We start from the raw sequence: 56748 nt of genomic DNA, 5'->3' as shown, positions 1-56748 counted from the left end.
GCGCCGCCCGCGTACAGGTTGATCGCGCCGATCACCTGCTCGTCCACGTCGACCGGCGCGGAGATCACCCCGTGCACGCCCAGCGCGCGGGCGCGTTCCGTCCAGACCGGCCAGCGCGACTCGCGGTCCAGGTCGGTTGCGCTGATCATCTCGCGACGCCGGATCGCGGCCAGCGCCGGCGTGTCCGGGCCGTACCGGAGGTCGTCCAGCTCGGCCCGGCCCGGGTCGGAGGCGGCGACGCCGGCCGGCTCGCCGGCCCGCAGCGCGGTGAAGCCGCAGCTTTCCACCTCGGGAACGGCGTCCCGGGCGATCCGGACCAGCTGGCCCAGCGCCTCGTCGAAGTCGGTGACCCCGATCAGGCCGGCGGTCAGTTCGCGCAGCAGAGCGGCGGTCTCCAGCACCCCGAGGGTGTCGATCATGGGTTCCGGGATGTCGACGCTCACCGGGCCACGGTCCCCGCCACCCCTGCGTACGGCCACGCGGTGTCCCCGTCCGGCGCCATTGCCTGTCGCATCCGCTCTTCTCTCCCTGACTCGAAGCCCCGGCCTACTACCCTCCCAAACCGGCTCCGAAACCGCGCAAAGGGGTCCCTTCCGGTGCGTCAAGCGCGCCGGAAGGGACCCCTCGCGCAGGGTCAGCGGGACCCGGAGATGAGCCGTCGCCCCACCGAGGCGATCAGCCGGTCCAGCTCCGAACCGAACGGGTTGTCGTGCACCAGGTACGTCCAGGTGGCGTTCGGCCGGACCAGCTTCGCCGCGTCCGGCTCCCAGCCGTCGGCGAACTCCGTCTCCTCGAACGTGGCGATGGTCCGCGTCTCAATCTCGGGGATCAGCGCGTTGAACGCCGGGACGGCGCTGCGGTGGAACTCGTCCAGCGGGTCGAGGCGGCCCAGCGCCCGCAGGTGCACGCCCTCGCGCACCTCGGAGAGCTCGGCCAGGTGCTCGGCCCAGAGCCGGTCCAGGTGGTAGAGGGCGATCTTGCAGGCCACCTCGGCGAGCAGGTCCTCGTCCATCTCGCCGGCCTTGTCGGGCACCCGCTCCAGCAGCATCAACGCCGCGATGTCGCTGGTCAGCAGCCGCTCCCGCCGCTCGGCGAGCGCCTTGCGCTGCTGCTCGATCACCTGGCTGTACCGCCAGGTGTTGCGGTGGATCTCGTGGTTGACGCCCTCGGCGACCCGCTGGGCGTGCTCCACCGCGTAGTCGACCTGCGGGTCGGTGACCAGGCCGTCGGCGTTCATCCGCGGCGACGCCGGAACGGTGTCGCCGGCGTGCCGGACGACCAGGTCGTCCTCCAGGCTGACGAAGAACACCGAGCCACCCGGGTCGCCCTGCCGCCCGGCCCGACCGCGCAGCTGGTCGTCGACCCGGCGGCTGTCGTGCCGACCGCTGCCGATCACGTACAGGCCGCCCAGCTCGGCGACCCGATCCCGGTCGGTCTGGTCGCTGCCGCCGAGGCGGATGTCGACGCCCCGGCCGGCCATCTGGGTGGAGACGGTCACCGCGCCGTACGCGCCGGCCTCGGCGATGATCGCCGCCTCCTCGTCGTCGTTCTTGGCGTTGAGGACGACGCAGTTCACGCCGGCCGCGTGCAGCCCGGCGGCGAGGCCCTCGGACTCCTTCACGTCCAGGGTGCCGACCAGCACCGGCCGGCCGGCCTCGTGGCAGCGCCGGATCTCGTCGATCAGCGCCTCCTCCTTCTCGGCCCGGGTGGCGTAGATCCGGTCCGGTTCGTCCTCGCGGACGCAGGGGGTGTTCGGCGGAATCACCGCCACCTCGAGGCCGAAGAACTCACGGAGCTGGTCGCCGACGAGCACCGCGGTGGCGGTCATGCCGCAGACGGTCGGGTAGAGCGCGATGTACGCCTGGACGGTGATCGTGCCCAGTACCTCACCCTCGGCGGTGGCGTCCAGGCCCTCCTTCGCCTCGACGGCGGCCTGCAGCCCGTCCGGCCAGCGGCGGCGCTGGGCCACCCGGCCGCGCATCTCGTCGATCAACTCGACCGAGTTGTCCCGGACGATGTAGTCCACGTCCCGGTGCAGCAGGGCATGCGCGTGCAGCGCCACGTTCACCGCGGAGAGCTGCCCGACATGCTCCTCGTCGTACAGGTCGATGCCGCCGAGCTTGGCCTCGACGGTGGCCAGCCCGGTCGAGGTGAAGGCGACGCTGCGGCCGTCCTCGGCGATGGTGTAGTGCTTCTCCTTACGCAGGCCCCGCACCAGCGCGGCGGCGGCGTGCACCGGGTCCTGCTCGCCCGGCACCGCGCCGGCGAGCACCATCGGCACCCGGGCCTCGTCGATCAGGATCGAGTCGGCCTCGTCCACGATCGCGGTCTTCAGCGCCGGCTGGACGCGGTCGTCGAGGTCGGTGACGAGCTGGTCGCGCAGGAAGTCGAAGCCGGCCTCGCTGACCGACACGTAGGTGACGTCGCAGGCGTACGCGGCCTTGCGCTCCTCGGGCGTGCTGGCCTCGTTGACCCAGCCGACGGTGAGCCCGAGCAGGGCGTAGACCGAGCCCATCCACTCGGCGTCGCGGCGGGCCAGATAGTCGTTGACGGTGAGCACGTGGACCGGACCGTTGCCCATCCGGACGTGCCCGTACGCGGCGACGGTCGCGGTGAGCGTCTTGCCCTCGCCGGTGGCCATCTCGGCGACCTTGCCGGAGAGCAGCGCCATCGCGCCGAGCAGCTGGACGTCGTACGGCCGCTGGTCGAGGCCGCGGCGGGCCGCCTCGCGGCCGATCGCGCAGATCTCCTCGTACCCCTCGGCCTGCCCGGCGGCCTCGGTCAGCTCCGCGTCGGAGAGCTTCTCCAGCTCCGCCTCGCGGGCCTCGATGGCCGGCAGCAGCTTCTCCAGCGGGGCCAGGTCGACCGTCGTTCCCGGGCGCTGGAGGAACCGCCGGAACCTGCTCTTGAACCGTTGCGACACACCCATGAGCGGCAACGGTACGCGAACCGCAGCCGATTGTGACCCCCGACCGGCGCAGGGGCTTCACGGTGTCCGAGTTCGTGCGCGTTTCCGCAGGTCAGGGCCGACCCGTCCGGTCAGCTGACGAGGAGCTGGTGGGTGGCCAGCTCGCGGTAGAGCGGACTGGTCGAGGTCAACTCCTCGTGGGTGCCGACGGCGACCACCCGGCCGGCGTCGAGGACGACGATCTGGTCGGCGTCCACCACGGTGGAGAGGCGGTGGGCCACGATGAGCAGGGTGCGCCGGACCGCGACCGCGTCGATGGCCCGGCGCAGCGCCGCCTCGTTGCGGGCGTCGAGGTTGCTGGTCGGCTCGTCGAGCAGCAGCACCGGCGGCCCCGCCAGCAACGCCCGGGCGATGGCCAGCCGCTGGCGCTCACCGCCGGAGAGCAGCACCCCACCCTCGCCGACCTGGACGTCCAACCCCTGCGGGGTCCGCTCGGCCAGGTGACCGAGGTTGACCTCGTCGAGGACGGCGCGCAGCCGGTCGTCGGAGGCATCCGGGGCGGTGATCAGCAGGTTGTCGCGCAGGGTGCCGGCGAGCACCGGCGCCTCCTGCTCGACGTAGCCGAGCCGGGCCCGCAGCGCGTCGCGCGGCAGGTCGCGGACGTCGGTCCCGTCGACCCGCAGCGCACCCTCGGTGACCTCGTAGAAACGTTCGACGAGGGCGAGCAGCGTCGACTTCCCGGCGCCAGAGGGGCCGACGAGGGCGGTGCGGGTGCCGGCCGGGACCGTGAAGCTCACCCCGCGCAGCACCGGCGGACCACCCGGATAGCCGAAGCCGACCCGGTCGAACTCGACGGCCGCCGGTCCCGTGCCGGCCGGGCGGAGCGCCGCCGGACCCGGGCGGTCCGCCGCCCCCTCGTCCGGTACGGCGAGGATCTCCTCGATCCGGGCCAACGCGCCGAGCCCGCTCTGCAACTGGGTGTACGCGTGCACGGCCTGGCCGAGCGGAAGCACCAGGAAGAACAGGAACATCACGAACGCCACCAGGTCGCCCACGGTGATCGCGCCGGCCGCCACCCGGGCGCCGCCGACCGCCAGGACCAGCAGGAACGCGCCCTGGATGGTGACCGTGCTCGCCGGACCGACCACCGCCTGCGCCCGGGCGACCCGCAGCCCCGCCGCGTACGCCTCGGCGGCGCTGTCCACCACCGTCGCGGCCTCCCGCCGCTCGGCCCGGCTCGCCCGGATGGTGCGCGCGGCGGAGATCGCCCGCTCCACCGCGGAGGTCATCTCGCCGACGCGCTCCTGGGCCTGCCGGGCCAGGCCGCGCACCCGCCGCGCGACGGTGAGGGCGAAGCCGACGCCGACCGCGACGGCGGCCAGGGTCACCCCGAACAGCAGCGGGTCCAGCAGCACCATGGCGGTGCCGGCGCCCAGCACCATGACGGCCCCGGTGACGGTCTCGAACAGGCCGGAGGTCACCACCGCCCGCAGCAGCGTGGTGTCCGCGCCGACCCGGGAGAGCAGGTCTCCGGTACGGCGCCGGTCGTACTCGGCGATCGGCAGCCGCAGAAGGTGCCCGGCGAGCCGCCGGCGGGTGCCGAGGACCAGCCCCTCGGCGGTGCGCTGGAGCAGGTAGTCGCGGATCCCGCCGAGCAGGGCGCCGGCCACCACCAGCGTGACCAGGCCGACGACCAGGGCGGCGGTCGGACGGGCCGCGGTGATCCGGTCGAGCACCAGCCGGGTGAGCAGGGGCTGGGCCAGGGACGCCGCCGCGCCGGCCAGCGAGAGCGCGCCCACCACGGCGAGGGTGCCCCGGTGGGCGCGCAGGTACGGCAGCAGAGCGGTCAGCCCGGGCGGGCGGCCCGGTTCCGGTCGACGGGCGACACCGATGGTCATGGGCGCAGCGTAGTTCCCGACCGCCCGCGGCCCGGGCTCAGCCGGTCAGCACCACCTGGAGCTCGGACCGGCGGCGCTCGGCCAGCTCGGTCAGCACGGTCGGGGCCTCGTCGAGAGGCACCACCGCCGTCACCAGGTGCTTGCGGATCAGGTCGCCGTACTGGCGCAGCAGCTCGACCGTCTCCGCGGAGAGCCGCTCCCGGTCCCAGGTGGGGGCGAGCCCGCGCGGCACCCGGCCGATCTGGGCGCAGCGCAGCGACAGGCCGTTGTGGTGGAACTCCTCGCCGAACCGGACCGCGTCCGCGCCCGCCTGATAGAAGGCCAGGTCGATGACGGTGCCCTGGGGGCGCAGCAGGCGCAGCGCGAGCTGGAGCGCCCAGGACTGGCCGCGGCACTGGAAGACCACGTCGGCGCCGCGGTCGCCTGCGGCGTGCTGCCACCGGGTCTTCAGCACCACGGCCGGGTCGCCCGACCCCGGGTCCAGGGTCTCCAAACCGAGCGCCGTGGCGATCCCGCGCCGGGCCGGGGTGGGGTCGACGACCACCACCGAGGCCGCCCCGTGGCGCCGGGCGAGCAGCGCGGTGAGCAGTGCGACCACCCCGCTGCCGACCACCGCCACCCGGCGGCCCCGCACGCCGTCGCCGAGCGAGCGCACGTCCGCGCCGTACAGGTCGGCGGCGGCGTGCAGCAGACCGTTGGCGCAGATCGGGCCCATGTGCGCGACGTACACGCCGAGCAGCGGGTCCAGATCGTCGGGGAGCGCGACGAACCGCTCGGCGAGCGGGTCGGCGAGGTGACCGCTGCGGTGCCCGTAGGTCATCGCGCCCACCGTGCCCACCGCCGCGGCCGGGGTACGGCTCTCCACCACCCGGCCGACCTGCATGTACCCGAGCCGGGTCACCGGGTACGGCGTGCTGGCCTCCCCGGGCTGGAACAGGCCCAGGTCGGCGTTCCAGGTGACGTTGAGATACGGGTTGGTGCCCTTGACGTAGCTCAGTTCGGTGCCGGCGGAGACCCCGCTGTAGAGCGTCTCCACCCGGAAGGTCCCCTCGCGCAGGTCGCCGGCGTCCTGCTCGACCAGCTCGACCCGGCCCGGCCCGGCGACCACCACCACCCGGTCACGCATCGGCGGTCACCGCCCCGGTAGGCGCGGTGTCGGCCACGGCCGGGGTGAGCCGGGCGGCCGGACCGGTGGGCAGCGCCACGCTGCGCCCGCTCCGGGCCGACTCGGCCACCGCCAGGGCGAGCCGCTGGGTGCGCATCGCCTCGGCGTACGGGACCCGGACGTCGTCCCCGATCCCCCGGACGGCGTCGACGAAGGCCCGGTCGACGGCCACCCGGGCACCGTCCGGGTCGGCGGGCAGGTGCCGCTCGCCGTCGGCGTCGCGGACGGTCAGGCCGTCCTCGGCCAGCCCGAGCGCCAGCCCGTCGGCGAGGATCTCCAGGCCGGCGCGGTGCTTCCAGGTGAGCACGCAGGCGGCGGCGAGGGTGCCCACCGCCCCGGAGGTGAAGCGCAGGGTGGCGGCGGTGACCGAGTCGATGTCGGCGCCCTCCACCGGCGGCGGGGCGCCGTCGCCGTACGCGGTCACCTCGGTCACCTCCCCGACCAGCAGCCGGATCAGGTCCAACACGTGCGCGGCCTGCTCGACCACCGGGCCGCCGGACCGCTCCCGCCGGGCCCACCAGGCGACCGGCGGGACCTTGTCCAGCCAGGTCCCGTTGACCATCCGCACCGGACGGCCGGCCAGCAGTTGCCGGGCCTCCTCGACGACGTGCAGGTACCGCCAGTGGTGCCCGACCCCGGTGAGCAGGCCGCGCTGCGCCACCAGCGCGGCGACCCGCTCGGCGGTCTTCAGGTCCACGGCCACCGGCTTCTCCACGAACATGGGTACGCCGGCGGCGATCACCGCCTCCTCGACCGGACCGTGCGCGAACGGCGGCACACAGACGTACACGGCGTCCGGGCCGGCGGCGAGCAGTTCGTCCGCGTCCCGGAAGGTCCGGGCCCCGTGCGCCCCCGCGAGCGCCTCCGCCGCAGCCGGGTCGACGTCGGTCACCCCGAGCAGTTCCGCGTCCTCGAATCCCGTCAGCACCCGGGCGTGGCGTTGCGCCACCCCACCGGCCCCTACCAGTCCCACCCGGCACGTGCGCATCACTCGACCCTCTCGCCGCGACTCACGAACCTGTTGTCAGCTCTCCCCGGGGGATTGCGCAATCAAACGTTCACGCGCGGGGAACCGGGCGGTGCGTCGGCCGTGCCCAGGCTGTTAGGCATGATCCGGTTAGCGCGGGCGGCGTACCGGGAAATCTGGAAAGCCCGCGTTTCCGCCACGACCTGGGGGTGTGCCCGTGCGGGAAACAGAGTCGATCGTCTCACCTGTGGTGGAGGCCTGGGCCACCTACCGGACCACGTCGGCCGAGGACTGGCCGGCGCGGCGGCTGCTGCGGGCCAAGGGGGACAGCCGGGTCAGCGTGGTGCTGCCGGCCCGCAACGAGGAGGCCACCGTCGGCGCGATCGTGTCGACGATCCGCGAACACCTGGTGGACCGTGTCCCCCTGGTGGACGAGCTGATCGTGGTGGACTCGCGCTCCACCGACCGGACCGCCCAGGTGGCCCGGGCGGCCGGCGCCGAGGTGGTCAGCCAGGACGCGATGACCCGGGGGCTGCCCCGGCTCACCGGCAAGGGCGACGCGCTCTGGGCCGGGCTGGCGGCGGCTGAGGGCGACGTGGTCGCATTCGTCGACGCCGACCTGCGCGAGTTCCGGCCGCACTTCGTCACCGGGCTGATCGGCCCGCTGCTGACCGACCCGTCGGTCGACTTCGTCAAGGGCTTCTACCACCGGCCCCTGGTCGGGACGACCAGCGTGGAGGCCGACGGTGGCGGCCGGGTGACCGAGCTGATGGCCCGGCCGCTGCTCAACCTCTTCTGGCCGGAGCTGGCCGGTTTCGTGCAGCCGCTCGCCGGCGAGTACGCGGGCCGCCGCGACGTGCTGGAGCGGGTGCCGTTCGTCTCCGGGTACGGCGTCGAGACGGCCATGCTCATCGACCTGCTGGAGCTGGTCGGGCTCGACGCGCTGGCCCAGGTTGACCTCGGCGAACGCAAGCACCGGCACCAGGACACCGCCGCGCTGGGACGGATGTCCGCCCAGATCATGCTCACCGCGTGGTCCCGGTTGCAGCGGCGGGGCTGGGCGGCGCCGGGCAGCGCGCCGGCCGCGCTGCTGACCCAGTTCCGGCGCGGCGGTTCGGACGTACTGCCCAACCTGGACCGGGAGATCGTGGTCAGCGACGTGTCGATCGAGGAGCGCCCGCCGCTGGCGCAGCTGCGCCACCGGTTGCCCCGGCGGCGGGTCGCGGTGTGAGACCACCGCTCGGCGGTGGCGGGGGCCGGTCCGCCGGATCGGCGGGTGACGGCCGGCCCGCGGAGCCGGCCGCTGGCGCGCGGGGGCCGTCGGTGGCGCCGCCGAGGGAAGGAACGCCGCATGAGTCTCACCGTCCTGATGAACGCGGGTCCGTGGTTGTCCGTCCCGCCGCCCGGCTACGGCGGCATCGAGAACGTGGTGGCCACCCTGGTGCCGGAGCTGCGCAAGCTCGGCGTACGGGTGGTGCTCGCCTCGGTGGGGACCAGCACCCTGCCGGTCGACGAGAAGATCTCGGTCTTCCCCGACGGGCAGTTCCACGCCCTCCAGCGCCCCTACAACCAGGTCTGCGGGATCTCCCAGGCGCACCTGGGCGGGGTCGTCCGCGAGCTGCGCACCCGCGACGACATCGACCTGGTGCACGACCACGTGGAGGCGGTCGGCCTGGCCACCATGGCCGCGATGGGACCGGACGCCCCCCCAGTGCTGCACACCCTGCACTGGGACCTGGCCAAGCATCCCGAGCTGTACGGCAACCTGGACGGCGGCGAGCGGGTCCGGGTCAACGGCGTGTCCGCCGCGCAGCTGGCCCGCGCGCCCCGGGCCCTGCGGGAGCACTCGGTGGGGCACGTGCACCTGTCCACCCCGCTCGCGGTCGGCGCGGACCGCCGGCCGGCCGTGGCGAAGGGCGATCATCTGCTGATCCTGGGCCGGATCAACCCGGGCAAGGGGCAGGACCTCGGCGTCCGGCTGGCGCGGCGGGTCGGCTTCCCGCTGGTGCTCGCCGGCCCGGTCGGGCCGTACCACCGGCCGGAGGACCTGGCCGCGGCCGGCGAGGAGGCCCGGCAGAACCCGGACGTCCGGTTCTTCTACGAGCAGGTCGCTCCGTACGTCGACGGCGACCTGGTCCGCTGGGTCGGCACGGTGGCCGGGCAGGAACGGGACGACCTGCTCGCCGCGGCCCGGGCCACGCTGTTCCCGCTGCGCTGGGAAGAGCCGGGCGGCACTGCGGTGGTCGAGTCACTCGCGCTCGGCACGCCGGTGGTGGCCGTCGCCCGCGGCTGCCTGCCGGAGCTGATCGAGCACGGCCGCACCGGCCTGCTCACCACCGATGAGGAGGAGCTCGGCGACCTGGTGCTGGCCGCCGGCCTGCTCGCCCCGGACGAGTGCCGGCGGGAGGCGGTCGCCCGGTTCACCCCGGAGGTGATGGCCCAGCGGTACGCCGACCTGTACGGGCGGGTCCGGCAGCCGGCCGCCCGGCCGTTGCAGGCCGCCTGACCGGCTCCGGCCGCCGGCGTGCGGCCGGCCGCGTTTGCCGCCGACGGCCCAGGGAAAGCCCACCGATCCCGCCAGGTGAGGAGGGCGCCATGACGAACGCGATGGCGCATTCGCGCGCGCGACGCAACCCGGCCGACGGCCGCGCGCCGGTACGCCGGGCGGCCGGGGCCGTTGGCGTGATCTTCCTGGTGATCGGCGTGCTGGGCTTCATCCCCGGCATCACCAGCAACTACGGCGACCTGCACTGGGCCGGGCACCAGTCGCGGGCCATGCTGCTCGGCGTCTTCCAGGTTTCGGTGCTGCACAACGTCGTGCACCTGATCTTCGGCGTGGCCGGGTTGACGATGGCCCGCACGGTCTCCGGGGCACGGACCTTCCTGGTCGGCGGCGGCGCGATCTATCTGGTGCTCTGGCTCTATGGTCTGGCGATCGACCTCGGCAGCGCCGCCAACTTCGCGCCTGTCAACGGGGCCGGCAACTGGCTGCACCTGCTGCTCGGGCTCGCGATGATCACGCTCGGCCTGGCCACCACCCGCGCCCCGACCGGCCGTTGACCGGCCGCGCGTGCCGGCGCCCCGTCCGGTTTCGCCCGCCCCGGTCACGGGTACCTCGTAGGCCCCACGGACGAGACCGAAACGAGGGGCCTGGATGTCGACCCGGATCAGGTGCGAGGTCCGCGACGAGACACCGGTCACCGTCGTGCGGCTCGCCGGTGCGCTGGACCTGGGCACCATGCGGTCCGTGGACGGCGTGCTGGCCGAGTGCCTGGCCACCCAGCCGGACGCGCTCGTGGTCGACCTGGAGCGGATGCGGGTGACGGAGCCGCTGGCCCTGTCCGTCTTCGCGTCCGCCGCCCGGCGCGCCGCCGACTGGCCGGCCGTCCCGATGGTGCTCTGCTGCGCGGCGCCGGACACCGCCGCCCGGCTCGCCGAGACCACGGCCTGCCGGGTGGTGCCGGTGCGCCGGGACTGCGCCGAGGCGACCGCGCTCGCCGGCACGGCGGCCGCGCCCCGGCTGCGGGCCCGGCTGGAGCCGGTCGCCGGAGCCTGCCGGCGGGCCCGGGAGCTGGTCACCGATGCGTGCAGCCGATGGAACATCCCGGAGCTGGCCGGCCCGGCGTCGGTGGTGCTCAGCGAGCTGGTCGGCAACGTGGTCCGGCACGCGCGCACCCCGATGCAGGTGACCCTGACCCTGCGCACGCCGTACCTGCGGGTGGCCGTGCTGGACGGCAGCCCGGCCGACGCCCGGGCGGTGACCGGCCACGACCTGCGGGCCGAGGGTGGGCGTGGGCTGCTGCTGGTCCGTGAGCTGACCCAGCGCTGGGGCAGTTCGCCGGCCGGTGCCGGCAAGGTTGTCTGGGCGATGCTACCGGCGAACTGACCGAAATTACCGCTTGCGCCTGGTTTCATGGCAGGGAGCGCGGGTAGCCCGCGCCGTCTGTTTCGATCGTGGTACGACGGGGTGAGAGCCATGGCCAGGCGCACAGTCACGGAACCGGCGCGCGACCGGGGGCCCGCTATCCTCGCGCCCGCGCAGTTCGGCGGCTATCCCGGACCGCTCCGCCCGCCGATCCCGGGCGACTCACTGTGGCGGCTGTTGCGAACGACCGACCACAAGCAGATCGGCCTGCTGTACCTGAGCACGTCCTTCGTGTTCTTCCTGGCCGCCGGGATCGAGGCGATGCTGATCCGAGGCGAACTCGCCCAGCCGGGGCTCCAGTTCCTCTCCCCCGAGCAGTACAACGAACTGTTCACCACCCACGGCCTGGCGATGCTGCTGCTCTTCGCCACGCCCGCGGCGCTGGGGATGGCCAACTACATCGTGCCGATCCAGATCGGCGCCCCGGACGTCTCGTTTCCCCGGCTGAACGCCTTCGGCTACTGGCTGTTCCTCTTCGGCGGCCTGATGTTGTACGGCAGCTTCCTGACGCCCGGAGGATCCGCCGACTTCGGCTGGTTCGCCTACGCGCCGCTGAGCCTGGCGCAGAACTCCCCGGGTGTCGGGCCCAACATGGTGCTGGTCGGACTGGTCATCGGCGGGCTCGGCACCATCCTCACCGCGGTCAACCTGGTCGCCACCATCGTCACCCTGCGGGCGCCCGGCATGACCATGTTCCGGATGCCGATCTTCACCTGGAACATGCTGCTCACCAGCGTCCTGATCCTGCTGGTCTTCCCGCTGCTGGCCGCCGCGCTCCTCGCGCTGCTCTCGGACCGCATCCTGCACTCGCACGTCTACGATCCGACCATCGGCGGGCCGATGCTCTGGGAGCACCTGTTCTGGTTCTGGGGGCATCCCGAGGTCTACATCATCGCGGTGCCCTTCTTCGGCGTCATCACCGAGATCATTCCGGTCTTCTCCCGCAAACCGATCTTCGGCTACACCGGTCTGGTGCTCGCCACCACCGCGATCACCGTGCTGTCGATGAGCGTGTGGGCGCACCACATGTTCGGCACCGGCCAGGTGCTGCTGCCGTTCTTCAGCATCCTCAGCTACCTGATCGCGGTGCCGACCGGCGTCAAGTTCTTCAACTGGATCGGCACCATGTGGAAGGGGCAGCTCACCTTCGAGACGCCGATGCTGTTCGCGATCGGCTTCCTGGTCACCTTCCTGTTCGGCGGGCTGACCGGGGTGCTGCTGGCCAGCCCGCCGGTGGACTTCCACGTCACCGACAGCTACTTCGTGGTGGCGCACTTCCACTACGTGCTCTTCGGCACGGTGGTGTTCGCCTTCTTCGGCGGGATCTACTTCTGGTTCCCGAAGATGACCGGGCGGCTGCTCGACGAACGGCTCGGCAAGATGCACTTCTGGACCATGTTCGTCGGCTTCCACACCACGTTCCTGGTGCAGCACTGGCTGGGCAACGAGGGCATGCCCCGGCGGTACGTCGACTATCTGCCCACCGACGGCTTCACCACGCTGAACATGGTCTCGACCATCGGGTCGTTCATCCTCGGCGCGTCGACGCTGTTCTTCATCTACAACGTCTGGAAGTCCTGGCGGTACGGCGCGTTGGTGACCGTGGACGACCCGTGGGGCTTCGGCAACTCCCTCGAGTGGGCCACCAGCTGCCCCCCGCCACTGCGCAACTTCGACCGGGTGCCGCGGATCCGCTCCGAGCGGCCCGCCTTCGACGCCAAGTACGGCACGCTCGTCGCCAACCTCGGCCGCGATCTGCCGCAGCGCACCACCCAGCCGCCGCAGCGGCTCGTCGAGGAGCTGCGACACGTGCCGTACGTTCCGGAGTCGCCGGCCGCCGAGGGCGCGCACGGCGCCCGCGAGGCCGTCGAGTACACCCCGGCACCACAGTCCGGCGCCCGGCCGGTCGAGGTGCCGGAGCCGGAGGAGGTGCTCCGGCCCAGCTTCGAGGAGACCGACGAACCGGAGGAGACCCAACTGGGCCCGCAGCGCACCCAGCCGGAGAATCCCCGCTGGGAACACCCTCGCGGACACGGGGACACCCAGGAGCACTGAGCGGTCACCGCAGGAGGGCCGGCGCCCGTCGGGCGCCGGCCCTCCTGTCTGTCCCGTACGGATCAGTCGGCCGGCGGCAGGCCGGCCGCGACCAGCGAGCGGCGGACCGCGGGCTGCACCCGGGTCAGGCGTAGCGGCACCCCGGTCCGGGCCGCCGCGTCCCGGCCGGCCATCAGCGCGGCGATGCCGCCGGCGTCGAAGCCACCGGCACCGACCAGGTCCACGATCACCTCGCGGGGCTGCCCGGTCACCGCCTCCAGCATCGCCCGGCGTAGCTGGTCCGCCCCGTCCCGGCCGACCTCTCCCCCGACCTCGACGACCACCCGGTCCCCGTTCTGCTTGACCGAGATCTTCGTCTTCGCCGGCTCCGACTCGGCCGCGCCGTTCTGCCACGGTGGCGGGGCGTCGGCGAGCATCGCCTGCCGCAGCCAGGTCAGGGCACGGGAGAGCAGCCGGGAGACGTGCATCTGGGAGATGCCGAACCGGGCCGCGATCTCCGCCTGGGTCTGGTTGCCGTAGAAGCGCATGGCCAGGATCCGCCGCTCCCGCCAGGGCAGCCGGTGCAGCAGGCCGCTGACGGTGACCCGGTCGTCCACCGATTCCAGGGCGTTGTCCGACTCGCCCACCAGGTCGCCGAACTCGGCGGAGCTCTCGCCGCCGACGGGCGCGTTCAGCGATGCCGGGCTGTAGCCGGCGGCCGACTCCAGCGCGGCGAGGATCTCCTCCTCCGGCGTCTCCAGCCGCTCGGCCAGCTCGGCGACCGACGGGGCCCGGGACAGCTCGCTGGTCAGCGCCGCCGTCGCCTGCCCGACCTCCAGGATCAGGTCGCGCAGCCGCCGGGGCACGTGCACCCCCCAGGTGCGGTCCCGGAAGTGCCGTTTGATCTCGCCGACGATGGTGATCGCCGCGTACGCGGTGAAGGAGCCCCGTTCCGGGTCGTACCGGTCGACGGCGTTGACCAGGCCGAGGCGGGCCACCTGCTCCAGGTCCTCCAGCGGTTCCCCGCGACCTCGGTAGCGGCGGGCCAACCGGCCGGCGAAGGGCAACGCGAACCGGACGAGATCGTCCCGCGCCTCCTGCCGCCGCTCGGGTGGCAGCCCTTCGATCCGTGCCGCGTACGCCAGGGCCGCCGCGTCGAGGTCCTCCAGGCCCCGCTCGGTGGGTGGTGGTGTGGGTGTGGTGGTCTGTCCGAACATCCGCGCCTCCCTCAGGAAGGTGTCCCCCGCCCGGATCGGGAAGACCGGTCGTGCGCGTGGTCGGGCCACGCACCGGGCCGGAAGTGGGTTACGTGACGGAACGCCAGGAACGGCCGACGGCTCGCCACACGGCGTCGTGGGCCGTCGCAGCGAGCGGTGTTCCCGCTCCGTAGGTACTCAATCACGGTCCGCAGGATCGCGAGGATGATTCGCCGTTGTTGGTGGCCGGGGCGTCAGGAGACCAGCAACCCCTGGTGGGCACCCGCGTCCCGGAGCACCGCGAGCGCCTCCCCCATCCCCAGCGGCGGCGGGACGGGCAGGTCGTACGGCTGGTTACGCAACACCTCCGTGGCACGCCGGGTAGGCACCTGGCTGACCGGGTAGCCGCGGGCCGAACCCCGGTCCAGCGCCCGCCGCCGGCGGCCGAACGCCGCGACGGCGAGCCACTGCGGCAGGCCGGCCAGGGCAGGCGAACGAACCCCGGGCGGCTCCGGCAGCACGTCCACCGAGCTGAACGGCTCGCACCCGGCGAGCCACCACTCCACCCCCTCCACCCGGCGCCGGCTCGCGTTCTCGCACCAGTACGGCACCAGGCCGGCCCGGACCACCTGCCACGGGTCGAGCAGCCGCCCGCACTCCACCACCAAGCGGTTGCCGGTCTTGCCGGCCCGGCGCAGCCAGTGCCGGTACAGATCGGCGGTGGCCGCGCTGAGCACGTCGGGCTGCGGGACGAGCACCCGGTGCAGCGGGTGCCCGCGCCGGCTGGTCCAGTTCCGGAGGCTGTGCTCGAACCCGGACTCCACGCCGTGCTCCGCGTACGCCTGTGGGCAGGAGACGTCCGGCGGCGCCCAGCTCGCGCCGTCGCCGCCGGCGGAGCGGAGCACCTGCCGGAGCGCGTGCGCGTCGGGGTGGAAGTCCACCGGGTCGAGGCCACTGGCCGGGGAACCGACCTGGAAGCTGTGCCCCTGCCCCTCATCCAGCACCGGCCAGGTCCGGGCGTCGTGCAGCAGCAGCACCGGCGCGCCGGGGTCCAGACGTTCGGCCAGGAAGCGGACGTACGCCGCAGGCAGGGCGCTCCAGCGCACCGCGAGTGACACGGTGGCGCCGGCGGCCGCGCCACGGCTGGCCGGGCAGTGCACCTGTCGCACGTGCACGGCGGGGTTGCCGGCCAGCAGGCGGGCGGCGAGCGCGGCACCGTGGTCCAGCGCGGCGGCCGGCCGGTCCACGACCCCCCGCGGCCAGTGCACGGTCATCTCGAAGGTGGCGGGCAGCCAGGGCACGCCCAGGGCCACCGCGAGGTGCACGGCCGCGCCGTGCGGCGAGCCCAGCACCACTCCCGGCCAGCGGCGGGCCGGGTACTGGTCGGCGAGCCAGGCCGCCACCCGCTCGCCGTCCACCTCGGCGATCCGGGCCGGGCTCAGCGCGAGCCGGCCGGCGGCCCGGACGGCGGCGGCCCGGCGCACCGGCTCCGGCGCGCCGGTGAACCGGGTGAGGGTGGGAGCCTGCCCCACGTCGGCGCAGTCGTCGCCGCGCAGCGCCCGCACAGTCGCCGCGAGCAGGACCCGGGCCGTGCTCCCGGCCGCCACGACACGGTCGACGGCCAGGGTGGCGCCGTCGGCCGTGGACCCCATGGGCCCCTTTCGCACCGATCCCACCGTGCCTCGTTCGTTCACCACGCGGCCCGGCTTCCCGTCCCTATGGGGTCTAAACGGGGCATCCCCCCACGGGGCGGGCCAATCTGCGGGTGTCTGTCGGCAGGGCGGTGACCACGCACGAGGCCCAGGCGCGCCGACTCGCCGTGGCCGGCCGTCTCGGGCCGCAACGGGAGCGCCGGGCCGGGTCGCGGCCGTACCGGGACGGCCCGCGCGGCCGGGCCAGTCCCCCGCCGCCACACCGCGCTGGCCAGTCGGGCGGGCGGCGGGACCGGGCCTGGCGGGGCGGGCGGAGCGGGCGGGGCGGGCGGAGACGGGGGCGGAGCGGGGGCGAGGGCGGAGCGGGGGCGAGGCGGGGGCAGAGCGGGGGCGGGGCGGGGGGACCTGGCGTGGACGGGCTCGGCGGGGCAGGGCGAGGGCGGGGGTGCCAGGACGGGCAAAGGGGGCGACGACGCTACGAACTTGATGACATGAACGACTCACCCGACGCGGGTGACCGCGTAGCTGACCGCGTGGGCCGGAAGACGCGTCATGGCTGACTCGTCCGTGTCATCAAGTTCGTAGCGAGCCACAGGCGACTGCGCCGCCCGCCAAAGGCAACGGGCGCGGGCGTCGCCTTCGGCGGGGCGGCGGCGGACCGTGCCGACCTCGCCCACCGGGCAGGCGAGCCGGGCGCCGGCACGACGCGGTCAGACCAGGTCCTCGGCCTCGACAGCGGTGCGACGGTCCAGCATCTGCTCCCGTACCCGGCGGGCGGCGTCGCCGTCGGCGAAGATGCCACGCAGGTCGGCCAGCGCGGGCTCCGGCGGGTCCATCGACACCGCCGGGTCGACCACCGCCTCCAGCACGCTGGGCCGGTCGGCCGCGAGGACCTCGTCCCAGGCCGGGCCGACCAACTCCGGGCGGTCCACCCGGATGCCGTGCAGACCGAGCAGTCGGGCCCACCCGGCGTACGGCACGTCGGGGCGCCGGTCGGTGATCACGCCGGTCGGCTCCGGGCCGCCGCCCATCCCGGCGTGGTCCCGGTTGTTGAGCACCAGCACCACCAGCCGGGGGTCCCGCCACTCCTGCCAGTGGTGTGCCACCGTGATCAGCTCGGCCAGGCCGTTGAGTTGCATCGCCCCGTCCCCGAGCAGGGCAATCACCGGCTCGTCGCTGCGGGCCAGCTTGGCGGCCACCGCGTACGGCAGGCCGCAACCCATCGAGCCGAGGGTGCCACACAGCTGCGCCCGGACCCCCGGCGGCAACTGCAGGTGCCGGGCGTACCAGTAGATGACCGAGCCGACGTCCACCGCGACGGCACCGCGCTGCGGCATCCGGGACGCGAGTTCGTGCAGCACGAGCTGCGGGTTCACCGGCTCGGCCGGCGCGCCGGCCCGCTCGGCGGCCACCTCCCGCCACCGGTCCACCGACTTCTCGACCACGCCCCGCCACTGCCGGTTGGGCCGCTCCGGCACCCGGCCGAGCAGCGCCCGCAGCGTCTCGGCCGCGTCGCCCACCAGCGGGACGTCTGTGGGATAGCGGGTGCCGATCCGCCGGCCGTCGATGTCGATCTGGATGGTCCGTACCTGGCCCGGCATGGGGAACCAGTCGGTCCACGGGTCGTTGGTACCGACCAGCAGCAGCGTGTCGCAGCCCCCCATGAGCTGGGCCGCGGCCGAGGTGCCGACCTCGCCGAGCACTCCGGTGTGGAACGGCAACCGTTCGTCCAGCACCGGCTTGCCGAGCAGCGACGTCGCCACGCCCGCGCCGAGCCGGTCGGCCAGCGCGACGATCTCCTCCGCCGCGCCGTGCGCTCCCTGGCCGACGAGGATCGCCACCCGCTGTCCGGTGGCCAGCAACGAGGCCGCCGCGTCCAGGTCACCCTCGTGCGGCAGCACCCGGGCCAGCGGCTCCCCCGGAGTCGCCGAGACCACGCCGGCGGCCTGCGGCAGCAGGTCCGGCACGGCGGCCACCTGCAACGCGTACGGCAGCACCACACAGGTCGGGCTCCGGGTCGCCGCCGCGGTGCGGAACGCCTGATCGAGCAGGGCGGGCACCTGGCCGGGTGCCCGCCCGTACCGCACGAACTGGTTGCAGACGTCGCCGAAGAGCCGGCTCAGCCCGATCTCCTCGTGCGCGCCGCCGAGCGGCCCGGTGATGTCCTCGCCGACGATCGCCACCACCGGCTTGCTGTCCAGCTTGGCGTCGTAGAGACCGTTGAGCAGGTGCACCGCGCTCGGCCCCTGGGTGGCCAGGCAGACCCCGATCTCACCGGTGAACTTGGCGTGGCCGGTGGCCATGAACGCGGCGGTCTCCTCGTGCCGGGCGGGGATGAATTCCGGGTCCCCACCGGAGCCGTCCAGGGCCCGCACCAGGGGGGCGATCGCCGCCCCCGGGTAGCCGAACGCCCGGGGCACCCGCCAGGCGCGCAGGCGCTCGACCACCAGGTCCGCCACCGTGCGGTCAGCCATTGCCCCGCCCGGGGGTGCCCGCGTCGACGTACCGGAGCACCGCCCCGACCCCGTCGGTGAGCTCCGGCGCCTCCTCCGGCGCGAGCACGGTGAGCTCGGCGTCGGTGCCGATCAGCGCGCGCAGCAGCGCGGCGTCGGCACGTACCCGTTGCGGGTCGGCCACCGACATCGCCTCCAACTCCCCCGGGTCGGTGGCGATCTCGGTCGGCTCGGGACCCACCCAGAGTTCCCCGTCGGCGGAGGCGTCGTCGACGATCAGCATGGTGTCGACCTGGTTACGTTGCAGGGCGGAAACCACCGCATCCAGGCCGGCCCCGACGTCCTCCTGCACACCGAACCGGTCCAGCGCGGTGCTGATCCGCTGGTCGGCGACCTCCGCGATGGTCTGCACGGTGAGGTCGTCCATCGCCATCGGGTCGGCGCCCCCGGTGCGGGCACCGGCGTCCGTCCGTACCAGGACGTCCTGCCAACGCTCCGGAAGCTGGGCGGCGATCATGCCGGTGGCCCGGATGTCCCCGGCCACCACCACCACGTCCGCGCCGACCTTGTCGGCCAGCTCGGCGGTGGCCGCGGCGGCGTCACCGGCGTTGTGGTGCCAGGCCTCCATCGCCGCGCGCTGGTAGCGGGACTGGGACCATCCGCCGGGCTTGACCTGGCGTAGCTGATAACTCTCCCGCCCGACGATGTGCGCCTTGCGCGGCACCCCGCCGGCGCTGACCGCGATGGCGTCCGCCCCGGTCCGGTCGGCCAGCACCCGCACCCAGGCCACCTGCTCGCCGCGCTGGGCGACCAGCGGCATGGTGTGCGGCAGGGCGGACCAGGTGGCGAGGTCCCGCAGCGGCGGCGCGGAGAGGTACTCGGTGAGCACCGCCCGGCCCCGGGTGGCGAAGACGGCGATGCCGTAGTCACCGGGCATCGGGGTGTGCCGACGGACGACGTCCTCGACCGCCTCGATGGTCACCTGGTCGGCGCCCTGCTCCAGCAGGTGCCCCTTGAGGGACCGCCAACGCAGGTCGACCGCGGGACGCGAGTCGTGGGTGTCCCGGGAGGCATCCAGGTACACCGAACACCACGGCCCCGGACGGTCGTAGAGCGGGCGCAGGAAGGACAGCTGCATGCTCGACCCCTTTCCAGCTCGGCCGCACGGATACCCGCGCCACCCGGGATGTCACCTGGCGGGCCCGCCGCGTGACCGGAGTTCATTCACGTCGTTCAACCCGGCGGGCCGATACCATCGGTAAACGGAACGGGACTCTGGGTGGTGAAGATGGACACGGAGCTGTACACCCGGCGCGTCGTCCTGCCGACGGAACGCATCGTCACCGGTCGGCTGGTCCGGCTCATGGAGGGGTACGCCCGCGAGGTACGGGTGGGGCAGCCGGTGCTGGTCACGGTGCTCACCGCAGCCGGCCTGGCGGGGCTGCTGATGCGGGCGCTGCGCGCTCTGCTCAGCAGCGGCGGCGGGGGCGCCCGGCGCAGCTTCAAGGAATTGAAGAAGGGGCCCGAGTTCCTGGTCACCCCGGTCCGGGTACGCGACGCCACGGACCGGCTGCTGGAGATGGAGCTGCACGGCCACCTGCCGCAGAGTGCCCTGCACCCCGGCGACCACGTGCAACTCACCCTGCGCCCGCAGCGCGACGCGGACCTGCCGCCCCGGATCGAGCGGATCGTCAACCTGACCACGGGGCAGTTGCTGACACCGCGGACCGCCACGGTCTGGTCCCACCTGGGCCCGCCGCTGCTGCTCCAGGCGGCCCTGGGCGCGCTGCTGGTGCTGGGGATCGCCGCCTGTTCGGTGCTGACCTGACGTCTTCGACCCGACTGTCGAGGGCACCGCTGGGGCGACCGGGATCACCGGGGGCGTCGTTGGGTAGATAAAGGTCGTTCGGGCCTTCCCTGCCCCGCCGCCCCGTGCGAGGTTAGGGAAACCAGCGGTGACAGGGCGGTGACCATGGGCGAGGACGTCGGCGTACGGACATTCAGCCGGGAGGACCGGGCCCGCTATCGGGAGAAGGTCCGGCGCTGCCTGGACGTCTTCGCGGAGATGCTGCGCGAGTCCCGCTTCGACGTGGACCGGCCGATGACCGGGCTGGAGATCGAACTCAACCTGGTCGACGACGACGCGCAGCCGGCGATGCGCAACTCGGACGTGCTCGCCGCGGTGGCCGACCCGAGCTTCCAGACCGAGCTGGGCCAGTTCAACGTGGAGATCAACGTGGCGCCCCGGCGGCTCGCCGGCACCGGCACCCGGCAGTTCGAGGAGCACGTACGGGCCAGCCTGAACGCGGCCGAGGAGAAGGCCCGCACCCTCGACGCGCACATGGTCATGATCGGCATCCTGCCGACCCTGCGGCCCGAGCACCTGACTGCCAACACCCTCTCGGCCAACCCGCGCTACTCGCTGCTCAACGAGCAGATCTTCGCCGCCCGCGGCGAGGACCTGCCGATCTCCATCACCGGGGTGGAGCGGCTCGCGACCACCGCGGACACCATCACCCCCGAGGCCGCGTGCACCAGCACCCAGTTCCACCTGCAGGTCAGCCCGGCCCAGTTCGCCGACCACTGGAACGCCGCCCAGGCCGTCGCCGGCGTCCAGGTCGCGCTCGGCGCGAACTCGCCGCTGTTCTTCGGCCGCGAGCTGTGGCGGGAGACCCGCGTCCCGCTGTTCCAGCAGGCCACCGACACCCGCTCGGAGGAGATCAAGGCCCAGGGGGTACGCCCCCGGGTCTGGTTCGGCGAACGGTGGATCACCAGCGTCTTCGACCTGTTCGAGGAGAACGTGCGCTACTTCCCCGCGTTGCTGCCGGTCTGCGACCCGGAGGACCCGGCGCAGGCGCTGGCCGGCGGCGGCGTGCCGAAGCTCGCCGAGCTGCGGCTGCACAACGGCACCATCTACCGGTGGAACCGCCCGGTGTACGACGTGCTGAGGGGGCGCCCGCACCTGCGGGTCGAGAACCGGGTGCTGCCCGCCGGCCCGACCGTGGTCGACACCATCGCCAACGGCGCCTTCTACTTCGGTCTGGTCCGCGCGCTCGCCGAGTCGGACCGGCCGCTGTGGTCGCAGATGTCGTTCAGCGCCGCCGAGGAGAACTTCAACTCCTGCGCCCGGCATGGCATCGACGCCCAGGTTTTCTGGCCGGGGCTGGGCTACCTGCCGGTGACCGAGCTGGTGCTACGCCGGCTGCTGCCGCTGGCGTACCACGGGCTGGACCGGTGGGGCCTCGACCCGGACGAGCGGGACCGGCTGCTCGGCATCATCGAGCAGCGCTGCCTGACCGGGCGCAACGGCGCGACCTGGCAGGTGGAGACGCTGCACCGGCTGGAGTCCGCCGACCACCTGGACCGGCCGGAGGCGCTGCGCGAGGTGGTCCGCCACTACGTGGACCTGATGCACAGCAACCGCCCGGTCCACGAGTGGCCGATCCCCTGACGGGTCAGAGCGGGGACGGGTCGTCGCGCAGCCGGCTGTAGAGATGGCCGTCGCGCCACGCGCCGGCGCGGAACTCGCACGCCCGCACCACGCCCTCCAACTGGAAGCCGGCCTTCTCCAGCGACCGCCGCTCGGCGATGTTCTCCGGGTGGGTGCCGGCCTGGATGCGCTGGGCCGGGGTGTGCGCGAACAGGTAGTCGCAGAGGAGCGCCTGGGCCCGCCAGCCGACGCCCCGGCCGCGCCACTCGGGCAGCAGGGCTATTCCGATTTCCCAGTACGGCGCGCGTCCGCCGTAGATTCCCCGCAGGTAGCTGACGTAACCGGCGGCGGCCTCCTCGGGTTCGACCTGGACGATCAGCCGTCCGTCCCGCTGGCCGAGCCAGCCGTCCTCGGCGTATCGGCGGGCCGGCGCGCTGCCGTCCCGGAAACCGGCCCAGTCGAGCCCGATCAGGCCCGGCTCGGTGGCGAACCGGCAAAACATGGTCAGGTCGGGCTCGCTGACCGGGCGCAGCCGCACGGCGGACCCGGCGGTCTCGTGCACGATCCCGGCGATCGACACGGTCGGATATGTCCACTCCATGCTCCGGCACGTTATCCGCCGGACGCGTCCACCGCTGTCCTGCCGGCCGCGCGAGCCGGTGCCCCGCAAACTCATCCCGGCGCGCCCGGTCGGGCTCGCCCGGGCGCGGCGGTCACAGCGCGACGATGGCCGCCGACTCCGCCGGCAGCTCGATCCCGTCGCGCATCACCGTCACACCGCTCTCCGTGGCCAGCAGCACGCTGCGCACCACCCCCGGCAGGTTGATCCGCTGCGGCTTGCCGGCCAGGTTCGCCACCACCAGGCACTCGCCCCGGCGCATCAGCAGGAACTGGTCGCCGTGCCGGACGTCGACGTGGTTCAGCCGCGGGTCGGACAGGTCGGGGCGGCGCTTGCGCAGCGCGATCAGCCGACGGTGGAACTCGTACATCTCCCGGTGCTCGGGCTTGTCCAGCTCGGCCCAGTCGAGCCGGGACCGGACGAAGGTCTGCGGGTCCTGCGGGTCGGGCACCTCGCCCGGCGGCCAGCCGTGCGCGGCGAACTCCCGCTTCCGGCCGGTGGCCACCGCGGAGGCCAGCTCCGGCTCGGGGTGGCTGGTGAAGAACTGCCAGGGGGTGCTGGCCGCCCACTCCTCCCCCATGAACAGCATCGGGGTGAACGGCGCGGTCATCAGCAGCACCGCGCCGACGCGCAGCAGCCCGGTCGACAGGGTCGCGGAGATCCGGTCGCCGGTGGCCCGGTTGCCGACCTGGTCGTGGTTCTGCAGGTACGCCACGAACCGGTGGCCGGGCGTGCGCTGCCGGTCCACCGGGCGGCCGTGGCTGCGGTTGCGGAAGCTGGACCAGCTGCCGGCGTGGAAGAACGCGCCGGTCAGCACGTCGGTCAGGCATTCGAGGGAGCCGAAGTCGCCGTAGTAGCCCTGCCGCTCCCCGGTGAGCAGGCTGTGCAGCGCGTGGTGGGCGTCGTCGTTCCACTGCGCGTGCAGGCCGTAGCCACCCGCCTCGCGGGGGGTGATCAGCCGGGGGTCGTTGAGGTCGGACTCGGCGATCAGCGACAGCGGCCGCCCGACGTGGGTGGAGAGCGACTCGACCTCGACCGCGATCTCCTCCAGCAGGTGGGTGGCCCGGGAGTCCGGCATGGCGTGCACGGCGTCCAGCCGCAGCCCGTCGACGTGGTAGTCGCGCAGCCACATCAGCACGCTGTCGACGATGTAGCGGCGTACCCCGTCGGAGTGCGGGCCGTCCAGGTTGACCGCGCGGCCCCAGGGGTTGTGCTGCTCGGCGAGGTACGGCGCGAACATCGGCGCGTAGGCCCCGGAGGGCCCGAAATGGTTGTAGACGACGTCGAGGATCACCCCCAGCCCCCTGGCGTGCGCGGCGTCGACGAGGCGCTTGAGCCCGTCCGGGCCGCCGTACGGCTGGTGCGGGGCGTACCAGCAGACCCCGTCGTAGCCCCAGTTGTGCTCGCCGTTGAAGGCGTTGACCGGCAGCAGCTCGATCAGGTCGACGCCCAGGTCGACCAGGTGCTCGAGCCGGTCGACGACCGCGTCGAAGGTGCCCTCCGGGGTGAAGGTGCCCACGTGCAGCTCGTAGAGGACGCTGCCGGGCAGCTGCCGGCCGGTCCACCCCTGGTCGGTCCAGTCGAAGGCGCTGTGGTCGTAGCGCCGGCTCGGCCCGTGCACGCCGGCCGGCTGCCAGGCCGACCGCGGGTCGGGCAGGGCCCGCTCGTCGTCGTCGAGCACGAACGCGTAGTCGGTGCCCGGCCCCGCGTCGGGCACCTCGACCCGCCACCAGCCGCCGGCACCGGGACGCATGTCGCGGTCGGCGGCGCCGGGCAGGCGCAGCCGGACCCGGGCGGCTTCGGGCGCCCACACCGTGAACTCGGTCATGCGGCAGCCTCCACGGAGTCGGCGGGAGCCAGCAGGGCGACGGGATAGGTGCTCAACAGATCATGAAGGAGCAGCTCAGACCCACTGTAGACCCGACCGGTGAACATGTCCGTAACACGATGAGCCGAAATCGACAGGGTCGTGTCGCGCCAGCCGCCGGACCGGGCCAGCCGCAGCGGCAGCCGGGTCGCCACCGCGATCGCGCCGCCCCGGTCGAAGGCCACCGCGTGCGCGCCGGCCGGGCCGTGCGCCGGCACCGGCCGGTAGCCGGTGAACAGCTCCGGGTGGTCCCGGCGCAGCCGTAGCGTCCGGGAGACGACGAGCAGCTTGGCCGCGCCGTCCGCGGCCACCGTCGGCTGCCAGCCGGCGTCGAGCCGGGCCAGCAGCGCCCGGCGGACGGCGAAGTCGACGGGGCGACGGTTGTCGGGGTCGACGAGCGAGTTCTCCCACAGCTCGGTGCCCTGGTAGGTGTCCGGCACCCCGGGCATGGCCAGCTGCACCAGCTTCTGCCCGAGTGAGTTGCACCAGCCGGCCGGGGTGATCCCGTCGGCGAACCCGGCGATCTCGGCTTGCAGCTCCGGGTCGTCGTACATCCGGTCCACCAGGGCGTGCAGCTCGTGCTCGAAGGCCGGGTCCGGGTCGGCCCAGCTGGTCGCCACGGACGCCTCCCGGGCAGCCTTCTCCACGTACGCGTGCAGCCGCTCGCGCTCGATCGGCCAGGCGCCGACGGCGGTCTGCCAGAGCAGGTGGGCGAAGGCGGGGTCGGCGAGCGGCGCGCGCGACATCCAGTTCTGCACCCGCTCGGCCCACCGCCCGGGCAGCTCCGACAGCACGGCCAGCCGGGCCCGGACGTCCTCGCCGCGCTTGGTGTCGTGGGTGGAGAGCGTGGTCATGCCGGCGGGCCACCGCACCTGCCGGGTGGTGGCGAAGCGGTGGAACTCGGCGGGCGGCACGCCGAAGTGCGCCGGGCTGCCGCCGACCTCGTTGAGCGCGACGAACCGGCTCCACCGGTAGTACGCGGTGTCCTCCACGCCCTTGGCCATCACCGCGCCGGTGAGCTGCGGGAAGCGGGCGGCCAGCTCGTGACCGGGATCGCGCAGCCGGGCGGTGACCGTGTCCAGGGTGGCGGTCAGGTCGGGGCGGCGGCGACCGGCCTCGGAACGGGCCGCGGCCAGGTGCCGGGCACCCTCCGGCGGGTAGCCCCGGTACACCGGGAAGGCGGCGGCCAGCTCGGCCAGGGCGGCCCGGACCTGTTCGGCGGGCAGCTCGGGCACCAGCGCGGCGAGCCGGCTCAGCTCGGCGGCGAGCAGCCGGGTGGCCGCCTCGAGCTTGGTCCGGTGGGTCAGGTCCTCCCAGGAGGTGTGCCGGCCGGTCAGCCGGGTGTCCAGGGCGGTGAAGTCACCCTCGGCGTCCGGGTCGACGAAGAGCCCGCCGGCCGCGGCGAGGGCGTCGTAGCCGGTGGTGCCGTCCACCGGCCAGTCCGGCAGCTCCTCGCCGTACTCGAGGATCTTCTCCACCACCAGCCAGACGTGCGGGGCGGCGGCGCGCAGCCGGGCGAGGTAGCCGGCGGGGTCGCGCAGCCCGTCCGGATGGTCGACCCGGATGCCGTCCACGTCGCCGGCGTCGGCCCAGCGCAGGATCTCCGCGTGGGTGGCGCGGAAGACCTCCGGGTCCTCCACCCGCAGCCCGGCCAGGTCGGACACGGCGAAGAAGCGGCGGTACGTCAGTTCGGTGTCGCCGCGCCGCCAGTTGACCAGCTCGTAGTGCTGCCGGTCGTGCACCTGGCGCGGGGTGCCCGCCCCGGTGCCGTCGGCGATCGGGAACCGGTGCTCGTGGTAGCGCAGCTCCCCGTCGACCACCTTGAGGTCGTCGAGCGCGTCGTGGGCGTCGGCGAGCACCGGCAGCAGCAGCCGGCCCCGGTCCCAGTCGATGTCGAACCAGTGCGCGTACGCCGACGCCCGCCCCCGGCGCAGCACGTCCCACCAGGCCGGGTTGGCCTCGGGTCGGGCGACCCCGGCGTGATTGGGGACGATGTCGACGACCAGGCCGAGGCCGGCCGCGCGCAGTGCCCGGACCAGGCGCTGCCGGCCGGCCTCGCCGCCGATCTCGGGGTTGACCGACCGGTGGTCGGCCACGTCGTAGCCGTGCTGCGAGCCGGGGGCGGCGGTGAGCAGCGGCGCGCTGTAGAGGTGGGTGACGCCGAGGGCGTGCAGGTGGTCGGCGAGCCCGGCGGTGGCGTCGAGGTCGAAGCCGGGGCGCACCTGGACGCGGTAGGTCGCCCCCACCCGCGTCTTCGCTGCCTTCGTCTCGCCGGGGTAGGGGGTGTCGGGCATGGTCAGGCCGTCCTTTCCAGGACCAGCAGCGAGCGGTCCAGCACGCAGACGGTGCCGGCCGCCTCCACCACCGTGGGCTTCTCCGGATCCGGTTCCGCGGTGCTGATGACCTGTTCCCACCGCTGCCCGAACTCGGCCGGTGGCAGGGTGAAGTCCAGCGGCGCGTCGTGCGCGTTGAACAGCAGCAGGAACGAGTCGTCCCGGTGGCGCTGGCCGTACTGGCCGCGTTCCGGAATGCCGTCGCCGTTGACGAAGAGGGCCACCGAGCGGCCGAAGTCGTTGCCCCAGTCATCGCCGGTCATCTCCCGGCCGTCGGGGGTGTACCAGGCCAGGTCGGGCAGGGCCGAGCCGGCAGCCCGGCCGCCCACCGGCAGCCCGGTGAAGAATCGGCGCCGGCGGAACACCTGGTGCCGGGCGCGGAACTCGGTGAGCCGCCGGACGAAGGCCAGCAGCTCCTCGTCGGCCCGGCCCCAGTCGACCCAGGCCAGCTCGCTGTCCTGGCAGTACGCGTTGTTGTTGCCGCGCTGGGTGCGGCCCAGCTCGTCGCCGTGGCCGATCATCGGCACGCCCTGGGAGAGGATCAGGGTGGCCAGGAAGTTGCGCCGCTGCCGGGCGCGCAGGGCGTGCACGCCGGGATCGTCGGTCTCCCCCTCGACGCCGCAGTTCCACGAGCGGTTGTGGCTCTCGCCGTCCCGGTTCTCCTCGCCGTTGGCCTCGTTGTGCTTGTCGTTGTAGGACACCAGGTCGTTGAGGGTGAACCCGTCGTGGCAGGTGACGAAGTTGATGCTGTGGAAGGGGCGGCGACCGTCGTCCTGGTAGAGGTCGGCGGAGCCGGAGATCCGGGAGGCGAACTCGGCCAGGGTGGCCGGCTCGCCGCGCCAGAAGTCCCGCACGGTGTCCCGGTACTTGCCGTTCCACTCGGTCCACTGCGGCGGGAAGTTGCCGACCTGGTAGCCGCCGGGGCCGATGTCCCACGGCTCGGCGATCAGTTTGACCCGGCCGACCACCGGGTCCTGCTGCACCACCTCGAAGAAGGTGGAGAGGCGGTCCACCTCGTAGAATTCGCGGGCCAGGGTGGCGGCGAGGTCGAACCGAAAGCCGTCGACGTGCATCTCGGTGACCCAGTACCGCAGCGAGTCCATGATCAGCTGCAGGGAGTGCGGGCTGCGCACGTTGAGGCTGTTGCCGGTGCCGGTGTAGTCGACGAAGTAGCGCCGGTCGGACTCCGAGAGCCGGTAGTAGCTGGGCGTGTCGATGCCCTTGAAGCTCAGCGTCGGGCCGAGGTGGTTGCCCTCGGCGGTGTGGTTGTAGACCACGTCGAGGATGACCTCGATACCGGCCGCGTGCAGCGCCCTGACCATGCCGCGGAACTCCTGCACCTGCTGGCCGAGCCGGCCGAGGGCGGAGTAGCCGTGGTGCGGGGCGAAGAAGCCGATGGTGTTGTAGCCCCAGTAGTTGCGCAGGCCGAGGTCGGCCAGGCGGTGGTCGTGCACGAACTCGTGCACCGGCATCAGCTCGACCGCGGTCACCCCGAGCCGCTTGAAATAGTCGATCATGACGGGTGAGGCGATGGCCGCGTACGTGCCGCGCAGTTCCTCGGGGATGCCGGGGTGGCGCATGGTCAGCCCGCGCACGTGCGCCTCGTAGATCACCGAGTGGTGGTACGGGGTGCGCGGCGGCTTGTCGTTGCCCCAGTCGAAGTACGGGTTCACCACCACCGACTTGGGCATGAACGACGCCGAGTCGGTCTCGTTCATCCGGTCGGGGTCGCCGCCCATCTCGTAGTCGTAGACGGCCGGATCCCAGGTGATCTCCCCGTCGATCGCCTTGGCGTACGGGTCGAGCAGCAGCTTGTGCGGGTTGCACCGCAGCCCGTTGGCCGGGTCCCACGGCCCGTGCACCCGGTAGCCGTAGCGCTGGCCGGGCTCGGTCCCGGGGATGTAGGCGTGCCAGACGTAGGCGTCGACCTCGCGCAGCTCGACCCGGCGTTCTGCCCCGATGCCCCACTCGTCGAACAGGCAGAGCTCGATCCGCTCCGCCACCTCGGAGAAGATCGCGAAGTTGGTCCCCATCCCGTCGTAGGTGGCGCCGAGGGGATAGCTCTCGCCCGGCCAGACCTGCATGTCGCTCCTTCGGCCCACGATCATGGGCGCACCGGACGGGTCGACCGCCGGTGCGCACACCGCTGATGCCCCGCCGTACGGGTCGTCAATCCACCTGTTCGGACCGTAACCCGAATCCACCCACCTGGCCCCGGTCCGCCCTTCGGGTGTCTTCCGTCACGAACGCCCTTTTCGAGATGCGGGCCGGCCCCGGATGCCGTTTCCTTGTTGCTGGACGCGCGCGCCCGCGCGGATCCGCTCGGCCTCTCGGCCGCCCTCACCGCACCTTCCACGCCGCCAGTGTCGCCGGCGCGCCCCAGCATGCATGGACGGAGATTGATGTGACCATCCTGCGGGTCGGCGAGCAGCCCGCCACCGCGACGGACCGGACCCACCGCCCCACTTCCACCTCCCGCCCCACCATCCCGCAGCAGACCGGCACGCCGCCCCGGACGCGCCGCATCCTCATGCTGTCGTGGGAGTACCCGCCGGTGCTCGTCGGTGGCCTCGGCCGCCACGTGCACGCCCTCTCCGTCGCCCTGGCCGCCGCCGGCCACCAGGTCACCGTCGTCACCCGCCACACCGAGGGCGCACCCCTGGAGGAGTACGCCGACGGCGTACGCATCGTCCGCGCCGCCGAGGACCCCGTCCGCTTCCCCCTCGCCACCAGCAGCCTGCTCGCCTGGACCATGGCCTTCAACCACACCCTCACCCGAACCGCCCTGCGCGCCACCGAGACCGGTGGCTACGACGTCATCCACGCTCACGACTGGCTCGTCGCGCACACCGCGATGACCCTGCGCGAGCACCTGGACATCCCGCTGGTCACGACCATCCACGCCACCGAGGCGGGCCGGCACCAGGGCTGGCTGCCCGAGGAGATGAACCGCACCATCCACGGCGTCGAGCACTGGCTGGCCGCCGAGTCCGGCCGGGTGATCGTCTGCTCCGGCTACATGCGCGACGAGGTGACCTCGCTGTTCGGCCTGCCCGGGGCGCGGGTCGACGTGGTGCCCAACGGGGTCGAGCCGCAGCGCTGGCAGGTGCCTGCCTCGGCGGTCACCGCCGCCCGGGCCCGGTTCGCCGGCGACGGCCCGCTGGTCACCTTCGCCGGCCGGCTGGTCTACGAGAAGGGCGTGCAGCACCTGCTCGCCGGGCTCCCCCGGCTGCGGGAGCGGCACCCGGGGCTGCGCGCGGTGGTGGTCGGCGACGGGCCGTACAAGGCGACCCTGGAGGCCGAGGTGCACCGGCTCGGGCTGGCCGGCACGGTCAGCATGCCGGGCTTCCTCGGCGGCACCGACCTGCCCGCGGTGATGGCCGCCTCCGACTGCTTCGCGGTGCCGAGTATCTACGAGCCGTTCGGCATGGTCGCCCTGGAGGGTGCGGCGGCCGGCGCGCCGCTCGCGGTGGCGCGGACCGGCGGGTTGGCGGAGATCGTCGAGCCGGGCGTCACCGGGATGACCTTCGCCCCGCAGGACCCGGACGGGCTCACCGAGGCGGTGCACGCGCTGCTGTCGGACCGGGACCGCGCTCGGGCCCTCGCCCGCCGCGCCCGCGTCATGGTGCACGAGCAGTACGGCTGGTCGGCGATCGCGTCCCGCACCGCGGCCGCGTACGCCGCCGCCATCGCCGGTGACGCGGCATTCACCACCGAGCGCACGACGCAACGGATGGCCCTCGGCAGCGCGCTCCCGGCCCTGCCCGAGGGCAACCTCCTGGCCGCCGCCGGCCTCCGCTGACGTCCGGCGGGCGCCACCTCAGGCCGTCGGACTTGATCCACTCGGATTGCGGTACCTCGCGCCCTCCACCACCGCGCATACCCCGGGATGCCGCAGTCCGAGTGGATCACCGAGCCCGGCCGAGCCGGCGTACGCGAAAGGCCGCCGACTCCTTGGGCGGGGTCGGCGGCCTTCGTCGTCAGACCGGGATCAGCGCTGCTCGGCGGGGACGTAGTCCCTCGCGGCGTAGCCGGTGTAGATCTGCCGCGGGCGGCCGATCTTGGTCTCCGGGTCGTTGATCATCTCGCGCCACTGGGCGATCCAGCCGGGCAGCCGGCCCAGCGCGAACAGCACCGTGAACATCTTGGTCGGGAAGCCCATGGCCTTGTAGATCAGGCCGGTGTAGAAGTCCACGTTCGGGTAGAGCCGCCGGGACACGAAGAAGTCGTCGGCGAGCGCGATCTCCTCCAGCTGCATGGCGAGGTCCAGCATCGGGTCCGGCTTGGCCATCCGGCCCAGCACGTCCTGGGCGGCCTTCTTCACGATCGCGGCGCGCGGGTCGTAGTTCTTGTAGACCCGGTGACCGAAGCCCATCAGCTTCACGCCGTCCTGCTTGTCCTTGACCTTCTGCACGAAGGTCCGGACGTCGCCGCCGTCCGCCTGGATCCGCTCCAGCATCTCCAGCACGGCCTGGTTCGCGCCACCGTGCAGCGGGCCGAAGAGGGCGTTGACGCCGGCCGAGACCGAGGCGAAGAGGTTGGCGTTGCTGGAGCCGACCAGCCGCACGGTCGACGTGGAGCAGTTCTGCTCGTGGTCGGCGTGCAGGATGAACAGCATGTCCAGCACCTTGGCCATGACCGGGTCGACCTCGTACGGCTCGGCCGGCACGCCGAAGGTCATCCGCAGGAAGTTCTCGACGTAGCCGAGCGAGTTGTCCGGGTACAGCAGCGGCTGCCCGATCGACTTCTTGTAGGCGTACGAGGCGATGGTCGGGACCTTCGCCATCAGTCGCACCGTGGACATCTCCACGTGATCGGAGTCGAACGGGTCCAGGCTGTCCTGGTAGAAGGTGGAGATGGCGCTCACCGCGGAGGAGAGCACGGCCATCGGGTGCGCGTCACGCGGGAAACCGTCGAAGAAACGACGCATCTCCTCGTGCAGCAGCGAGTGCCGCCGGATCCGCTCGCTGAACTCGGTCAGCTGGGCCTGGGTCGGCAGCTCGCCGTAGATGAGCAGGTACGAGACCTCCAGGAAGGAGGACTTCTCGGCCAGCTGCTCGATCGGGTAGCCCCGGTATCGCAGGATGCCCGCGTCACCGTCGATGTAGGTGATGGCGGACGAGCAGGACGCGGTGTTGACGAAACCGGGATCGTAGGTGGTCAATCCGGTTTCCTTGAGCAGGTTGCCCACCTTGACGCCGGCGGGGCCCTCGACCGCGGACTGCACCGGCATCGACAGCTGCCCACCGGGGTGGTCGAGCTTGACTTCCGTCATGTGTTCCTCGCTTCGCCGGCAAGATCTTCGTTGAATTGCCTTCGCTTTTACCGTACTTACGGTCGGGAGGACACCGCTCGTCATGGTTCGGGGGTGAGGTGTGCATCACCCGATTCCCGACTTGCCGGCTCGGAAACCCGGTGGGAGCGCGACCGTGCCAGCCGGTGGCCGGGCTGGTTGAAACAACCATCGGCAGGTGGGACGGGCGGTCAGGACAGGGTCACTTGGTGCAGGCTCCCGTCGACGTCCACCCGGTAGATGTCCAGGCGGTTCGCCCCGGCCGCGAAGAGCCGGTCGTCGGCAAGGAGGGCGGCGAACCGCCGGCCACCCTGGTCCGGCGGGACGACCGAAACGACCGCGCCGACGGTGCCGTTGACCGCCACCGCGAGCTTCGTCCCGTCCGGCACCGACGCGGGCACGGTGCCCCAGACCAGGGCGGGCAGCTCGCCGTGCGCCGGGTCGACGGCGCGGAACGCGTCGAGGTTCGCCACGGTGGCCGTGCCGCCGACGGGACGCTCACCGACCCTGGCACCGACCAGCGGGTCGGGCGCCGGGGCGGCGGGCGCGGACGGCACCCCGCCGGTGATCGTCACCGGCTGCCCGGGCCGGTCGTAGAAACGCTTGTCGGCCCGCCCCCGGGGGGACTGCTGCGCCGAGCGGCCGTCCATCCGCCAGGGGACCCGCACGTGCGTCTCGTCGAGGATGGTGGGGAGCAGGTCCACGTGCTCCCAGTTCCGGTCGTCGACCCGACCGGTGCGCTGCCCCGGCTCCTTGACGAACATCGGCACCCAGGCGACCTGGTCGGCGGCATGGTTGATCGCGTCCATCCCCCGGCCCTGCCAGTCCTTCAGGAAGCTCACCCCGTGGTCGGCCGTGACCAGGACCAGCGCCTGGTCGTACAGCCCGGTGGCGCGCAGCGTGCGCAGCGTCTCGCCGATCAGCCGGTCGGTGTAGCCGAGCTGGGCGAGGTGCCGCTGCCGGGCCAGGTCCACCCAGCCGGCGCCGTCGTTGGGCAGATCCTCCGGCGCGATGTAGTGCGCCCCCGACGGCAGGTACGCCCACGGCGAATGGGGCATCAGCAGGTGCAGGAAGTGCAGCGTGGGCCGGGAGGACGGGCGTAGCCCGGCGAGGAAGCTGGTGAACCGGGCCGGCTGGTTGTCGTCCAGGGTGTCCCAGCGGAACTTCGGATCGTCCGGGACCGGCTCGGCGGCGTCCAGCCCCGCCTCGGCCCGGGTCAGCTCCCGGTAGGAGTTCTCCGGGTCGACCTGGCTGTCCACCGGCGCGCTGACCTGGCGCAGCAGCTTGCCGCTCTCCCGGACCAGCACGCCGAGCCCCTGTTCGGGGCTGGCCGGTTGTTCGCAGCGGCTGGGCGGGCAGAGCCGGGTGATGCTCTCCTCCGCCTTGATCTGGTACAGGCCGCCGAGGGCGGTGAACAGGTTGTCCGGGTACTGCGAGTAGTGCGGGGCCACCCCCTGCGCGGGATACCGGCCGGTCAGCATGGCTGGCAACGCGTACGGCGTCCAGCCGCTGACCCCGGTGGCGTCGCGGTACCAGGTCGAGCCGGCCGCCAGCTCGGCGAAGTGCGGGTACCGGCTGGCGTCGATCCGCCCGTCCGGGCCGAGCAACGAGACCAGCGGCAGCTCGTCCAGGACGATCATGACCACCGGCGGGTGGGCGCCCGCGCCGGCCACCCCGGCGGCCCCGCCGTGGTCACGCGGCAGCACCACCGCCGAGGCCGGCGAGGCGAACAGGAACAGGCCGACGAAGAGCACCGGCCCGACGGCGGCCACCCGCAGCACCCGGCCGAGGGCCCGCCACCGCCGGTGCGCGGCCGCCCCGGCCACCCCGACCACCCCCGCGGCCAGCAGCAGCGGTACGCCCCGCAGCGGCGTGCCGTGCCGGCCGGCCTGGACCGCGAGCGCGGCCAGCAGCAGCCCCACCACGAAGGTGTGCAGCCCGGCCCGGACGACCCGCCCAGCGGCCAGGCCGAGCAGCCCGAGCAGCGCGAACGGCACCGTCGGCACGATCGCGACCAGGGCCACCAGCAGCAGCACGTCGGCCCGGGTGGCCCGGTGGAACAGGAAGAAGTCGGGGCTGCGGCCGAGCACGTCCAGCAGCGGCTGGGTGACCACGAGCCCGACCAGCGCCACCACCTCCAGCAGCCGGCCCGCCTCGCGCCGCCACCCGCGCCCCCGCCCGGGCCGCCGCGCGGCGGCGTCGGGGTGGGCCCCGGGCGGCGCGAGGATTCCCTCAGCCACCCACCACCACCTGGTAGAGCGTGCGGGTGCCGGAGGGCAGCTCGACCCGGTGGACGACCCGGCCCCGCGCGGCGAGCAGCGCCTCGAACGCCTCCCGCCGGTAGTCCGGGAAGAGCCCGTCCGGCTTGTTGGCCAGCAGGCGACGGGCCATCGGGTCCTCCGGGTGGACGAACTCCACCACCAGCGTGCCGCCGGCCGTCCCGAGCCCGACGAGCTGGTCGAGCACCTGGGCGAGCGGAATGTTGCGGCCGATCGCCAGATGGTGCACCACCGCCAGGGCGAGAACGACGTCGGCGCGGGCCCGATCGGCGAAGGAGGCCCGCTCGACGCCCCGCCAGCCCCCACCCGGCGACGGGTCGGCGAGGTCCATCACCAGCGGCAGGATCCGCCGCTCCCCCTCGTCCCGCAGCGCCCGGTAGAGGGCGTCGACCACCGCCGGGTCCTGCTCGACCGCGACCACGTGGTCGACGTGCCGGGCGGCGATCCGGGCGTACCGGCCGTCGTTGGCGCCCAGGTCGAGCACGAGGCCGGGCCCGGTGTCGGCCACCGCCCGGTCGACGAACGACTCCTTGGCCTGCCGGTCCGGCATCGAGTACGCGCAGGTGCGCTGGTAGTCCGCCCAGTGGCTGTCCCCCGGCCGGTAATCAAGCCGGCGGACCAGCCGGGTCAGGCCACGGACGCTGGCCTGGGCCAGCTCGCGGGAGTACCCGGCGGCCCGCAACTGGGCGCGTACGTCGGTGGTGCTCGCGTCGGCGTTGCGGGCCTGCATCGCCCCGTGCAGGTGCACGTGGGTGAGCACCCCGGCCCGCAGGCGGCGGGCACCGCCGAACAGGCGGCGCATCTGGTCCGGCTCGATGCCGTCGATCCGGGCCCGCAGCCAGGGTTGGAAGTCCAGCCCGAGGTGGGCCTGGAGCAGCAGCGGATAGAGCAGCGTCTGGCAGAACTGCCGGTACCCGGCCCAGGGCTCCCCGTCGCGGACCGGCTCGAACGAGCCGACGTCGATGAAGACCGGTGCGGTGCCGCGCCACTGGAGGTTGTAGGCCGAGCCGTCCTTGGTGGTGAAGCCGGCCGCGAGGGCCGCCGCGAGGATCTCCAGGTGCAGCAGGGCGGCGTCGCGCAGCATCCCGTACGACCACTCGTACGGGTGGGAGACGAACGGGATGCGCTCGTGGCGGAGCACCGCCGCCCAGGGCAGGTCGACCGGGGCGGGGACCACCTCCTCGGTCCCGCACACCCTGCCGGTGGCGAGCAGGTCGCGGAAGAAGTCGCTGACCGCGAGGGCGCGCCAGTCGCGGGCGGACCGTTCGTCCAGGCCACGGAGCACCTCGCCGTGCCGGTGGAAGACCAGGTTGCCGGGGTCGCGGAAGGAGCCGGGTTCGCCGCGGACGCCGGTACGGGGGACGGTCACGCGGTCAGCCCTGGTCGGTGGGCTGGCGGCGGAAGCGGGCGACCAGGCGTCGCCAGTAGAGCTTGGCGGCGACCGCTGCTCCGGCCACCCCACCGACCACCGCCTGCACGATCAGACTGCCGGATCCGGCATCCAGGTAGGCCAGGTGCGTCACGGCTGCTTCCTTCCCTCGCCCTGTCGGCGCCCAGGACCAAATGGGGGCTTTTGCCCTCTTGGCCGGACTTGTCCTCCACCGTACGCCTCCGGGACCGGCGGTGAAGCCCACACCGCCCACTCCGCCCCGTCCGTTCCGTTCAAGACCACGCGCCCCGGCCGCCCCTACCGTGGCCACATGACACCGCACTTCGACCTGATCGGCATGGCGGTCACCGACATGGGCCGCACGCTCGACTTCTACCGCCACCTGGGGCTGCCCGTCCCACCCGGCGCGGAGCGCGAGCCGCACGTGGAGATCACCCTCGCCAACGGCGTCCGGCTGGCCTGGGACACCGTCGAGACGGTGCGCAGCTTCGACCCGGACTGGACACCACCCGCCGGCGGTCCCCGGATGAACCTGGCCTTCCGCTGCGCCGACCCCGCCGAGGTGGACCGCTGGTACGCGGAGCTGACCGGCGCCGGCCACCACGGCCACCTGCCACCCTGGGACGCCTTCTGGGGCCAGCGGTACGCGGTGGTGCACGATCCGGACGGCAACGGCGTCGACCTGTTCGCCCCGCTCACCGGCGACTGACCGACCGCCGCCGAGCGGTGCCCGCGCCCGGGCTCCACCCGGGCGGGCGGCGGTCAGCCGGGGTCGGCGCGCAGCAGCCGGGTCGGGGGACGCCGGCCAGTTCCTTCACATCCCGGGTGAGGTGGGCCTGGTCGGCGTACCCGGCCAGCGCGGCGGCCGCGGCCAGCGGGGTGCCGTCGCGGGCCAGGTCGAGGGCGCGGCGCATCCGCAGGATGCGGGCGAGGGTCTTCGGGCCGTACCCGAAGAGGAGCTGGCTGCGCCGGTACAGGGCCCGCGCGCCGAGGCCGACCTCGGCGGCGGCGGTGGCGACCGGCACGCCCGCGGCCAGCCGGGCGGCGATCCGGGCGCCGAGCGGGTCCGGTCCGCCGGCGGCCCGCAGCCGGGCCACGGCGACCGCCTCCAGCACCGCGGCGGCCGGCTGCCCGTCGTTGATCCGATCCGCCGGCCGACGGGCCGCCCGGCCCCACAGCTCGGCCAGGGCCACCCGCCGGTCCCGCAGTTCGGCGGCGGGCACTCCGAACACCGCCGGCCCGACGCCGGGCGGCAGGCGCAGCCCCACCCAGCGCTCCCCGGGCACGCTGACCGCCACCTGCGCGGTGCGGTCCGGCCCGGCCACCAGCAGGCCGGCCCGGCTGGACCAGAGCAGGTCCAGGCAACCGTCCGGCAGCACCCGGCTGGGCGCCCCACCACGGGAGACGCTCTCCCACAGCACGGCGCCCGCGATCCCGCCGGCCGCCCTCTCCCGGTACATCCCCCCACCCTGCCACGGCGTCCGCGCCGCGGCCCTGGACGGTTTCCGCTCGCCGGAACCGAGACCGTCCAGGAGCCGAGGCGCCGGGTGGTCAGGGACGCCGGTGGTGCATGGCCAGGCGGAGCAGGACGAAGCGCAGCACCGTGGCGGCAAGGTTCGCGGCGACCAGCGCGGTCAGCTCCACGGCCCGGGGCGGGGTACCCGCTGCGGCGTGCAGCACCGCCAGCGACCCGCTGGTCAGGGCCAGGCCGAGCACGAAGGCGAGCAGCCCCTGGAGATGGTGCCGGCCGGCGTCACGGCGGCCGGTGACGCCGAAGGTGAGCCGGCGGTTGGCGGCGGTGTTCGCCACCGCCGTGACCAGCAACGCCAACAGGTTCGCGGCCTGCGCCCCGAGCGGCCCTCGGGCCACCACGAACAGCACCAGGTACGCCAGCGTGCTGGCCGCTCCGACCCCGGCGAACCGGACGAGCTGCCGGGGCAGGCCCGCGGGCACCTGCGCCGGCGGCGGATTCAGCGGCGCCCGGCCGAGCTGCTGGCGCAACTCCGTCAGGGGTAGCGCCCCGGTCAGCAACGCCCGGCCCAACCGTCCGATGCCGCGCAGGTCGGCCAGGGCCGTGGCCACGATGTCCACCCGGCTGTCCGGGTCGTCCACCCAGTCCACCGGCACCTCGTGGATGCGCAGCCCCGCCCGCTGGGCGAGGACCAGCAGCTCGGTGTCGAAGAACCAGCCGGTGTCCTGGACCAGCGGCAGCAGCCCGGCCGCCACGTCGGCGCGGATCGCCTTGAACCCGCACTGGGCGTCGGAGAACCGCACCGCGAGGGCGCCCCGCAGCAGCAGGTTGTAGCCCCGCGAGATCACCTCCCGCTTGGCGCCCCGGACCACCCGGCTGGTCCGCGCCAGCCGGGTACCGATGGCCAGGTCGGAGTGGCCGGAGATGAGCGGCGCCACCAGCGGCAGCAGCGCCGCCAGGTCGGTGGAGAGGTCCACGTCCATGTACGCCAGCACCGGCGCCGGGGAGGCGGACCAGGCCGCCCGCAGCGCCCGGCCCCGCCCCTTGGCGTCCAGGTGCAGCACCCCCACCTCGGGCAACTCCGCGGCGAGCGCCTCGGCGACGGCGAGGGTGCCGTCGACGCTGGCGTTGTCCGCCACGGTGATTCGGAACGGGTACGGGAAGTGCTCGGCGAGGTGGGCGTGCAGCCGTCGCACGCATGGCCCGAGATCGGCCTCCTCGTTGTACACCGGGACCACCACGTCCAGCACCGCCGTGGGCGCCGTCGGCCGGGCCCGCACCGCCGCCCGGGGCTCGCTCGTCCTGGTCATGCTCAGCCCTGCTTTCCACTGCTCAGGTCGTACACGGTGACGCCGTCGACGGTCTTCGCGGTGAAGTGCTCGGCGACCCAGGCGGCGATCTCCTGCGACGCGTTGCTGCCGCCGTTGGCCCGGAACCCGCCGCCGCCGATGAAGTAGTGGATCTTCCCGGCGGCGACGTACTGCTGGAACTGGGCGAGGGTCGGGGACGGGTCGCTGCCGTTGAAGCCGCCGATCGGCATCACCGGCCGGCGGGTGGCCAGCTGGTAGCCGGAGGCGTTGTTCGAGCCGATGGACGCGCCGACCCAGGTGTAGTCATCGGCGTCCGCCTCCAGCAGCGCCTTCAGCTCCGCGCTCGGCTCGCGGGCGTCGAGCAGGCCGCCCATGCCGCCGCCCCGCGCCGACCGGCCCGCGCCGCCCGGGAACCGGCCGTTCGCGCCGCCGCCCGGGAATCCCGGGAACTGGCCGTTCCGCGCACCGTTCTGGCCGGCGCCGCCGTTCTGACCGCCGGGAACACCGGGGAACCCGCCGTTGCCGCCGGGGCCGAAGGCGCCGCGCCCGCCGGGGCCGAAGGCGCCCTGGACGAACGGCCCGGCGCTGGGGATCGAGCCGGTGTGCGGCGTCGCGGCGGTCTCCAGCGCGTACGCGACCGGGCCGGCGAGCGCGGCCGCCGCGCCGAGCGCCAGCACCATCGGGACGACCCGCCGGGCCAGCCGGTCGGCGAGCACCAGCAGCACCGCGGCGGCCAGGCCGACCACCAGCACAGCGGTCCGCAGCCACGGGTACCAGTCGGCGCTGCGGCCGAGCAGGTGCCAGGACCACCAGGCGGTGACCGCCAGGGTCAGGGCGAGGGTGCCGGTGGCGGCGAGGGCTCGCGTGCGTCCGGGGCGGACGGGAGCACCGGCCGGCACGGCGTGAGCCGTGCGGTCGACGGCCGCGCCGGCCCTCGTCGGGCCCCCGCTCGCGGCCACGTCGGTGGCGGGCACCGCGCCGACCGGACCCGAGCTGACCAGGCCGGCGGGTGGCGGGACCGGACCGGCGGACGGCGGGGCGGCGGCGACCGGGTCGGATCCGGTAGCCGGCGGGACTGGGCCGGACCCGGTGACCGGCGGGACCGGGCCGGACCCGGTGGCCGGCAGGACCGGGCCGGACCCGGTGGCCGGGGCGTAGCCGGCCGCGGGCAGGGTTGCCGGCGGCGCCGAGCGGGCGCGCCACAGCAGGGTCACCCCGATGCCCACCAGCGCGCCGATCGCCGGGGCCAGGGCCACCGTGTAGTAAGCGTGGAAGATGCCGGACATGAAGCTGAAGATCAACCCGGTGACCAGCAGCCAGCCGCCCCAGAGCAGCAGCCCGGCCCGGGTCCGGTCGGTCCGCGCCGCGCGGCCGGCCAGCACCAGCCCGGCGACCAGCAGGATCAGCGCGGCGGGCAGCAGCCAGGAGATCTGCCCGCCGACCTCGGTGTCGAACATCCGCAGCAGGCCGCTCTGGCCGGAGAACGGGCCGCCGCCCCCGCCACCCGGCCGGCCGGCACCGCCGACGCTGCCCACCTCGTCGCCGGTGATCCGGCCCAGGCCGTTGTAGCCGAGGGTCAACTCCAGGATGCTGTTGTGCTGCGAGCCGCCGATGTACGGGCGGGCGCCCGCCGGGACCAGCTCCACGATCGCCACCCACCAGCCGGCGGCCACCAGCACGGCCAGCCCGGACAGCAGCAGCTGGCGGATCCGCCGCCAGAAGCCGGTCGGCGCGGCCAGCAGGTAGACCCCGGCGAAGACCGGGATCACCAGGAACGCCTGGAGCATCTTGGTGAGGAAGCCGAGGCCGATCAGCGCGCCGGTCAGCACGATCCACCGAGTACTGGCCGTCTCCACCGCGCGCACCGTCGCGTAGGCGGCCGTGACCAGCAGGAGGACCAGCAGGGCATCGGGGTTGTTGAACCGGAACATCAGGGTGGCCACCGGCGTGGTCGCGAGCACCGCGCCGGCGATCAGCCCGGCGGCCGGGCCGTACCAGCGGCGGACGGCGGCGTACAGGACGCCGACCGAGGCGACCCCGAGCAGCGCCTGCGGAACCAGGATCGACCAGCTGCTCAGCCCGAACACCCGGACGGAGAGCGCCATCAGCCAGAGCGAGGCGGGCGTCTTGTCCACGGTGATCGAGTTGGCCGCGTCGGAGGAGCCGTAGAAGAACGCCTTCCAGCTCTCCGACCCGGCCTGCACCGCCGCCGAGTAGAACGCGTTGCCCCAGCCCGAGGCGCCCAGGCCCCACAGGTAGAGCAGCGCCGTGGCCAGCAGCAGGCCGGCAAGGGCCGGTCTCGCCCAGCGCGGCTCACGGCGGGGCGGCTCGGCGGGCGGGTGGACCGCCTCCTTCGGAACCGAATCCGGGGCGGGCACGGTGGCCGGGTCGGTGGTGGTCGAACCGGTCGTGGGCGCGGTCAGCAGGCTCTGTGTTCTGTCCATGCCGGCAAGCCTCGGGCAGGCCGCTGGCCCGCCCCCGTGAACGGCCTATGCGTCGGCTGTGGATCCCGGCAGCCGTACCGTGAACACGGTCCGCCCGGGGCGGCTCACCACCTCGACCCGGCCGTGGTGCGCCTCCACCACGGCGGCCACGATGGCCAGGCCGAGGCCGGTGCTGCCGTGCGCCCGGGAGCGCGAGCTGTCGCCGCGGGCGAACCGCTCGAAGACCTCCGGCTGCAGTTCGGCGGGGATGCCGGGGCCGTCGTCGGCGACGCTGAGTTCCACCCCTTCGCCGACCGGGGCGAGCCGGGTGGTGACGGTCGTGCCGGGCGGGGTGTGCACCCGCGCGTTGCCGAGCAGGTTGGCCACCACCTGGTGCAGCCGGTGGGCGTCGCCCGTGACGGTGACCGGCTCGTCGGGCAGGTCGAGCTGCCAGCGGTGCTCGGCGCCGGCCACGTGGGCGTCGCTGACCGCGTTCACCACCAGCGCGGTGAGGTCGACCGGCTCGGCGGCGAGGGGCCGGCCGGAGTCGAGGCGGGCGAGCAGCAGCAGGTCGTCGACGAGGCTGGTCATCCGGGTGCTCTCCGACTCCACCCGGCGCAGCGCGTGCGCCACGTCCGGCGGCACCTCGTCCCGGCCGCGCCGGGCCACCTCGGCGTAGCCACGGATCGCGGCGAGCGGGGTACGCAGCTCGTGGCTGGCGTCGGCGACGAACTGGCGTACCCGGGTCTCGCTGGCCTGCCGGGCGGCGAGCGCGGCCGCGACGTGGCCGAGCATCCGGTTGAGCGCGCCGCCCACCTGCCCCACCTCGGTACGCGGGTCGGTGTCGGCCGCCGGCACCCGGACCGACAGCGCCACCTCGCCCCGGTCCAGCGGCAGCTCGGTGACCCGCGCGGCGGTCGCGGCGACCCGGTTCAGCGGACGCAGCGTGGCCCGGACGATCACCGCGCCGAGGCCGCCGGTGATGATCAGACCCGCGCCGATCACGCCGGCCTGCGCCACGACCATCCACATCACTGTCTGCTCCACCTGGGAGAGCGGGATGGCGACAGCGAGTACGTCGCCGTCGGGCGTCCGATGGGCCACTGCGCGATAGTCACCCCGATCGCCCACCTCGACGGTATGGGGCTGCCCGTCGAGCGGCAACCTGGACAGTTCGGTGAGATCGTCGGCCGGGACGGTGTCGGCGCCGCTGGATTCAGTTCGGATGGCCGCTGTGGTGACCCCGCAGGCGGTCCGCATCGAGATCGAGCCGGGCGGGAAGCCACGCGGCGGCTCCGGTGTCTGGTCGCAGCCCTCCGGCCGGCGCGGATCCCCCGGGCGTAGCCAGGGCGGCAGGTCGCCGGTGCGCCGGTCGTTCATGGTGAGCTGACTGTCGACCTGACTGACCAGGAAGTGTCGCAGGGCGACCGTGGTCAGGCCGCCGATGCCGATGCTGACCAGGGCGAGCAGGCCCACCACGGAGAGCACCAGCCGGCGGCGCAGCGACCAGCCGGCGAGCCGGCGACGCAGCCGCCCGGCCAGGTCACTCCGCCGGCTTGAGGACATAGCCCGCCCCGCGCAGCGTGTGGATCATCGGCTCGCGGCCCGCGTCGATCTTCTTGCGCAGGTACGAGATGTACAGCTCGACCACGTTGGCCTGGCCGCCGAAGTCGTAGTTCCAGACCCGGTCGAGGATCTGCGCCTTGCTAAGCACCCGACGCGGGTTGCGCATCAGGTAGCGCAGCAGCTCGAACTCGGTGGCGGTGAGGGTGATCAGGTCACCGCCCCGGCGCACCTCGTGGCTGTCCTCGTCGAGGGTGAGGTCGCCCACGGTGAGCACGGCTTCCTCGCGGGCGGCGACCGCGAACCCGGAGCGGCGCAGCAGGGCGCGCAGCCGGGCGATCACCTCCTCCAGGCTGAACGGCTTGGTGACGTAGTCGTCGCCGCCGACGGTGAGCCCGGCGATCCGCTCCTCCACCGCGTCCCGGGCGGTCAGGAATAGCACCGGCACGGTGGGGGTCTCCTCGCGCAGCCGGCGCAGCACCTGGAAACCGTCGAGGTCGGGCAGCATCACGTCAAGCACCACCGCGTCCGGCTTGAACTGCCGGGCGGTGCTGATCGCGCTCATCCCGTTGCCGGCGGTGGCGACCTGCCAGCCCTCGTAGCGCAGCGCCATCGAGAGCAGGTCGGTGAGCGTCGACTCGTCGTCCACCACCAGCACCCGCACCGGCTCACCGTCCGGCCGGCGCAGTTCGATCCGGCCCTGTGCGGCCCGTCCCTCCATGACCATGTCCCCCATCGTGGGCGGCACCGCTGTGCCGGGCCTGTCCCGATCCTGTGTACCAGCTGTGCGGGCCGTCGCAGGCGGTTCCCGGCAGCCCGCGCGCCGCCGGCCGGGACCGTCCGGGTGGGGGATCCGCTCCGGTTGCGGCGAGTGGGGCCATCCGGGCGTACGGAACGGCGCGGATCGCGGCATTCGGAGTCGATCACCCGCGCGGCTCCGGGCGTTGTGCATGGAATGTCCGGGGCGGGCCCCGCGACGCACAGCCGGGCCACAGCTACCGCCCACGTCGCCCCAAGCCGAGCCGGGCAGGCTGCCCGCATGGGCGTGGACGGGACCTTCGAGGTCCGCTGGTGGTGGCGGGACCGGCCGGTACGGGTGGCGGTGACCGACCGTACCGCGCTGCCCGCGGCCCGGCGCGCGGTGGCCCGCCGGTTGGCCGGGCTGCGCGCCGTCGACCTGGAGCTGGCCCGGGCGCACCGGGCCGCCGGCCGGCCGGTTCCGGCCGGCCCGCTGCTGCGTGAGCTGGTGTCGGTGGCGCTCGGGGCGGCCGAGGCGAGCGACGGCGCGGTGGACCCGACGGTCGGCGCGGCGCGGCTGCGCCGGGCGGCGGGCCCGGTGCCGAGCTGCGGCTCCCGCTGGGGTCGGGTGGACCGGGGGGCGGACTGGCGGGCGGTGTCGTTGCGCGGCGATCTGCTGGCGGTGCCGCCACCGCACTGGCTGGACCTGGGCGGGACGGCCACGGCGTACCTGGCGCAGCGCGGCGCCGAACAGGTCGCGGCCCGGCACCGCACCGGGGTGCTGGTGGCCGTCGGATCCCGGCTGGCGGTGGCCGGTCCGGCTCCGGCCGGCGGCTGGCGGGTGCCGCAGGGCCCGCCGACGCTGACCGAGGGCGCGCTGGTCACCGCCGACGCGCTGCGCCCGGACGGCGGCGGGGTACGCGACCCGCGTACCGGCGGGGCCCCCGCCTCGCCGTGGGCGGCGGTGACCGTCGCCGCGCCGGACGCGGCGCGGGCCGCGATGCTGGCGGTGGCGACCCTGGCACGCGGCGTGGACGGCCCGGAATGGCTGGCCGGGCAGGGCGTGCGGGCCTGGCACCGGACACGCCCGACGGCCCTTCCCCAGCCGGCTACCCGGTGGTAACTTGCCGGCATGTCCATCGACGGTCGTCCGCCCGGCCGACTGGCGGGCAAGGTGGTGCTGGTGACCGGGGCGGCCCGCGGCATCGGCGAGCACACCGCCCGGCTGGCCGCCGCGCGGGGCGCGAAGCTGGCCCTGGTGGGCCTGGAGGCCGACCGGCTGGCCGCACTCGCCGCCGAGTTGGGTCCCGGCCACGTCTGGTTCTCCGCCGACGTCACCGACCAGGCCGCCCTGGGCGCGGCGGTCGAGGGCACCGTCGCGGCGCTGGGCGGCATCGACGCGGTGGTGGCGAACGCCGGAGTGGCCAACCGGGGCACGATCGCCGTCGGTGACGTCGAGGCGCTGGTCCGCACGGTCGAGGTGAACCTGGTCGGGGTGATACGCACCGCGGCGGCGACCGTGCCGGCGCTCACCGCCCGCCGGGGCTACCTGCTGATCGTCTCGTCCGCCGCCGCGTTCGCGGCGCTGCCCGGGATGGCCGCCTACTGCGCGTCGAAGGCCGGCGTGGAGCACTTCGGCACCGCGATCCGGATGGAGCTGGCGCACCGCGGGGTGGCGGTCGGGACGGCCCATCCCTCCTGGGTGGACACCGACCTGGTCCGGGAGGCGCGGGCCGACCTGCCGGCGTTCGAGGCCGCCCTGGCCAGGCTGCCCTGGCCGATGCGACGCACCACCTCCGTGCAGGAGTGCGCCGCCGCGTTCGTCCGGGCGATCGAGCGCCGCCGGCGGAAGGTGTACGTGCCGCGCGCCGTCGGCGCCGTACAGGCGGTGCGGTCACTGCTGGTCAGCCCGGTCGCCGACCGGCTGATCGGGCGTACCGCACGGGCCATGGTGCCGCTGGTCGAGGAGCAGTCCCGGGCGCTGGGCCGCGGGTTCGGCGTGAGCACCCCGCCGGAGGTGCGACGGTGAGCGTGCCGGTCGAGGTGGTGTTCGAGCGACGCGGGTCCGGATCGCCGCTGGTGCTGCTGCACGGCATCGGCCACCACCGGGGTGCCTGGCTGCCGGTACTGGACCGGCTCGCCGAGGCACACGACGTGATCGCGGTGGACCTGCCCGGGTTCGGCCGCTCCCCGGTGCCGGCCACCGGCCTGCCCCGGGACATGCCCGGCCTGGTCGCCGCCATGGTCGAGTTCTTCGGCGCGCTCGGACTCGACCGCCCCCACGTGGCCGGCAACAGCCTCGGCGGCGCGATCGCCCTGGAGTTGGCCGCCGCCGGGGCGGTCGCCTCGGCCACCGCCCTGTCCCCCGCCGGGTTCTGCACGCCCCGGGAGCTGCGCTGGGCGCTGACCGTGCTGGCGCTGCACCGCTCCGCCGCCCGGCTGCCCGAGCCGGTGCTGCGGTCGCTGTTCGGCTCACCAGCGCTGCGTGCCCTCGCCCTGGGCATGATCCTGGCCCGGCCGGCCCGGATGGCCCTGGACGCGGCGCTGGCCGACGCCCGGGCGCTGCGGGAGGCCCGCGCGTTCCGCGCGGTGGCCCGCGCCGGCCGCGGCTACGCGTTCGCCGGCGCGCCCACCGTGCCGGTGACGGTCGCCTGGGGCACCCGGGACCGGATCCTGCCCCACCGGCAGGCCGCGCTGGCCCGGACCCGGCTGCCGACGGCCCGGCACCTCGACCTCACCGGCTGCGGGCACGTGCCGATGCACGACGATCCGGATCTGATCGTCTCGGTCATCCTCGACACCACCCGGGCCGGCTGAGCCGCTTCACTCGGTGGCACCGAACGGCTCGGTGCGGACGTAGCGCATGGTCCAGGTGCCGTAGCCGTCGCGGTGGCCGCGTTCATAGAGATGGTCGGACACGCCGCCAGCCGGACCCACCACCCCCTCGGGATGGCGCATGATCCACCGGTCCGGCGGCTCCCCGCCCGCCTCGGCCGGCAGGTCCCGGACCAGGTCATGGGCGGGACCGCCGACGAACCGTACGCGCACCAGAGCCACCGCGCACTCTCCGTTCCACGACCGGCACGGGACGTCACCACAAGCTACCCCGCACCATGACCTCCCGGCCGCGAAACCCCGGGCGGTTTGCCCTGCTCGCAGGCCGGGTACCGCGTCCCGGAGCACCGGGGGACGAACGAGGACGAGGAGTGGTCGATGAGGACGCTGGGCGGGCGGTACGAGCTCGGACAGCGCGTCGGCATCGGCGGCATGTCGGAGGTCTGGCGAGCCCACGACCTCGTGCTGGACCGGACCGTCGCGGTGAAGCTGATCTCCCCCGGGCAGGACGGAGAGGACACGTCGGTGGAGCGGATCCGGGCCGAGGCCCGTTCCGCGGCCCGGCTGGTGCACCCGAACGTGGCCAGCGTGCACGACTTCGGCACCTCCGTCGCGCCGGACGGCCGCGAGGTGCCGTACATCGTGATGGAGCTGGCCGAGGGGGAGACGCTCGCCGCGCACCTGCGCGACGGCGCGCTGGACTGGCGGATCGCGGTCCGGGTCTGTGCCGAGGTGAGTGCCGCGCTGGCCGCCGCGCACGCGCACGACATCGTGCACCGCGACGTGAAGCCGGCGAACGTGATCCTCACCCCGGCCGGGGTGAAGGTTCTCGACTTCGGTATCGCCACCCCGACCGGGGCACGCGACCACACGCCGGAAGGCATGGTGGTGGGCACCCCGGCGTACCTGGCGCCGGAGCAGCTGGACCGCCGGCCGGCCACCCCCGCCGCCGACATGTACGCCCTCGGCGTGCTGCTCTACTACTGCCTGACCGGCCGGCTCCCGTACGCGGCCAGCAGCGCCACCCAGCTGCTGGGCGCACGACGCCGCCAGCCGCCGGAGCCGCTGCCCGAGATCGAGGGGTTGCCGTCCGAGGTCGCCGACCTGTGCCGGCGCTGCCTCGCCGACGACCCGGCCGGCCGGCCGACCAGCCTGATGGCGGCGCTGCTGCTCGCCGAGGCGGTGGACGCGCGGGTGTACGTGCCGATGCTGGCCACCATGCCGAGGCAGCGCAGCGCGCCGGTGTCACCGTGGACCGACCGGGCGGCGGCCGAGGCGACGGAGGCGATGGCCGTCGACGCGTATCCGACCGGGTGGGCGAGCACCTCACCGCCGGCCCGCTGAGCCCGTCCGCCCTGCTGGGCTGCGGTTTCGCCGGGCGGGGGCCGGGTAGCCGGGCGGGTGAGTGACGGGAGGAACGCGATGCCGGATCCGAGTTCCTGGCTGGCCGAGACGGCCAGCGCGACCGCCGCGGGCGGTCACGTACGTACCGACGACGGCGGGTTTTCCACCGCCCTGGCGTCCCCCCTGGCGCCGCACTGCACCGGCCTGACGCCCGAGCAGCTGCTGGCTGCCGCCTTCGCCTCCTGCCTGCACCACGCGGCGGTGGAGGCGGCCGGTGAGATCACCGACGAGGCGCACACCGTGGAGGTGACCGCGGAGGCGAAGCTGGGGCGCGACGACGACGGGCGGTACCGGGCCGACGTGCACGCCGAGATCTCCTCCGCGGGGCTCACCCGGGAGCAGTTGGCCAACCTGGTCGCGTACGCCGACCGGCTCTGGCCCTTCTCCAGCGACGACAACAGTCGGCACCGGCTGACCGTCACGCCGGCGGAGAACGGACGGCACTGAGCGCTCACCAGCGGAAGCCGGCCGTCACCGCCCGGTGGTCGCTGTCCGGGGTGTGCAGGACCCCCGCCGCGGTCGGGGTGAGCCCCCGGTAGAGGACGTGGTCCGGGCGGGTCACCGGGAGTTCCGCCGGCCAGGTGAAGCCGAAGCCCTGCCCGGCGTCGGCCTGCGCGTCGTGCAGCAGCCGGGTGAGCGGCACGAAGACCCGGTCGGTGCTGGCGGTGTTCAGGTCACCCAGCACCACCAGCCGGGATGCCGGGTCGGCCCGCACGGTGGCCGCGAGGGCGGCCAGGGTCTCGTCGCGGGTGGCGGTGTGCCCGGCCCGGGCGGAGCCCAGGTGGACCACGTACACCACCAGGTCACCGCCGGGGGCCGCGACCACCGCCCGCAGCGCCCGGTCCCAGCCGAGCCCGGTGTCCACGCCGTGCGAGTCCCGGATCGGCCACCGGCTCCACAGCGCCACCGTCGACGCCGCGGCCCGGTGCGGGTAACGGCGGTCCAGCGCCGTTCCGACCCGGTCGCCGTCGTCGACCTCCTGGAGCCCGATCAGGTCCGCGCCCGCCTCTGCGACCGCGCCGACGGTGGCGGCCGGGTCCGGGTTGCCGGAGCGGAGGTTCTGGCTGGCCACCCGGACCGAGGCGGGGCCGGCGCCGGCCGCCGGCGGCAGCCAGGCGCCGCCGAAGAGCGCCACCCACACCACCGTGGGCAGCGCCACCGCGAGCAGGGCCCGCCGGGAGCGGCGCAGCGCCGCCGCGAGCAGCAGCGGGGGTACGCCGAGGCCGAGCAGCGGGGTGGCGCTGTCGACCAGGCTGCCCAGGCCGTGCACGTTGGGCACCGCCCGGTGACCGACGAGGAGCACGGCGAGCAGGAGGGCGAGGGTGGCGATCAGCAGTCCCCGCCGGTCCCGGCGGCCGGCCGGGTCGCCGGCGGCCCGTTCGTCGACCATCTGCCCCGTCACCGTCCGCATCGTATCGAGCCCGCCCGCCCCGGGCGGCCATGATCCCGCACCTCCGGCCCCGGCACCTCCGGCCCCCACCCGCATCCCCAGGTGGCGGGGGTACACATGGGCCGAACGGAGGAGGCCCGACCGAAGCACCGCAATGATGATCATCCGACCGGTTCAGTCTGCTGTTTCCCTTATTCCCGACAAATGCGAAAGGGAACGATCGCCACTTTCATGATTCACCGAGCGTAATGCCGGGGCGGATCATGGCAAATTGTGGCGCATGCCACCAACCACCCCGATGGCAAGCGTCGCGATGCTTTCTAGCCTCGGCGGGTGCATCCCGAGGACTCCCCCGAGCAGCAGCCGGCCGAGAAGCGCCCCGCTCGCCGTACGATCGACCCCGCATCAGCCGAAAGGAGGATCGGCCGGCACCGGGCCGCCTCGCCGCCCCGCCGCCGGGTGCTCGCGTCCACCCCGGGCCGGATCGTGGTCGCCACCGGCGTGACCTGCTGCCTCGGGCTCATCGGCGTCGTCGCCGCGGAGGGGACCGGCGGGCACCACGAACCCGTCCGCGAGATGATGGCCGACCGGGCCGCCGCAGCCGCCGCCGACCGCGCCTCCCGGGACTACGAGCGCACCGCGCCCCCCGTCGCCGTGCCGGTCACCCCGATCCCGGCCGCCACCCCGAGCCCCAAGAAGACGGCGGCGAAGAAGCCGGCCCGGCCGAAGCACCCGCGCCCGGTCGCCGGCCTGGACCAGCGCCAGATGGACAACGCCAAGGTGATCGTCGACGTCGGACGGGCCATGAAGATGCCGCGCCGGGCGCTCGTCGTGGCCGTCGCCACCGCCATGCAGGAGAGCAACCTCTACAACCTGGCCAGCGACGTGCTGCCGGAGTCCTACAACTACCCCCACCAGGGCAGCGGCTCCGACCACGACTCGCTAGGACTGTTCCAGCAACGGCCCAGCAGCGGTTGGGGCACCGTCGCCCAGATCATGAATCCGGCGTACGCGGCCCGGGCGTTCCTCAAGGCGCTGAACGAGGTGCCCGGCTGGGCGGGCCTGAGCCTCACCGCGGCCGCCCAGGCCGTGCAGGTCTCCGCCTACCCGGACGCGTACGCGCAGCACGAGGACCGGGCGACGACGGTGGTCGCCGCGCTGGTCTGAACCGCGACTCAGGCGGCGCTTCGCTCGGCGCTCTCCGTTCCGGAGTCGCCGCCCGCACCCGCCCCGACCCGGCTGGCCGGCAGGCCGGCGGCGGCCGTCGGGGTGTCCACCGGCACCGTGTCGCCACGCCCGGCGAGGATCTCCTCCACCCGGGCCTCGCGCCGCCGGCGGGCCAGCAGCGCCGCCTCGAAGTCACGGCGGGCCCGAACCGCCTCGGCGTACGCCTGCTCGCGCACCTGGCGGGCCTCCTCCCGGGCGGCCTCCAACTCGCTGCGGGCCTGAGCCAGCAACTCGGCCGCCTCCCGCTCCACGGCGGTCGCGCCAGCCCGTACGGCGGCAAGGTCACCCTCGGCCGGCGCGGTTCGGCGACGCAGGAAGTCGCAGAGGTGGGTCGCCTCCTGCCGGATCTGGTCGAACTCGCGGCCGGCACCGGCGGCGCTCTCCGCACGCGCCGCCAGCCGAACCAACCGGATGCCCAGCTCATCCAGGCAGGAATCCACCTGCCGCTGGTCGTAACCGGTCTCAACGACGGAGAACCTCATACTGTCGCCCCCCAGGCAGCTGGTGTTGCTTCCCCACCTGTCGATCCTGGGGGGTGCCGGCCGCGACCGCGGCGGTTCCCAAAAAATGTTCAGCATCCGCGCGCACGGACGCCCCGACGTCCGCCGGGCGCACCGGTCGTCGCGCCGCGACCGCGGCCGGTCGGGTCGGCTCAGGGGTGCTTGGGAAGCACCACCACCCGGCCGAAGAACTCGTCGATGCGGCGCACCACGTCGTTGAAGTCGTCCAGGTCGATCGGCTTCGTCACGTACGCGTTGGCCTGCAGCGTGTAGCTGCCGACGATGTCGGTGTCGGCGTTGGAGGTGGTCAGCACGACGATCGGGATGGTCCGCAGGTCCTCGTCCTGCTTGACCTCGCCGAGCACCTGACGCCCGTCCATCCGCGGCATGTTCAGGTCGAGCAGGATGACGTCGGGACGCTTGGCCTCGGTGTGCCGGCCCTCCCGACGGAGGAACTCCATCGCCTCCTGGCCGTCGTTGACCACGTCGATGACCTTCTCGACATCCGAGTCCTCCAGAGCCTCCTCGATCATGAGGACGTCACCCGGGTCGTCGTCCACCACGAGGATGCGAACGGGGTTCGGCACGCGTGGGCCCATGGGACACCTGCTTCTGGTCGGGAGGAGCGGGAGGGATCGGAGCGATCAGCCGCTGGCGGGGAAATCTAGCCGATCAGAGGGCGGACGGCGAGGCGGGGTCCGGCGTGCCGGCGTCATACCGGAGGACGTCGGCGAGGCCGGTGACCTGGAGCACCCGGGCCACCCGGCCGGTCGCTCCGGTGACCCGCAGCCAGCCGCCGTCGGCGGAGACCTCGTTGTCGCCACGGACGAAGGCCGCGATGCCGGTCGAGTCGCAGAAGGTCAGGTCGGTGAGGTCGACCAGGAACCGCCGGCACCCCTCCGCCGCCAGCCGGTCGATGGCGTCATTGAGCTGCGGAGCGGTGCTCATGTCGAGCTCGCCGGCGAGTCGGAGGCAGGCGATGCCCCCGTCCCGCTGGGCGTGTGTGACGGTGAACGTCACCGTGGCCCCTCTCGCTCTGCGCCGCAAGCGGACGCTTGCAGTGCAGCAAGTATACGCGGGCTCCCGCTCCCCGCCCGACCGGAGCACTCAGCGGTTCGGCGTGCCCGACCCGCCAGCGAGCAGCGCCCCGGCCCGGTCGAGGAACCGCGCCGCCCGAGGGAAGTCCCGGAGCTGCTGTCCATAGTGGTCGAGGGTGAGCCCGACCGCGCTCGCCGGCACGTTGCGGCTGGTCAGGATGTCCACCAGCCAGTCGACGAACTCCGTGAACAGCGTCTCGTCGTCGACGTAGAGCGCGGCGGCCAGGAAGTCGACGATGTAGCCGAGGTCGCTGATGGTCGAGTCGAGCTGCGCCGGGGTGTAGTCGCGCACCGACGGCACCCGCTCACGCAGATCGGCCAGCGCCCTGTCGATCAGTTCACCCCGCCGCTTGACCAGGCTGGCGTACTCGTCGTCGGCGAGGTGGTCCAGCCGGGCCGGCGGGGCCGCCCGCAGCACCCGCTCGTCGGCGAGGAGGTCCGCCGCGTCCGGCGCGTCCGGCGCCCACGGCACCCCGAGCACCCCGGCCCACCGGCCGTCGGCGCCGAAGCCGCGCCCGCCGACCACCACCGGCACGTCGGAGCGGCGGCACGCCTCGATCATCCGGTGCGCGTACGGCAGCCGCAGCGGCAGCGCGCAGGCCAGGGCGACCGCGTGCGCGTCGTACCGGTGCAGGTACGACACCAGGTGGGCGGCGGGGACGCTGGCCCCGAGGAAAGTCACCTGCCAGCCGCGCAGCCGCAGCACCTCGGCCACCAGGCGGGCCGGCAACGCGTGCCACTCTCCGTCCATGCACGCCACCACGATCCGGCCCCGGGTGGGGCGCGGATCGACGTACGCCGCGATCGCCGCCACCACCCGCTCGCTGATGTGGGTCGCGGCGTGCTCCTGCGCCACGCTCCACTCGTTGCGCGCCCACCGCTCCCCCACCTCGGCCTGCGCCGGGGCGACCAGGTCGAGCAGCACCCGCTCGGCCGGCACGCCGGCCTCCAGCAGCCCGGTGGCCACCTCGACGGCGGCGTACTCGTCGGCCTCCTCCAGGCACTCCAGGTAGCCCGGGTAGGCGGCGGCCGGATCGGCCGCCATGGTTGTCATGGTCACGCGCGGGTTCCTATCGATTCCTGGTCGGCTCGGGCCGGGCCCGGCACCGCGTGCAGATGACGAACCGACCGCTGGCGGACACCGGTCGCCCGCAGGGCGAGCACGGCGATGTCGTCGTGGTCGCCGTGCGCCAGCCAGTCACAGGTCACCTGCTCGACCCGCTCGGCCAACGCCGGGGCCGGCATCCGGTGGCAGCCGTCGACCGCGTTCAGCAGCCGCTCGGCGCCGAACTGCTCGTCGCCGCGCCGGCCGCCCCGGGCCTCGGTCACCCCGTCGCTGTAGAGCAGGCAGGTCTCGCCGGGCTCCAACCTCACGGTGATCTCGCCGATCCGGGGATCCGGTACGACACCGATCAGCATGCCGCGCAGCGGCACGACCTCGATCTCACCGGATCCGCGCAGCACCAGCGGCGGGAGGTGGCCGCCACCGGCCATGGTCAGGGTGAGGCTGCCGTCGCCGTGCGAGCGCGCCACCCCGAGCACCATGGTGGCGAAGCGCCCCTGGCCGTGCGCCTGGGTGGTCTCCAGCAGGGCGTCGTTGAGCAGCTTCAACAGCCGCCCGGGCTGCGACTCGACCCGGTGCAGCGCCTGCAGGCACTGGCGCAGCTGGCCGGTGAAGACGGCCGCCTCCACGCCCTTGCCGGACACGTCGCCGAGGAAGAACACCGAGCCACCGTCGGCGAGCCGGTGCGACCCGTAGAAGTCGCCGCCGATGCGCAGCCCGGCCTGCGCCGGCCGGTACGCGGTGCCCCACTGCAGGCCGGTGGCCGCCGCCGGCTCGACCGGCAGCAGGCTGGCCTGGAGGGTGTCGGCGACCTCCGCCTGATCGCGGTAGAGCACCGCGGTGGTCAGCGCCGCACCGGCCCGCGCCGCGAAGGCCCGGACCAGGTCGAGGTCCGCCTCGTCGTACCAGCGGGAGGAGCGACGGGCAACCAGCAGCACGCCAGCCGGGGCGTCCCGGCCGGGCAGCGGCACCACCCGGGCGGTCGCCCCGGCGGCCGCCAGGCCGGGCAGCCAGCCGGCCTCGACGGCCTGCTCGACCAGCCAGTCGAGGGCGTGCGGCTCGGCGCCGGCCAGCCCTTCGTCGATCGCGGTGGGCAGGGCCGTGGCGGCGAGCACGCCACTGTCCACGGCGGGCGCCTCGTCGTCGGCGCGGGCGGCCCGCCACCAACGGGCCCGTCCGGAGCGGGGGGCCAGCACCAGCACGGCGACGTCGGCCAGGGTGGGTACGGCGAGCCTGACCGCCGCGGCGGCGGCCCGGTCGGGGTGCAGCGGGTTGCCGAGCTTCTCGCCGACCACGGCCAGGAAGGCGGAACGGGCCCGCTCGGCGAGCAGCGCGTCGGCCCGGCTGACGCTCTCGGTGACGTCCTCGACGTACCAGCAGCGGCGGGCCGCCGACAGCGGCACCTGTCGCACCCGTAACCGTCGGTTGTGATGGGTGAACTCGGCGGGTCCCTCGCGGAGCAGGCCGTGGACGCCGGCGGCGGCCAGCACCTCGCCGGGCACCACCTCGGGGACCAGCCGCTCCGCCACCGGGCTGAGGTGCCGCACCACCCCGTCCGCGGCGCAGACGATCAAGCCCTCGCGGAAGTGCTCGACCACCTCCGACCAGTCGGGAGTGGCGAGGCCGCGGTCGGGCGCCAGGGGCGGCAGGGCGGACACTGCCGGGGCGCCGGCGGCCCACGCCGGAGCCCGTGCGGCACTCGGCGTGGAGATCCGTCCGTCGCCCGGGTCAGAATCCCTGACGTCGGCAGCAGTCACCAGCTAAGCCCCACTCCTTGTCGATACCCTCGGCCCACCGGAAACCGGCGCGTGTGGTCAAATCTCTCCACACCACCCTACGCCGGTGTACCGGGACCGCCACTCCACCGCCTGCGCCCCCTGCCGGCGGCGGTACCGAGCGGGCCGGTTCGGGGGTTGTTACGATCCGGACGACCCTGCCCGACCGGCAGCCCTGCGGAAAGGCGTGATGGTGGTACTCCAACGGAGAAAGCCCGAGGCGAATCCGCTGAGCATCTCCGTGGACCGCTCCAACCCCGCGACCCCGGTCATCCGGGTCGACGGTGACCTGGCCTTCGCCACGGCCGCGCCGCTGCGTACGGAAGTGGACCGGCTGCTCGCCGCGAGCCCCGGGACGCTCGTGCTGGACTTCGCCGACCTGCTCTTCATCGACAGCACCGGCCTGTCGGTGATCGTGCACGCCTGGCGGGAGGGGCAGCAGGGCGGCACCGCGATCGAGCTGCGGGACACTCCGCGCTTTCTCGACACGATCCTGGACATGACCGGCGTCACCGGTCTGCTGGCCCGCCCGCACCTCAACGGCCGTGCCGAGCGACCCGCGCCGGGCGCCGCCGCGAGCGGCTCCGCGTCTGCCTGACCACCCCGGGGTTTCCCGATCAGCCACGGCTGGGAACATGTACCCATGCCCTCGCAGCTGTTGACCATCGAGGTGGACCGCTTCGACGCCGGGCGGGCCCGGCTTCGGCTGACCGGCGAACTGGATTTCGACACCGCGCCCGACCTCATCGTCGCGGCGGCCGAGCTGCGCCGCGACGGCTACCAGGAGCTGCTGCTCGACTTCGGCGGAGTGGGCCTCTGCGACTCCTCCGGGCTGAGCGCGCTGGTGGTGATCCACCGTGCGGGCACCGGCGCGATCGAGCTGACCGGCATGAACCCGCAGGTCCGGCAGCTGCTCGACCGAACCGGACTGGGCGAGTTGCTGACCGCGCCGCCGCAGGCCGCGACCGGCGACAGCCGCGAGGTCGGCTGACCCGTTCCCGGGTCCGGGCAGGGGGTGGCCCCCGACCCTGGGACCAGGGGCCGGGGGCCGGGGAGGATGGCTCAGGCGGCGGGCACCGGTTGCAGCCGCGGTCCGAAGTCCCGCAGCTCCCCCACCGTTGGTGGTTCCGCGTCCTCCGGCGCGCCGGAGTCGGGCGTCTGGAAGAGGTAACGGACGAACTGCCCACCCGCCTCGTTGTCGTCCGCTCCGGGCCACTGCCCCACACAGTCGACGCCGACCACCTCGCGGCCGGTGCCGTCGCCCTCCTCCACCAGCGCCCACAGGGTCACCGGGTAGCAGCGGGTGGTCTCGGGGTCGACCTGCCACCGCGCGTACCAGCCGGGACGGGCGGGAACGATCTCGACGATCCTCTTCATGACGACCTTCCTTCCGCGTACGCCGGAAGTCTCCCGGTCCACCTCGATGGTGGTGCTCCGGCGGGTGATCGCCCCTCACCCGCAACGAATGAAGCTCGCCGGCCGACGACGGCGCCGTTTCCTTCCCAGGAGCGCCGGGAAGGCGACCGGAGCAAGGCGCAACCGACGAGGAACGAGGTGCGACGATGCGCAAGCAGATGGAGGGCGACAACCAGCGCCGCCGGGCCCTGGCCCGCGCGGCCCGCGAGCGCGGCCGGCGGCCGAGCGACACCGGCGCCAGCCTGAGCGCGTCCAAGCAGGTCACCTCGCTGGACCAGCGCGAACGGTCCGGCCCGCCGCCGGCCGGCCGGCACAAGCCGGGCACCACGCGCGGCGGCCCCGCGCCGCCCCCGGCAGGCATCCCGGAGCGGCCGCGGCCGCGGCCGGACGAGAGCCCCGGGCGGGTGACCACGCTGGGCTACCGCGATCTCGTCGACGACGTCAGCCGACGGGCCGGGGTCGACTTCTCCGCCGCCAAGGTGGCAGCGGAGGCGACCGTGCTGGCGCTGGCCTGGGCGCTCGACGAGGCCGAACGCGAGCGGCTGCTCGAGGCGGTGCCGGTGAAGCTGCACGACGTGGTGCCGGTGGACGGCATCGAGCGGCGCCGGGACCTGCCCGGCTTCCTGGCCGAGGTGGGCCGGCGCAGTCGCCTCACCCCTGAGCAGGCGCGGTACCAGGCCGAGGCGACCCTCGCCGCGCTGGCCGACGCCGACGGTGACCTGGTGGAGTCGCTGCGCGTGCCGGACGGATTGCGGGACCTGCTCGCGCCGCCGGAGCCCGGCGGCGGCCTGGTGGGCCCGATGTCCTCCACCGCGCCGTTGACCGAGCAGGAGCTGCGTGACGCGCTCGCCCGGCTGCCGTACTGGTCCAGCGACCGGCAGTCACTGGTGCGCACCATCGAGCTGCCCACCGGGAACCTGGACCGGGTGCTCGACCTGCTCGACCAGCTCCGGATCGACACCGGACGCGGCCCGCAGATCGGCCGCCCGGACCCGGACAGCGCCCTGCTGACCGTCCGGACCCGGCAGGTCGACGGGGTCACGGCGCTGGACGTGGACCTGGCCCACCGGATCGACGACGCGATCGACGAGGCCGGCGCCGGGATGGCCGCCGGCTGAGCCGCGCCC

Annotated in this window: 48 protein-coding genes (1 of these 48 only partly in view); 18 read left to right on the top strand and 30 right to left on the bottom strand. The window is 74.0% G+C overall.

What is annotated here, in order from left to right; translation table 11 throughout:
• The 5 genes from ACL02O_RS12655 to ACL02O_RS12635 all read right to left on the bottom strand — a co-directional run.
• On the bottom strand, positions 1-419 hold the 5' portion of the coding sequence (locus ACL02O_RS12655) for a GAF and ANTAR domain-containing protein (RefSeq protein ID WP_412818244.1). It extends 298 nt beyond the left edge of the window; the window shows 419 of its 717 coding nt (coding positions 1-419); it begins with the start codon at positions 417-419; its stop codon lies beyond the left edge, outside the window.
• 215 nt (positions 420-634) lie between these two features.
• Positions 635-2929 (bottom strand): accessory Sec system translocase SecA2, encoded by a 2295-nt coding sequence (gene secA2, locus ACL02O_RS12650; protein ID WP_412818219.1) that lies wholly within the window; start codon positions 2927-2929, stop codon positions 635-637.
• 110 nt (positions 2930-3039) lie between these two features.
• Positions 3040-4806 carry an ABC transporter ATP-binding protein gene (locus ACL02O_RS12645; RefSeq protein ID WP_412818218.1) on the bottom strand — a complete coding sequence of 589 codons (1767 nt, stop codon included), beginning with the start codon at positions 4804-4806 and terminating at the stop codon, positions 3040-3042.
• A 37-nt stretch (positions 4807-4843) separates the two neighbouring features.
• Positions 4844-5932 (bottom strand): zinc-binding dehydrogenase, encoded by a 1089-nt coding sequence (locus ACL02O_RS12640; RefSeq protein ID WP_412818217.1) that lies wholly within the window; start codon positions 5930-5932, stop codon positions 4844-4846.
• On the bottom strand, positions 5925-6959 hold the full coding sequence (locus ACL02O_RS12635; protein WP_412818216.1) for a Gfo/Idh/MocA family protein: 1035 nt from the start codon (positions 6957-6959) through the stop codon (positions 5925-5927). The genes ACL02O_RS12640 and ACL02O_RS12635 overlap by 8 nt, the downstream gene beginning before the upstream one ends.
• A gap of 229 nt (positions 6960-7188) precedes the next feature.
• Here ACL02O_RS12635 and ACL02O_RS12630 point away from each other — a divergent pair, with 229 nt between their 5' ends.
• From ACL02O_RS12630 to ctaD, 5 genes are all read left to right on the top strand, one after another.
• Complete coding sequence (locus tag ACL02O_RS12630) at positions 7189-8169, top strand: glucosyl-3-phosphoglycerate synthase (protein WP_412818243.1); 981 nt, start codon at positions 7189-7191, stop codon at positions 8167-8169.
• A gap of 120 nt (positions 8170-8289) precedes the next feature.
• Positions 8290-9444, top strand: coding sequence for a glycosyltransferase (locus ACL02O_RS12625; RefSeq protein WP_412818215.1), 1155 nt, complete (start codon positions 8290-8292; stop codon positions 9442-9444).
• 89 nt (positions 9445-9533) lie between these two features.
• Positions 9534-9998, top strand: a complete 465-nt coding sequence (locus ACL02O_RS12620) for a DUF4383 domain-containing protein (protein WP_412818214.1) — start codon at positions 9534-9536, stop codon at positions 9996-9998.
• Positions 9999-10092: 94 nt separating this feature from the next.
• Positions 10093-10824, top strand: coding sequence for an ATP-binding protein (locus ACL02O_RS12615; protein WP_412818213.1), 732 nt, complete (start codon positions 10093-10095; stop codon positions 10822-10824).
• Positions 10825-10914: 90 nt separating this feature from the next.
• Positions 10915-12918 carry an aa3-type cytochrome oxidase subunit I gene (gene ctaD, locus ACL02O_RS12610; protein WP_412818212.1) on the top strand — a complete coding sequence of 668 codons (2004 nt, stop codon included), beginning with the start codon at positions 10915-10917 and terminating at the stop codon, positions 12916-12918.
• A 62-nt stretch (positions 12919-12980) separates the two neighbouring features.
• On the opposite strand, the gene ACL02O_RS12605 is transcribed toward ctaD, so the two are convergent.
• From ACL02O_RS12605 to ACL02O_RS12590, 4 genes are all read right to left on the bottom strand, one after another.
• On the bottom strand, positions 12981-14114 hold the full coding sequence (locus ACL02O_RS12605; RefSeq protein ID WP_412818211.1) for a SigB/SigF/SigG family RNA polymerase sigma factor: 1134 nt from the start codon (positions 14112-14114) through the stop codon (positions 12981-12983).
• Between the two features lie 233 nt (positions 14115-14347).
• Positions 14348-15745 (bottom strand): hypothetical protein, encoded by a 1398-nt coding sequence (locus tag ACL02O_RS12600; RefSeq protein ID WP_412818242.1) that lies wholly within the window; start codon positions 15743-15745, stop codon positions 14348-14350.
• 710 nt (positions 15746-16455) lie between these two features.
• The gene (locus tag ACL02O_RS12595) at positions 16456-18219 is read right to left on the bottom strand and encodes a thiamine pyrophosphate-binding protein (protein ID WP_412818210.1); all 1764 of its coding nucleotides are present in this window, start codon (positions 18217-18219) and stop codon (positions 16456-16458) included.
• Positions 18212-19336, bottom strand: a complete 1125-nt coding sequence (locus ACL02O_RS12590; RefSeq protein ID WP_412818209.1) for a baeRF2 domain-containing protein — start codon at positions 19334-19336, stop codon at positions 18212-18214. The genes ACL02O_RS12595 and ACL02O_RS12590 overlap by 8 nt, the downstream gene beginning before the upstream one ends.
• Before the next feature lie 150 nt (positions 19337-19486).
• Between ACL02O_RS12590 and ACL02O_RS12585 the strand changes: the two genes are divergently transcribed.
• Both ACL02O_RS12585 and ACL02O_RS12580 read left to right on the top strand, forming a co-directional pair.
• Complete coding sequence (locus ACL02O_RS12585; RefSeq protein WP_412818208.1) at positions 19487-20026, top strand: hypothetical protein; 540 nt, start codon at positions 19487-19489, stop codon at positions 20024-20026.
• Between the two features lie 144 nt (positions 20027-20170).
• Complete coding sequence (locus ACL02O_RS12580; RefSeq protein ID WP_412818207.1) at positions 20171-21649, top strand: glutamate--cysteine ligase; 1479 nt, start codon at positions 20171-20173, stop codon at positions 21647-21649.
• A gap of 4 nt (positions 21650-21653) precedes the next feature.
• On the opposite strand, the gene ACL02O_RS12575 is transcribed toward ACL02O_RS12580, so the two are convergent.
• The 4 genes from ACL02O_RS12575 to glgX form a co-directional block, all read right to left on the bottom strand.
• Positions 21654-22229 carry a GNAT family N-acetyltransferase gene (locus tag ACL02O_RS12575; protein WP_412818206.1) on the bottom strand — a complete coding sequence of 192 codons (576 nt, stop codon included), beginning with the start codon at positions 22227-22229 and terminating at the stop codon, positions 21654-21656.
• 112 nt (positions 22230-22341) lie between these two features.
• Positions 22342-24075, bottom strand: a complete 1734-nt coding sequence (treZ, locus tag ACL02O_RS12570; protein ID WP_412818205.1) for a malto-oligosyltrehalose trehalohydrolase — start codon at positions 24073-24075, stop codon at positions 22342-22344.
• On the bottom strand, positions 24072-26408 hold the full coding sequence (treY, locus tag ACL02O_RS12565; protein WP_412818204.1) for a malto-oligosyltrehalose synthase: 2337 nt from the start codon (positions 26406-26408) through the stop codon (positions 24072-24074). Before treY ends, treZ begins: the two co-directional genes overlap by 4 nt.
• Before the next feature lie 2 nt (positions 26409-26410).
• Positions 26411-28531 (bottom strand): glycogen debranching protein GlgX, encoded by a 2121-nt coding sequence (gene glgX, locus ACL02O_RS12560; RefSeq protein WP_412818203.1) that lies wholly within the window; start codon positions 28529-28531, stop codon positions 26411-26413.
• Between the two features lie 320 nt (positions 28532-28851).
• Here glgX and ACL02O_RS12555 point away from each other — a divergent pair, with 320 nt between their 5' ends.
• A complete protein-coding gene (locus ACL02O_RS12555) occupies positions 28852-30249 on the top strand; it encodes a glycosyltransferase family 4 protein (RefSeq protein ID WP_412818202.1) in 1398 nt (465 codons plus the stop codon).
• Between the two features lie 189 nt (positions 30250-30438).
• Here ACL02O_RS12555 and ACL02O_RS12550 read toward each other — a convergent pair whose 3' ends face one another.
• The 4 genes from ACL02O_RS12550 to ACL02O_RS12535 form a co-directional block, all read right to left on the bottom strand.
• On the bottom strand, positions 30439-31722 hold the full coding sequence (locus ACL02O_RS12550; protein WP_412818201.1) for a citrate synthase: 1284 nt from the start codon (positions 31720-31722) through the stop codon (positions 30439-30441).
• Between the two features lie 209 nt (positions 31723-31931).
• On the bottom strand, positions 31932-33980 hold the full coding sequence (locus tag ACL02O_RS12545) for a sulfatase-like hydrolase/transferase (RefSeq protein WP_412818200.1): 2049 nt from the start codon (positions 33978-33980) through the stop codon (positions 31932-31934).
• Positions 33973-35388, bottom strand: coding sequence for a class I SAM-dependent methyltransferase (locus ACL02O_RS12540; protein WP_412818199.1), 1416 nt, complete (start codon positions 35386-35388; stop codon positions 33973-33975). The genes ACL02O_RS12545 and ACL02O_RS12540 overlap by 8 nt, the downstream gene beginning before the upstream one ends.
• 4 nt (positions 35389-35392) lie before the next feature.
• Positions 35393-35542, bottom strand: coding sequence for a hypothetical protein (locus ACL02O_RS12535; protein WP_167604403.1), 150 nt, complete (start codon positions 35540-35542; stop codon positions 35393-35395).
• Between the two features lie 177 nt (positions 35543-35719).
• Between ACL02O_RS12535 and ACL02O_RS12530 the strand changes: the two genes are divergently transcribed.
• Positions 35720-36118: a VOC family protein gene (locus tag ACL02O_RS12530; RefSeq protein WP_412818198.1), complete on the top strand. Its 399-nt coding sequence runs from the start codon at positions 35720-35722 to the stop codon at positions 36116-36118.
• On the opposite strand, the gene ACL02O_RS12525 is transcribed toward ACL02O_RS12530, so the two are convergent.
• The 5 genes from ACL02O_RS12525 to ACL02O_RS12505 form a co-directional block, all read right to left on the bottom strand.
• Entirely contained in the window at positions 36105-36869 is a 765-nt protein-coding gene (locus ACL02O_RS12525; protein ID WP_412818197.1) for a helix-turn-helix domain-containing protein, read from the bottom strand. The two genes, ACL02O_RS12530 and ACL02O_RS12525, sit on opposite strands and share 14 nt — an antisense overlap.
• A gap of 91 nt (positions 36870-36960) precedes the next feature.
• A complete protein-coding gene (locus ACL02O_RS12520) occupies positions 36961-38190 on the bottom strand; it encodes a bifunctional glycosyltransferase family 2/GtrA family protein (RefSeq protein ID WP_412818196.1) in 1230 nt (409 codons plus the stop codon).
• Between the two features lie 2 nt (positions 38191-38192).
• Positions 38193-40634, bottom strand: a complete 2442-nt coding sequence (locus tag ACL02O_RS12515; RefSeq protein ID WP_412818195.1) for a glycosyltransferase family 39 protein — start codon at positions 40632-40634, stop codon at positions 38193-38195.
• A 45-nt stretch (positions 40635-40679) separates the two neighbouring features.
• A complete protein-coding gene (locus tag ACL02O_RS12510; RefSeq protein WP_412818194.1) occupies positions 40680-42179 on the bottom strand; it encodes a sensor histidine kinase in 1500 nt (499 codons plus the stop codon).
• Positions 42157-42897 (bottom strand): response regulator transcription factor, encoded by a 741-nt coding sequence (locus ACL02O_RS12505; protein WP_412818241.1) that lies wholly within the window; start codon positions 42895-42897, stop codon positions 42157-42159. The genes ACL02O_RS12510 and ACL02O_RS12505 overlap by 23 nt, the downstream gene beginning before the upstream one ends.
• Positions 42898-43215: 318 nt before the next feature.
• On the opposite strand from ACL02O_RS12505, the gene ACL02O_RS12500 reads away from it, so the two are divergent.
• From ACL02O_RS12500 to ACL02O_RS12490, 3 genes are read left to right on the top strand one after another with little or no spacing between them, the layout of a single operon-like run.
• A complete protein-coding gene (locus ACL02O_RS12500; protein WP_412818193.1) occupies positions 43216-44037 on the top strand; it encodes an FAD:protein FMN transferase in 822 nt (273 codons plus the stop codon).
• 9 nt (positions 44038-44046) lie between these two features.
• Positions 44047-44943 carry an SDR family oxidoreductase gene (locus tag ACL02O_RS12495; protein WP_412818192.1) on the top strand — a complete coding sequence of 299 codons (897 nt, stop codon included), beginning with the start codon at positions 44047-44049 and terminating at the stop codon, positions 44941-44943.
• A complete protein-coding gene (locus tag ACL02O_RS12490) occupies positions 44940-45731 on the top strand; it encodes an alpha/beta fold hydrolase (RefSeq protein WP_412818191.1) in 792 nt (263 codons plus the stop codon). The genes ACL02O_RS12495 and ACL02O_RS12490 overlap by 4 nt, the downstream gene beginning before the upstream one ends.
• 6 nt (positions 45732-45737) lie before the next feature.
• Here the strand turns inward: ACL02O_RS12490 and ACL02O_RS12485 are convergent, their stop codons facing one another.
• Positions 45738-45971 carry a hypothetical protein gene (locus ACL02O_RS12485; protein ID WP_412818190.1) on the bottom strand — a complete coding sequence of 78 codons (234 nt, stop codon included), beginning with the start codon at positions 45969-45971 and terminating at the stop codon, positions 45738-45740.
• A 156-nt stretch (positions 45972-46127) separates the two neighbouring features.
• On the opposite strand from ACL02O_RS12485, the gene ACL02O_RS12480 reads away from it, so the two are divergent.
• Together ACL02O_RS12480 and ACL02O_RS12475 are read left to right on the top strand one after the other, a co-directional pair.
• Positions 46128-47093: a serine/threonine-protein kinase gene (locus ACL02O_RS12480; protein WP_412818189.1), complete on the top strand. Its 966-nt coding sequence runs from the start codon at positions 46128-46130 to the stop codon at positions 47091-47093.
• A gap of 78 nt (positions 47094-47171) precedes the next feature.
• Positions 47172-47600 carry an OsmC family protein gene (locus ACL02O_RS12475; protein WP_412818188.1) on the top strand — a complete coding sequence of 143 codons (429 nt, stop codon included), beginning with the start codon at positions 47172-47174 and terminating at the stop codon, positions 47598-47600.
• Positions 47601-47604: 4 nt separating this feature from the next.
• Here the strand turns inward: ACL02O_RS12475 and ACL02O_RS12470 are convergent, their stop codons facing one another.
• Entirely contained in the window at positions 47605-48555 is a 951-nt protein-coding gene (locus tag ACL02O_RS12470) for an endonuclease/exonuclease/phosphatase family protein (protein WP_412818187.1), read from the bottom strand.
• A gap of 321 nt (positions 48556-48876) precedes the next feature.
• On the opposite strand from ACL02O_RS12470, the gene ACL02O_RS12465 reads away from it, so the two are divergent.
• Positions 48877-49710 (top strand): hypothetical protein, encoded by an 834-nt coding sequence (locus ACL02O_RS12465; RefSeq protein WP_412818186.1) that lies wholly within the window; start codon positions 48877-48879, stop codon positions 49708-49710.
• Between the two features lie 8 nt (positions 49711-49718).
• On the opposite strand, the gene ACL02O_RS12460 is transcribed toward ACL02O_RS12465, so the two are convergent.
• The 5 genes from ACL02O_RS12460 to ACL02O_RS12440 form a co-directional block, all read right to left on the bottom strand.
• A complete protein-coding gene (locus ACL02O_RS12460) occupies positions 49719-50252 on the bottom strand; it encodes an ATP synthase subunit B family protein (protein WP_412818185.1) in 534 nt (177 codons plus the stop codon).
• Positions 50253-50422: 170 nt separating this feature from the next.
• Entirely contained in the window at positions 50423-50869 is a 447-nt protein-coding gene (locus ACL02O_RS12455) for a response regulator (protein WP_412818184.1), read from the bottom strand.
• Between the two features lie 73 nt (positions 50870-50942).
• Positions 50943-51290: an STAS domain-containing protein gene (locus ACL02O_RS12450; protein WP_412818183.1), complete on the bottom strand. Its 348-nt coding sequence runs from the start codon at positions 51288-51290 to the stop codon at positions 50943-50945.
• An 87-nt stretch (positions 51291-51377) separates the two neighbouring features.
• A complete protein-coding gene (locus tag ACL02O_RS12445; protein ID WP_412818240.1) occupies positions 51378-52421 on the bottom strand; it encodes a cobalamin B12-binding domain-containing protein in 1044 nt (347 codons plus the stop codon).
• Between the two features lie 2 nt (positions 52422-52423).
• Positions 52424-54187 carry a PP2C family protein-serine/threonine phosphatase gene (locus ACL02O_RS12440; protein WP_412818182.1) on the bottom strand — a complete coding sequence of 588 codons (1764 nt, stop codon included), beginning with the start codon at positions 54185-54187 and terminating at the stop codon, positions 52424-52426.
• A 208-nt stretch (positions 54188-54395) separates the two neighbouring features.
• Here ACL02O_RS12440 and ACL02O_RS12435 point away from each other — a divergent pair, with 208 nt between their 5' ends.
• The gene (locus ACL02O_RS12435; protein ID WP_412818181.1) at positions 54396-54803 is read left to right on the top strand and encodes an STAS domain-containing protein; all 408 of its coding nucleotides are present in this window, start codon (positions 54396-54398) and stop codon (positions 54801-54803) included.
• Positions 54804-54848: 45 nt separating this feature from the next.
• Positions 54849-55196: an STAS domain-containing protein gene (locus tag ACL02O_RS12430; protein ID WP_412818180.1), complete on the top strand. Its 348-nt coding sequence runs from the start codon at positions 54849-54851 to the stop codon at positions 55194-55196.
• A 71-nt stretch (positions 55197-55267) separates the two neighbouring features.
• Here the strand turns inward: ACL02O_RS12430 and ACL02O_RS12425 are convergent, their stop codons facing one another.
• On the bottom strand, positions 55268-55582 hold the full coding sequence (locus ACL02O_RS12425; protein WP_412818179.1) for a hypothetical protein: 315 nt from the start codon (positions 55580-55582) through the stop codon (positions 55268-55270).
• 185 nt (positions 55583-55767) lie between these two features.
• Between ACL02O_RS12425 and ACL02O_RS12420 the strand changes: the two genes are divergently transcribed.
• Positions 55768-56739, top strand: coding sequence for a DUF2267 domain-containing protein (locus ACL02O_RS12420; RefSeq protein WP_412818178.1), 972 nt, complete (start codon positions 55768-55770; stop codon positions 56737-56739).
• Positions 56740-56748: the final 9 nt, after the last annotated feature.

Source organism: Micromonospora mangrovicola, from assembly GCF_047200535.1.
In the GTDB taxonomy this organism is placed as follows: Bacteria; Actinomycetota; Actinomycetes; order Mycobacteriales; family Micromonosporaceae; genus Micromonospora.
The sequence above is the reverse complement of the archived record's forward strand: the minus strand, read 5'-3'. Positions and strand labels throughout refer to the sequence as shown.

Coding starts and splice junctions, on each gene's coding strand:
- ACL02O_RS12625 (WP_412818215.1), top strand. CDS start 8,290: ATGAGTCTCACCGTCCTGATGAACGCGGGTCCGTGGTTGTCCGTCCCG.
- ACL02O_RS12585 (WP_412818208.1), top strand. CDS start 19,487: ATGGACACGGAGCTGTACACCCGGCGCGTCGTCCTGCCGACGGAACGC.
- ACL02O_RS12580 (WP_412818207.1), top strand. CDS start 20,171: ATGGGCGAGGACGTCGGCGTACGGACATTCAGCCGGGAGGACCGGGCC.
- ACL02O_RS12455 (WP_412818184.1), bottom strand. CDS start 50,869: ATGGGCCCACGCGTGCCGAACCCCGTTCGCATCCTCGTGGTGGACGAC.
- ACL02O_RS12420 (WP_412818178.1), top strand. CDS start 55,768: ATGCGCAAGCAGATGGAGGGCGACAACCAGCGCCGCCGGGCCCTGGCC.
- ACL02O_RS12515 (WP_412818195.1), bottom strand. CDS start 40,634: ATGGACAGAACACAGAGCCTGCTGACCGCGCCCACGACCGGTTCGACC.
- ACL02O_RS12480 (WP_412818189.1), top strand. CDS start 46,128: ATGAGGACGCTGGGCGGGCGGTACGAGCTCGGACAGCGCGTCGGCATC.
- ACL02O_RS12595 (WP_412818210.1), bottom strand. CDS start 18,219: ATGGCTGACCGCACGGTGGCGGACCTGGTGGTCGAGCGCCTGCGCGCC.
- ACL02O_RS12590 (WP_412818209.1), bottom strand. CDS start 19,336: ATGCAGCTGTCCTTCCTGCGCCCGCTCTACGACCGTCCGGGGCCGTGG.
- ACL02O_RS12550 (WP_412818201.1), bottom strand. CDS start 31,722: ATGACGGAAGTCAAGCTCGACCACCCCGGTGGGCAGCTGTCGATGCCG.
- secA2 (WP_412818219.1), bottom strand. CDS start 2,929: ATGGGTGTGTCGCAACGGTTCAAGAGCAGGTTCCGGCGGTTCCTCCAG.
- ACL02O_RS12510 (WP_412818194.1), bottom strand. CDS start 42,179: ATGTCCTCAAGCCGGCGGAGTGACCTGGCCGGGCGGCTGCGTCGCCGG.
- ACL02O_RS12505 (WP_412818241.1), bottom strand. CDS start 42,897: ATGGAGGGACGGGCCGCACAGGGCCGGATCGAACTGCGCCGGCCGGAC.
- ACL02O_RS12460 (WP_412818185.1), bottom strand. CDS start 50,252: ATGAGGTTCTCCGTCGTTGAGACCGGTTACGACCAGCGGCAGGTGGAT.
- ACL02O_RS12530 (WP_412818198.1), top strand. CDS start 35,720: ATGACACCGCACTTCGACCTGATCGGCATGGCGGTCACCGACATGGGC.
- ACL02O_RS12500 (WP_412818193.1), top strand. CDS start 43,216: ATGGGCGTGGACGGGACCTTCGAGGTCCGCTGGTGGTGGCGGGACCGG.
- ACL02O_RS12495 (WP_412818192.1), top strand. CDS start 44,047: ATGTCCATCGACGGTCGTCCGCCCGGCCGACTGGCGGGCAAGGTGGTG.
- ACL02O_RS12600 (WP_412818242.1), bottom strand. CDS start 15,745: ATGGGGTCCACGGCCGACGGCGCCACCCTGGCCGTCGACCGTGTCGTG.
- glgX (WP_412818203.1), bottom strand. CDS start 28,531: ATGCAGGTCTGGCCGGGCGAGAGCTATCCCCTCGGCGCCACCTACGAC.
- ACL02O_RS12520 (WP_412818196.1), bottom strand. CDS start 38,190: ATGACCAGGACGAGCGAGCCCCGGGCGGCGGTGCGGGCCCGGCCGACG.
- ACL02O_RS12620 (WP_412818214.1), top strand. CDS start 9,534: ATGACGAACGCGATGGCGCATTCGCGCGCGCGACGCAACCCGGCCGAC.
- ACL02O_RS12640 (WP_412818217.1), bottom strand. CDS start 5,932: ATGCGTGACCGGGTGGTGGTGGTCGCCGGGCCGGGCCGGGTCGAGCTG.
- ctaD (WP_412818212.1), top strand. CDS start 10,915: ATGGCCAGGCGCACAGTCACGGAACCGGCGCGCGACCGGGGGCCCGCT.
- ACL02O_RS12525 (WP_412818197.1), bottom strand. CDS start 36,869: ATGTACCGGGAGAGGGCGGCCGGCGGGATCGCGGGCGCCGTGCTGTGG.
- ACL02O_RS12475 (WP_412818188.1), top strand. CDS start 47,172: ATGCCGGATCCGAGTTCCTGGCTGGCCGAGACGGCCAGCGCGACCGCC.
- ACL02O_RS12430 (WP_412818180.1), top strand. CDS start 54,849: ATGCCCTCGCAGCTGTTGACCATCGAGGTGGACCGCTTCGACGCCGGG.
- ACL02O_RS12605 (WP_412818211.1), bottom strand. CDS start 14,114: ATGTTCGGACAGACCACCACACCCACACCACCACCCACCGAGCGGGGC.
- ACL02O_RS12645 (WP_412818218.1), bottom strand. CDS start 4,806: ATGACCATCGGTGTCGCCCGTCGACCGGAACCGGGCCGCCCGCCCGGG.
- ACL02O_RS12615 (WP_412818213.1), top strand. CDS start 10,093: ATGTCGACCCGGATCAGGTGCGAGGTCCGCGACGAGACACCGGTCACC.
- ACL02O_RS12425 (WP_412818179.1), bottom strand. CDS start 55,582: ATGAAGAGGATCGTCGAGATCGTTCCCGCCCGTCCCGGCTGGTACGCG.
- ACL02O_RS12445 (WP_412818240.1), bottom strand. CDS start 52,421: ATGACAACCATGGCGGCCGATCCGGCCGCCGCCTACCCGGGCTACCTG.
- ACL02O_RS12575 (WP_412818206.1), bottom strand. CDS start 22,229: ATGGAGTGGACATATCCGACCGTGTCGATCGCCGGGATCGTGCACGAG.
- ACL02O_RS12635 (WP_412818216.1), bottom strand. CDS start 6,959: ATGCGCACGTGCCGGGTGGGACTGGTAGGGGCCGGTGGGGTGGCGCAA.
- treY (WP_412818204.1), bottom strand. CDS start 26,408: ATGCCCGACACCCCCTACCCCGGCGAGACGAAGGCAGCGAAGACGCGG.
- ACL02O_RS12435 (WP_412818181.1), top strand. CDS start 54,396: ATGGTGGTACTCCAACGGAGAAAGCCCGAGGCGAATCCGCTGAGCATC.
- treZ (WP_412818205.1), bottom strand. CDS start 24,075: ATGACCGAGTTCACGGTGTGGGCGCCCGAAGCCGCCCGGGTCCGGCTG.